Raw genomic sequence first — 55103 nt, 5'->3', positions numbered from 1 at the left:
GCTGCCAAAGCGGATCAGACCGAACCGTCCGCCCGTGGTAACACGTTCGCCCTCTTTCACGAAGCAGACAATGCGCCGTGCAACCAGACCTGCGATCTGGACCACGGCAATATCGGTGCCATCGTCGCGACGAATGGCCAGCACGTTGCGCTCGTTGTGCTCACTGGCCTTGTCCAGCGAGGCATTCACGAACTTGCCGTGGTGATAGACGATCTTGCTGATGGTGCCGGAAAACGGCGCGCGGTTCACGTGGCAATTGAACACGTTCATGAACACCGACACGCGCACACGCGGCTCATCCCCCATTTCCAACTCGGGCGGGGCCACGGTTTCGGTGATCAGGGACACCACCCCATCGGCCGGTGACACAAGTAAGGTGTCATCCAAAGGGACCGAGCGCACAGGATCGCGGAAGAAGTAATAGCACCAAACCGTCAGCCCCAGGCCGAGCCAGAAAAGCGGCGCGAACAGCAAGCCTGCCGCAACGCTAATAGCCGCAAAAGTAGCCACAAACTTGCGGCCTTCGGGGTGCATCGGCACCGCCACGATCTTAAGCATGTTCATCGAGGAACCTTTGCCAATCTTGAGGAGTCAGTTGCCTCTGTCATCCAGACAAATCGTGCCAATGGCAACAGGAAGATGACGGTTTTTTGACAATAGCCCTGCGTTGCATGCGCAAAGGTCACCTATTCCCGAGCCGCATAGGCATCCAGCGCCCTTCTGCGCCCCTCTGCCAGTTCGACCACGGGATTGGGATAGAGATCGCTGGGGCACAGTGCCCACCCCTGGGGGCAAGCTTGATAGAATGCCAATCCTTGCGGAGACGGCTGCGGTGACAGTTCAGCCACAAAGGTGTTGATGTAAGTACGATCCCCATCGAATTTTGATGCCTGTGTTTCCGGGTTGAACACCCGAAAATAAGGGGCCGCATCCGGGCCAGAGCCTGCCACCCATTGCCACCCCATCGCGTTTGCGGCTGGATCCCAATCGATTAGGCAGTCCTGAAACCAGCGCTGACCGATCCGCCAATGCGTCATCATGTGTTTCGTCAGATAAGACCCCACAATCATGCGCCCGCGGTTGTGCATGGTTCCGGTCACATAAAGCTCTCGCATCGCAGCATCGACCAGCGGTATCCCCGTGCGCCCCTGTTTCCAGCGCAAGACGTCAACATCCTCCTCCTCGGACCAGGGGAAACTGTCCCACTCAGGCCGCCAATTGTCGGTGACGATATGCGGTGTGTGATAAATCAGGTGATGGGCGAACTCGCGCCAGACCAGTTCCTTGAGGAATTTCTCGGCCCCCTGTCGCCCTTCTTGCAAGACGCGTTGTCCGGCATGCCAGATCGTGCGCGGACCGATCTCTCCCCAGGCCAGGTTTTCCGACAGGCGCGAGGTCGCATCCATCGACGGGAAATCCCGGTTCTTGGCGTAGTCATCCACGCGCGCCGCCAGGAATGTGGTCAGCCGGTCATGCGCGCGGCCCTCTCCGACGCAGGCGAATTGGGCCAAAACCCCGGCACCTCGGTTCATTGCGGCACCTAGAGCCCAGGTGTCCAAGTGATCGCTGACAGGCCAGTTTGCAGGCGACATCAGACTGCGCGGCGCCGGATCGGGAACCGGCACGTCCGTACCGCGAACAGCGCGCCACATGGGCGAGTAGACCTTGAAGAAGCCGCCGGCCTTTGTGGTGACGGTCCAGGGCTCGAACAGGACAAGCCCCGGAAAGCTGCGGGCAACAATATCGGATCCTTGCAATGTCGATTTGACGTCGGTGTCGCGCGCAATGGCGTCGGGGTCATAGGCGCGCGTCCACCAGACATCACCTGCCCCGGTTTCCTGCACCAGTTGTTGCAACACGCCAAGCGCTCGCCCCCGACGCAGGATCAGTCGGGAGCCAAGCGCTTGAAGTGTTTTGGAAAAATGCGCCACCGCCTCGCCCCAACGCCATTTCGGCGCGGCGCCATAACCCTCGACCACCTCGTCCAGAATGCAGACCGGGATGACGGGGCGTCCCTGCCGGGCAGCCTCGGCCAAGGCGGGATGGTCTGACAGGCGGAAATCCCGGCGGAACCACAAAAGAATGGGGGATGTGTCGCCTGCCTGCATGATCTGGTGGTCCCTTTTGCTGCCCGGCTTTGGGCCGTTTGGAACCAGATAGAGTGCTACTGCGAAAGCGCCAGCCTCGATTGCAGGGCTGGCGCGGAACTTTGTTATTTGCCGTTGAACACAGGGTCGCGTTTTTCCAGGAACGCGGCCATGCCTTCGCGCTGCGACGGCAGCCCATACAGCGCATGGTACATCTGCCGCTCGTAGCGCACGCCTGTGTCCAACGTCGATTGCTCGGCCATGTTGACACAGGCCCGTGCCATCAGGGCAATATCGCGCGGGTAGCCCGCGATGGTTTCGGCCACCTCTGCCGCCACCTGCATCAGATCATCGCCGGGCACCACGCGGCTGACCAGCCCGATGTCCATGGCTTCGCCCGCGTCGATCATCCGCCCTGTCAGGATCATGTCCATCGCCCGCGCCCGCCCGATCAGTCGGGTCAGGCGTTGGGTGCCGCCAATGCCGGGGATGCAACCGATCTTGATCTCGGGCTGACCGAACCGGGCCTTGTCCGAAGCGATCAGGATGTCGCACATCATCGCCACCTCGCACCCACCCCCAAGGGCATAGCCCCCGATGGCCGCGACCTTGGGCAGGCGCAGCGCGGCAAAGCGATCCCATCCCGCAAAGAAATCGCTGGCCTGCATGCTGCTGTAGTCCTGCTCCGCCAGCTCGCCAATGTCGGCCCCGGCGGCAAAGGCGCGGCCCTTTCCGGTCAGGATCAGGCAGCCGATGCTAGGGTCAGCGTCAAAGTTGGTGGCAGCTTGCAGAACCTCCTCCATCACTTGGGTGTTCAGCGCGTTGAGGTGATCGGGCCGGTTGAACCGGATCACAGCGACCCGGCCCTGCGTTTCGGTTTCGATTGTCTCAAACATCTCAGCTGTCCCAGATTGCGCCATAGGCGGGGATGCCCAGGCTTTCCATGTCATGCACCACCTTGCGCGTCAGCTTCTGGTTCGAGATCACGATGACCGCCTCGGCCCCGCTGTCCTGCACCGCCTTGAGCGCCAGGGCCGTGAGGTTTGGCTTGCCGCGTTCGTCCGTGTCCCAGATCAGAGGGTCGTCGGTGTGTGCCTCGATCTCGTCCACCAGCGCGTCGCCATAGGTCTTGCGTGGGCTGCGCGTGGACCAGATGAGCTTGTTGGGAACCTCGCCCGCCAGCAGGTGCGGCAGGATAGGTCCGATGCCCGAGCCAGTGCCAACGTAAACCACCTTTTTGAACAGCACCTCGATCCGGGCGACGCCGCTGGTGGTGATGCCCTTGACCCAGACCTTTTCCGGCGGATTGTCGATAAAGGCCCCGGTCCAGTCCCCTGCCCGACTGATCGCGAGCCTGTAGCCGGGCTCGTTCGGGGCCGGGATATTGGCAAAGCTGTGGTATTCGCCAAAAGGCGTGTGACTGATCGCGTTCGAGCTGCCAGGAAACGGCGTATCGCCATAGTTGAACCGGGCAATCACCGCGTGGTTCGACGGTTTCACGATCTCGACCTCTACTCGTTTCAGCGTCAGCCAGGGCGACACAATGGACAGCGTGATCAGACACAGCATCCAGAACGCCGGCGTCTCGGTCAAAACCGCACCGCTGTCGTGGGTGATCGACACGGTTTGCGCCCAGAACAGCGCCAAAACCGTCCAGCCGACAAAGCGGTGGATCTTTTCAAAGGTATTGTGAAACTTTGCCCGGATCGGCCCAATGGCCGAGATCACCATCAGCGTCATCAGCGTAACCATCGCCACACTTAACCCAAGCGTCAGGTCAGAGGGTAACGCGGCCCCCTGCGCTCGGTTCCAGACCATGCCGCCAAGAAGGGCCGCAAACCAGATCGTGCCTGCGACGGTTCCGCCCGAATGCAGACCGCCGAAATGAAACACCTTGCCAGCGCCCCAGCGGATCCAGAGCGGCCAGCTGACAGGCACGCGGGTGGCCAGCCAAAAGAGCGCGTTCACCACCCGCTGCTGCCGGATCAGAATGCCAAGGCTCAGGTTGATCAACGCCATATCGGCGAGGGCCGCCAAAGCAATGCCATTCCCGTCGAACCACCGCCCGTCTTGCAGGCCCAAGCCAAAAACGGTCAGGTTCACGATGGCAACAAGGAACACCAGACGGCGATACTCCATCAACGCGGGATGGCGGGTCACTCGGCGCCAGTTTGGCGACGCCGTTTCCAGGTTTGTTGTCTGTGTCGTCATCAGTTCAACTCCACACCGGTGGTTTCGATGTGCTGAGCCGCCATTTTCAGCAGCAAACGCTTGTCCAGCTTGCCGCGTGCGGTGCGGGGCAGACCGTCCAGCGGTATGACAAATGTGGGGCTGCAATAGTACGGCAGGCGCTCGGCCACTGATGCGGCAGCGCGTTTGGGACAGGCCCAGACCGGAGAGATGAAGCTGACCAGATTGCGGTTGTCGAATTTCAACGTCACCGCCTGTTCGCAGCACTCTGACGCCTCCAATGCGCCGGACACGCTATCCAGTTCCACGCGGAAACCGCGCACCTTGACCAGATCGTCGACGCGACCGAAATGCTCCAACTCTCCGGTTTCGGTCCAACGGCCCAGATCACGGGTGCGGAACATCATGTGGCCGGGGCGGAACGGATCGGGGCGATAGCGATCCGCCGTCAGTTCCGGGTTGGCGAGATAACCGACCGTGACACAGTCGCCGCCCGCCCACATCTCTCCCTTGTGACCGATGGGAAGCGGGCGCAGCTGTTCGTCCAGAATGTAGACGGTGTTGTTTGGCGTCGGGCGCCCGATGGACAGCACCGGCTTGTCGGGCGCGTGCGGCTCGGCGGTGTTGATGATCGTCGTTTCGGTCGGTCCGCAGGAATTGTAGAAAGTGCATAACGACGACCATGTGTCGGCCAGCGGGCGCGGGCAAGGTTCGCCCGCCACGGCGGCCACTTTGATCTGCTGACACCGGTCGGCGTCCAGCGAGTTCAGGATTGAAGGCGTGGCGATCAGCACATCGACCACCTCGGCCGTCTCTTGGATGGATTTGCCCCGGATCACCAGAGTTGCACCGTTGGACAGAGCCCCCAGCGTTTCCCACGCGGCCATGTCAAAGGCGATGGACAGGATCTGCCCCACCCGCATCCCCGGGACCATGCCCAGATCCCCCGGAGACGTCAGCAGGATGTTGGCCAGATTGCCGTGGGTCACCTGAACCCCATTTGGCACCCCCGTTGTACCCGAAGTGAAAAGGATCATCGCCAGGTCTTGCGGTCGGGCCGCGTGTTTCACCAGATCCGGCGCGGGCGCGTCCAGCATCGGGTCGAACATGATCGTGTCGATGGTGATCAGGGTTTGATGAGGTGCAACCGGGATCTGATCCGCCAAGCTGCTGAGGCTCAGAATGACTTTGGCGTCGGTCACATCCGCGATGTGGCGCAGCATCTCAACCGGAGCCACCCCCACGTGCTGCGGCACATAGGCCGCGCCAAGTTTCATGGCCGCGACAATGCCCACAATCATTTCAATCGAGCGGTGCAGATAAAGGCAGACGGCATCTCCGCGTCCAACCCCATACAAGGTCAGCACTGCAGCCAGTCGGTTAGATGCCTCGTCCAGCGCCTGATAATTCAGCGCGTGGCCCGCGCATTCGACGGCCACACGCTCGGGCTGGGCCTGCATCTGATGACGCAGGGCATCGGCGATGGTCGCGTGGCGCGGCGGGATGTCTGGCCCCCACCCAAACGACAGAAACTGGATCTGGTCCTGCTGACTAAGCCTGGACAGCCCCGTCAGGCAGCGCTCCCCTGCGTCCGAGTGGCTGAGCGGCTGGAACTCTTTCAGATAATCAATCGCAACATCTTGCATGACGCTCTCCCTTTGGTTGATGGATCACGTCCATTTGATAATGGGAATATTTCCCATTAGAATACACAAAACCTCACAAGCCCGTCACGAAACCGTTGAATGAGTAAACAGAGTATTAATGATAAGGCGGTCCAAACCTCGTAGAGTCTCCAGATGTCCACACCCGCCCCCACAGACCCTTTCGAAGCCGCGCTTGCCGCGCTTCTTGTGCCCCTGGCCCGTGCCATGCTGGCAAATGGGGTTACCTTGGGAACGGCCAACGAAGCGCTCAAGCAAGCTCTTCTTACAGCGGCGGATCGAGAGTCAGAGGCTCCGCTGAGTGACAGCCGGATCAGCCTGATGACTGGACTGCACCGAAAAGACGTAAAACGATTGCGATCATCCTCACTCGACACCCCCCATAGACGCCGATCCAGCGCCGCTGCCCAGGTGATCAGCCATTGGGCCACGTCTCCGGATTATCAGGCTGCCGACGGAACGCCCCGAGATTTACCCCGCAAATCGAACGGCGATCATCCTGGGTTTGATGAGCTGATCCGACGGGCTCATATCGACATGGCTCCGGGCACCGTTCTGCGCACGTTGATGGATCAAGGGATCGTGGCCGAGACGGCAGATGGCGACTATCGTCTACTCACTCACGCGTTCCTGCCCGCAGCTGGAACCCAAGAACAGGTCGCAGCCTATCAGGCGACCCTGTCGGCGCATCTTGAGGCGGCCACGCAAAATCTGATCGCCAAGGCAGGTGAGGCGCGCAACTTCGACCGCGCGGTACGGTACTCTCACCTCTCAGAAACCTCGATTGCGGACCTTGAGGCATCAGCAAGTGCAATGGCGCAGGAGATGTTGCAGACGATCAACGCTCAGGCGCGCGCTGCACAAGAAGCTGACAGCAGTGCGACACATCAAGGTCGATTTGTCGTGGGCAGTTACATCCTTGGGACCCCAGGTCCGGGCAAAAAGGAGTAAGCCCGTGAACCTGCGCACGCTTCTTATCGGCCTATTTCTTGCTACGTCGCTGCCGGCCCTGGCCCAGGAAGACGAAGACCGCGAGGGCGGAATAATCGGCACCGGCATCGTTGGCACCATCACCGAGCTTGGAAGTATCATCGTCAATGGCCAGCGCATCATCTTTGATGGCGACATGCCGGTGGCAGGATCTGTTCCGGAAATGACCGCCAAAGACCTCACACCGGGTTTGACCGTAGCCGTGGTTGCGACGCCAAACGGAGATGACTGGCAGGCTCGCGACATACGCCAAATCCTACCCTTGGTGGGACCTGTAACCTCAGTCGCCCTGGATCACCTGGTTGTGCTTGGCACCAAAGTCATCATCGGCACGTCAGAACATGATTTGAACACTGGCGATTGGGTTGCAGTCAGTGGCCTGTGGCGCGGTCAGGACGTTGCGGCATCGTCCTTTGCGCGCCTGCCGCACACGTCTAAAATCGCCAGAATCAGCGGCACGTTCCTGACGACCGATGCGCAGGGTCGAGCCGTCATTGGCAACACGCCCATCACCTCGATCACGCCCACACATCTGTCTACAGGTGATTTGGTTCGTGTCGAGGGCATCCCAATCGGCAACACCATTCAAGCGTTGCGTTTGGAAACAGGCCTGTTCGACCAACCTGTCAGCCTTGTTCAAATCGAAGGGTATTATTCTCCGCCTCAACCGGATGGGCTTTATACCGTTCTGGGCAGCGGGTTAGTCGCTTACACGGAAATGCCCGAGATGATCTCTCAGACAGATCGTGTTGTTGCTTGCGGCGCGGATGGAGCGCTTGGCGTCGACGGTGAACCCCACTTGAGCGCGCAAACCGACCTCGGCCTGGATTGTCGACCCTAGGTACAGGACCCACTAATCCTGTATCGCCGTCGCAACATGGTTTGCCCACCTAAGCGGGCAAACACAGGAGCATCACAAAATCCCTATCCCTTGGGGGGTGGCGCCGGTGGCGGTGCCGTCTTGGGTGGCGGAGGTGGCGGGTTCTTGGGTGCGTTTGAGTTGTTCTTAGGCGGTTGATCCTTGGGGGGCGGCGGGCCCGGCGGCGGCGGGTTCTTAGGCGCGTTCGCGTTGTTGTTCGGCGGGGGATCTTTTGGCGGCGGCGGCGCGGGTGGTTTTGGCTTGGACCCTTCGCCTGCTGGCGGTGTTGCGGCAGCATTTGAATTGTCCGAAGTCTGCGCTATCGAGCCACCAGCAAAGATCATACTCGCGATGATAGCTGTTGCAGAAAGTAATTTTGGTATTGGCATTTGAAAATCCTCGCACAGGGCACACAATAATGTGATCAGTTTAGTCGATCGACAATTTGTATCAATACTTATCAATATCTGAGCAATTCCTTCGCCGCAGCTGACCAGGCCCCTGCGGTACAACTCAGGTCAATGCGCACATGCTGTTCCGGGGGACCAACCACATGATCGATACCCCAACTTTAGCCAGCCGACATTCGGCGAACCGCCCAACTTCTCAGTTCGTCAGCCCCGAGATGGCCACCACTGCGCTTGGAATGCCCGCGCCAAAGACACTGTCTTTGCCCGGCGTGCCCAGATCGGTCGCGCTGTTCTCCAAAAGTGCTCTTAAGGTCGCATAGTCAGCACCCGGATTTGCGGACAAGGTCAATGCTGCGATCCCGCTGATGTAGGCTGTTGCCAATGAGGTCCCCGAGGACGTTCGGAACCCAGAGGAATTCCCCAGCACCAGAAGCCCCACGCCCGGCGCCGCAATATCGACGTGATCGCCCGTGTTGGCATTGGCGTAAACCGCGTTTTCAGTGTCGGTTGCGGTCACCGCGATCACCTGCTCGTAGCCGGCAGGGAAAAGCGTTGCAGCATCTGGACCTTCATTGCCCGCTGCAGCAACCGGAAGAACATTACGTTTTTTCGCCCCTTCCATGGCGCGCTTCAACAAAGGGTCGGCTGGACCAGCAAAGCTCATGTTCAGAATGTCGACTTTTTCTTTGTGGGCAATGTTTGTTGCTTCTAGAATTGTCCAGGTGTTGCCAACTGTGTTGCCTGACGCGTCTTTGGAAAAGGCTGCAATACTGACAACTTCTGCGCCAGGTGCTACTCCAGTCAGCTTGGCATTTGCAGCTAGGATCCCCGCGATCGACGTCCCGTGCGGATCGACGTTGCCCCCCCCGTCCGAGACATCAAACGAAGAAATGCGTGCCCCTGAAAACTCGGCATGAGTCCCATCGACGGCAGTATCGACGACAGCTATCCGAGTGTTGCTACCTGTCGTGCGTGCATGGGCTTCGCTCAAACCGACCTTGTCATTGCCAAATTGAGGAAGTTTGCGAACACCGTCGCTTTGCTGCAGCGTATAGAGATAATTCGGCTGAGCGTTCACGACTGCGGCGTTGGCCTCTAATCGTTCGATCACTGTGCGCACATCGACACCTGGTGAAAGCCGGTAGCGATGGACCGTCACCCCAGGCCAGAAAAACGTCCGCCCTTGCAAATGCGTCATGCCCAAGCTGCGCACCGCGCGATTTCGTGCCCCGGACGTTGAAGACAACTGGAACCGGACGATCACTTCATTGGCGATGAACCGTGTCTCTTCGGCAGGCGGTTGCCCACTTGGCGCTGTTTCCACCACACGAGGAGCGCGTGTTTGCGTTCGTCTCGCTGGTTTCGGTGCTGCAGCCGCCGGTTTCTGCGTCGTTGCCCTCGTCGTGGTTCGGGCCGGTTTCGCCTCGCGTTGAGGCTTGGCAGGTTTGGTCGACGGCCTGAATTCAACGGCCTCGCCGCCACCATCCTCTGCAAGAACAACTAGTCCGGGCAGAGCCATCGCAAAAGCCAGCACAAGAACACCAACGTTACGGTTCGCTTTGCGGGTAACAGATTTCAACACGTTCGTCCCTCCCACCATGTCTCAATTCACAGGCAACACGAATTCAATAACATCGACCATAGCCCCCAGTTTTTCCATCAGCCCGTCGTTCTTTGGAAATGCCAGCTCATAAAACCCGTCCGCCGTTGGTCCCTTGGCTACCTGGCCCTGGTTGTCCTTTAGAAACATGTCGATGTCGGCCCAAGCGGCGTCAGAATTGAACTTGACCAAGACGCGCGCTGCGTCACTGATGACCTGCTGTTCTCCGGTTGCGGTCTGATATTGGTTCGTTTGCTGACTTCCTGCCATGTAGGAAACAACCCCTACTGCGGGCACCAACAATGCCATCATAGCTGCCGCAAACGCATAGGCGCGAGGTTTCGCAGGGAAAAGAACAGAAAGAAGCCGGGTCAGAGTGCTCTCACCTGTCTTGCGCATTTGTGCACTTGGCTCGGGCTTGGTTTGTTCGGCATGCAAGGCGGCCTTGAACCGTTCGGGCATCGAAATGGGGACCACTTCTTCGGACACCAAATCAATCACAGCGGCCTGATCTTCCAGCACAAGGTCAAACTCTCGCGCCAGTTCATCATCTTCAGCCAGGGCTTTTTCGACCTTACGACTGTCTTCACTGTCGAGCGTGCCATTTGCGTACCATGGCAGCAGCAAGGACAATTCTTGTCTTTCGATTTCGCTCAGAGTGCTCATGGCCACCCCCTATCAAGACCTTGCTTGGTCATTTCTGCGGACAGTTGTTTGCGTGCGTGAAAGGTCCTGGTTTTGGCCGTATTCTTTGGGATATCGAGGATATCAGAAACCTCTTCCATGGACTTTTCGTGGTAGTATATCAGTTCCAGGATGACCCTGTGATCATTCGAAAGGGATGCAATGCACCGCTTGATTGCGGCCCCTTTGTCCCGTTTCTGCGTGACCATTTCCGGATCATCTGCATCATCTTCCAGGGTATCCAGAATTTCTTCGGACTTCGAATGAACCGGCTTTCTTTTGCGAACTTCTGACAGGGCCTTGTATCTGGCCATCCCCAGAAGCCAACTGGAAACCTTGGAACGCCCCTCGTATGAAGAGGCCTTTTGCCAAACCTCGATGAAGACGTCATTTGTCAGGTCTTCGGCGGCAGCTGCGTCATTCACATATCGTCGGACAAAATGAAAAACCCGCTTATGGTACCGCTGATAAAGCACCCCTATCGCCTGCCGATCGCCATTGGCGACTTTCGAAAGCTGCCGCTGATCATCATCTGCTGACATTCTCTTCCTCGCCCGTATCCCTTTCATCACTGTAGCCGGGAGAGGCCGATAGGGCAAAACGGGTGTGAGGGATGAGTGTGCCAGGGTCAAGTTCACTGTCTGCAGTGGCGGCGTGGATTCGTTTCCCCGTCCACTCGGTTGATCACGCCGCCAGTCCTGTGACTGAGTTCGGCGTGATCTTGTGTCCGAGAGGCTAACACTTGAGGTTCCGGTTCGGTTTGTTCCATTCTTTGGATCATCAGACCGAACCTGAACGTGTGAACCCAGCATTACCGGTCGTTGCTCGTCACAGTGCGGCTGGTGCCATCCGGATTGTGGATGGTGATGAACGCGGTGGTCGGACGCGACGGGGTGGTTACGGTGCGGCTGGAGCCGTCCGAGTAGTGACGCGTCGCCGAGTCCGCGCGGCGGCTGGGGGTAGTAACTGTGCGGCTGGAGCCGTCCGGGTTGAAAATCCTGATGAACGGGTTGTTCGGACGTGCGGGGACGGTCACGGTGCGGCTGGAGCCATCGGGGAAGTGGCGCGTGGCGGAGTCTGGTTGGCGACTGGTGGTCGTCACAGTGCGGCTGGTGCCATCAGGATTGAAGATCGTGATGAAAGGGTTGCGGTTACGGTTGACCTGGCGCTGACCTACAACGCGACCGTTCTTAGTGCGTGTGACAGTCACCGAGTTTCCGCCATTGCGACCGCGAACCGTGGTGGTGGAACCGTCCGAGTTCTGGGTCGAAGCAGAGCTGAAGCGTCCCTCGCCACCTTCGCCGCCGCCTTCACCGGCGTGTGACATGCTGGCAGAAAGGCTGGTAACAACAATCGCCGCGGTCAGGGTGGACAGGAAAGTTTTGCTGAAAGTCGAAGTGAACATTTTGATCTCCGTAAGGTTTGGCCTGTCGGCTTGTTTGGTTGCGTTACGGTGATGTGTCGCTCCGGCCTTTGAAAAGGTTCAAACAAAACTGAAGTTTTTTTTGATAATCCCAACAGCGCATTGTTATTAAATGACATTTTCACCCATCTGGCAAAACTTCAAACTGTTCTATTTCCGCAATCCTGCCTGTGTGTCGGTTGGATCAAGTCCCTATGATTGGTCAAACAGCTGAGCCGAGGAGCAGGCCCCTAGCCGTGAGAGACAAATTCAAGGCTCATTTTCGAACCTGAGTACTAACTCAGCCATGAAACCCTACCTTGCCATTCCGACGTGGTTCGCACGCAGCAGGTCGTTCAGGCTTCCAACGCGTTTGACTGCGCACCGGCAACGCGTTAACTCATGAACAACCTTAGATGTTTTCACAGGCAGACCATACAGCAATGCAGATCATCCTTCACACCGGCGCTCATGCAACGGATGATGAGCGTTTGTTGAAATGCATGCTCTACAACAAAGAAGCGCTTGGACAACGCGGTATCGCGGTGCCGGGCCCCGGAAAGTACCGGAGCCTGCTGAAGGACGCATTTGCCGCAATGGAAACCGCCGAGCCATCTGGCGAGGCGCGCGACATTCTCGTCGATGCCATCCTGGACGAAGAGGTTGCCGACCGGCTGTTGCTTTCGAACGCCCATTTCTTTGGATCTCAAAGGTTCGCATTGGATGGCGATACTCTCTACCCCCTGGCCGACGTTCGCTTGCGCCAACTGCGTGAGTTGTTCAAGTTCGATCAGCTCGAGATTTTCATGGCCATTCGAAATCCGGCCGCCTTCGTACCAGCGATCCTGGCCAAGGCCTCTCCGGCGCGGATAAAAGATGTCATGGAAAACACCAATCCACTGAATCTGCGTTGGTCAGAGCTTTTCCAACGCATGCGCGCGGCAGCACCGGATATTCCCATTACCGTTTGGTGCAATGAAGACACCCCCCTGTTGTGGGGACAAATCATGCGGGACTTTGCCGGACTTGAACACGGCACCAAAGTAACCGGTGGGTTTTCGCTCTTGTCCGAAATCATGAGCAACGAGGGCATGACCCGCTTTCGTGGTTACCTGCACCAGCATCCGGAACTGACCGAGATGCAAAAACGTCGAGTCATTGCTGCTTTTCTCGACAAATACGCCATCGAAGACGAAGTCGAAGAAGAGTTGGACTTGGATGGTTGGACCGATGAATTGGTGGATGAGTTGACTGAAATCTACGACGAAGATGTCTTGGCCGTTCAACGTATTCCGGGCGTCACCCTAATTGCGCCTTGATCGCCGGGTGCTTGATTGATCCGTCTTGCTCTTGCATCTGGTTCAATTGGATTGCCATATTTGCGCGGCAAACCAGACAAGGATACAGGACAGACTATGGCCACCCCTCTGCGGCACGTTCAGCGTCTTGTTCTGGCCTGTGTGGCCGTGTTCACCACCTCACACATGGCGATGGCGCAAACCGTCACGGTCTTTGCCGCCGCAAGCTTGAAACCTGCCCTAGACGAAATAACCAAAAACTATGAGGCCGTTAGCGGTCACGATATCAACTTGTCCTACGCAGGAAGCTCGGCACTTGCCCGTCAAATTCAGCACGGTGCCCCTGCTCAGGTTTTCCTGTCCGCCAATACCACATGGATGGACGCGCTAGAGGCAAATGGCCTGCTGGCCGACGGCACCCGTCGCGATCTGCTAAGAAACCAGCTCGCGCTGATTGCGCGAGTTGGCAGTGATCTGGCGCTGTCCCCTGAACCAGGTGCTCCTTTTTCACAAGCCCTGGGTGATCATCGATTGGCCGTTGCTCTGACGCGCGCTGTACCTGCAGGGATTTACGCCCGAGAAGCGCTGACACACCTTGGCCTTTGGAATGATCTCCAGCACAAGCTGGCCCAAGCAGATAACGTAACCGCCGCCCTGAGGTTGGTTGCCTTGGGTGAAGCGCCTTTGGGCATCGTTTATGCCACCGACGCAACCGCAAACGATCAGGTCGAACTTTTGGGATTGTTCCCCGATGGATCACACAGCCCGATCGTATACCCTGTCGCTCTCACTCGAGAAGGCGATAGTCCCGAAGCGCGCGCTTTTCTTGAACATCTATCCTCACCCCAAGCCAGCGACACCTTTCAGACCCATGGCTTTGGTCTGGCCAAGGAAGGTCAATGATGGAATGGTTCGGTCCAGAAGAATGGCAAGCCGTGGCGCTTTCGCTCAAGGTTTCATTCTGGGCCGTAGTGCTGAGCCTGCCGTTTGGCGTCCTTACCGCCTATGCTCTTGCCCGCTGGCACTTTCGCGGCCATCAACTGCTCAATGGTTTGGTGCATCTGCCTCTGATCCTACCCCCAGTTGTCACTGGCTATTTGCTGCTACTGACGTTTGGGCGGCGCGGACTGGTTGGCGCGTGGCTGGAAGAGACATTCGGACTGATACTCGCATTCCGCTGGACTGGGGCGGTCCTGGCCGCTGCGATCATGGCCTTTCCCTTGATGGTTCGGGCCATTCGCCTGGCCATCGAAGCTGTGGATCCCAAACTAGAGCAAGCGGCCTCGACCCTTGGCGCCTCGCGCCTGTCGGTTTTCGCCACCGTCACATTACCCTTGATCCTGCCCGGCATAATCACGGGCGTTGTGCTGGCATTTGCCAAGGCAATGGGAGAGTTTGGGGCAACCATCACATTTGTCTCGAACATACCCGGCCAAACCCAGACTTTGCCGTCAGCGATCTACACTTTCCTGCAAGTCCCAGGAGGCGAAGGTCCTGCATTGCGGTTGGTGATCGTGTCCGTGATTGTGGCCATGGGAGCGCTCGTTGCGTCAGAACTGCTGGCCCGGCGGGCTAGAAATCGGGTGTCCGGCTCATGAGCTTATGCCTGACCATAAAGCACCAACTGGCCGATTTCGCTTTGGATGTCAGCTTTGAGGCGCCACGCGGCATAACGGCGCTTTTTGGTGCCTCGGGCACAGGGAAAACCAGCGTCGTCAATGCGGTATCGGGCCTTTTGAAGCCGGATCAGGGGCGTATCATCCTGGACGGTGAGCCGATTTTCGACACGGCGATGAAGATCAACATCCCCCCGCACAAACGCCGCCTGGGTTATGTCTTTCAAGATGGCCGCCTGTTTCCGCACCTGTCTGTACGCCAAAACCTGATGTACGGCGCACGCTTTGCCCCGCCGGACGCTGCTGGACCAACCTTTGACGAAGTCATCGAACTTTTGGGCATCGCCCCCTTGCTCGACCGCAGACCGGGACCGCTGTCAGGCGGTGAAAAGCAACGGGTTGCCATTGGTCGTGCCCTGCTTTCGCACCCACGCATGTTGCTGATGGACGAACCTCTCGCAGCGCTGGACAGCGCCCGCAAAGAAGAGATTTTGCCGTTTCTGGAAAAATTGCGTGAACAGACCGACATTCCCACGCTTTATGTCAGCCATTCGGTGGCCGAGGTCGCGCGTCTGGCCACGTCCGTCGTCATGCTGGACAATGGGCGGGTCACGCAGGCGGGCCCCGCCGAAAAAGTGCTGTCGGACCCGGCTACGGTGCGGCAGTTGGGCCTGCGGGAGGCGGGCTCTATTCTGCCCGCAACGGTTCACTTTCATCACCCGGATGGGCTGACCGAACTCAGCGTTTCCGGCGGGCGGCTGTTCCTGCCAAAAATTGACCAAGCCGAAGGCAGCGCAACCCGTGTGCGCATCCTGGCCCATGACATCATGGTCGCCGGAAGTTACCCCAAAGACATCTCGGCCCTCAACATCCTGCCGGGAGAGATCACGTCACTCCGCCAGGGCAGCGGACCCGGGATGATCGTGCAAATCAAATGCGGTGATGACTTCATCTTGGCGCGCATCACGCGCCGCTCGGCAGAATCAATGTCCCTGAAACCGGGTGCGCATGTTCATGCCGTTATCAAGGCGGTGGCCGTGGCGCGCGTGGATGTTGCCACGCGCTGACCCCGGACCAAGGGCAATCACATGCCCAAAGCTTCTTTGTACATTTCCAGAACCGCCTCTTCTTCGGCGATGTCGTCCTTGTCACGCTTGCGCAGGGCGATGACCTTGCGCATCACCTTGGTGTCGTAGCCGCGAGCCTTGGCTTCGGCCATCACCTCTTTCTGCTGCTCGGCGATGTCCTTTTTTTCGGCCTCCAACCGCTCCATCCGTTCGACGAACTGGCGCAATTCTCCTGCGGTCACGCGGTAGTTGGCTTCGGCCTGGGACTCTTCCATGTTCACTTCTCCGTCGATGTGCAATTTGAGGCGTCACGCGGGATACATCGCCCCCGCCCCTGCCGCAAGCACACATTGCCCCTGTCGCGGTCCGGGTTGCGCAAAAGGCGTCAATCCGCTAACCGCAACGCCGAAACTGACAATGATAGGTGCACCATGTTCGAATTGATTGTCTGGAGCGGTGCCGCGCTTTCGCTGGCTGGGCTTGTCGGCCTGATCTGGTGCATCCTGCGTGTGAACAAGGCGCGCAAAGCCGGGCTCAGCGACAATGAACTGCGTGCAGCCGTCCAAGGCGTGCTGCCATGGAATCTGGGCTCGCTGTTCTTGTCCGTGCTGGGCCTCATAATGGTGATCATGGGCATTTCGCTCGGGTGATCTGATGTGATCAGCCTGATCGCTCAGATCGGCATATTGTCGAAACGGGCTTCAATGGCCTCGTCACACAATGCAGCATCCAGCCGCTTGAGCCGCGCTGGAACATGCGTGCCGTTTGCGCGCAGATTCTCGATCACCTTGCTCAGCTTGGGTTGCAGCTCCAGCCGCAATGATGGGTTTGCGCCGTTCAACCGAGCCTCGATCTTTTCGGCTTGTTGCAGAAGTTCTTGATCTGACATTTCGGTCCTCCCCTATAAGTTGAATAAACCAGATTCGGGTAACAGGTATGTAAAATCGGTTCCGTTTGGACCATGCGCCTCCGATTGCCCAATTGCGCAGCACACCCAAGTGATTTGGCCCGATTTTGTGGCGATGCTAACATCCTTGGCGAACCCGGCGCCTTGACCCATCTCAAGTGCATAGTCGCAAATCCAACACCAAACCCTATTGCAACATATTCCATTGTCAATATATGATAAGGGAACATATCGCGGGGAGAGATCCATGACACCATTCGTGAAGGCCTTTTTCGACGAGGCAACATTCACCGTGTCGTACCTGGTGCGAGAGCCCGAGGGGCGGGCCTGTGCCATCATCGACAGCGTGCTCGACTATGATCAGGCCGCAGGGCGGACGGACACGTCTTCGGCGGATGAAATCATTCGCTATGTGCGTGACAATGACCTTAAGGTGGAATGGCTGCTGGAGAGCCATGTGCACGCCGATCATCTATCCGCCGCACCTTACTTGCAGGAACAACTGGGTGGTAAGATCGGCATCGGTCGCAACATCACAGTCGTGCAGGACACATTCGGAAAGGTGTTCAACGAAGGCACCGAATTTCAACGCGACGGCAGCCAGTTCGACGCATTGTTTCGCCAGGGAGACAGTTTCCACATCGGACAGATGCGCGGTGACGTGTTGGAAACACCCGGCCATACGCCTGCTTGTTTGACTTATGTGATCGAAGACGCGGCTTTTGTCGGGGACACGCTGTTCATGCCTGATTTCGGCACCGCGCGCTGTGATTTCCCCGGCGGTTCATCCGAAACGCTCTATCAGTCGATTCAGAAGATCCTGGCTCTCCCCGACGAAACCCGCATCTTTGTCGGCCACGATTACAAGGCACCAGGCCGGGATGAATTCGCTTGGGAGACCACAGTGGGCGAGCAAAAGGCGCTGAACATTCATATCGGCCAAGGTCGTCCAATCGAAGAGTTTGTCGAAATGCGCGACGCCCGCGACGCGACGCTGGCCATGCCGCGACTGATCCTGCCATCGCTGCAAGTGAACATGCGTGGCGGTCGCATGCCAGAGCCGGACGAACAAGGGGACGTCTTCCTCAAGGTGCCGATCAACAAACTTTGATCGATCACGAAACGCGCGAACGTTAGGGAAACAACAATGCCAATGGATTGGATATGGGGGCTGATCGGCGGGCTGCTGATCGGCACCGGCGGAGCGGTTCTGCTCTTGGGCAACGGCCGGGTGATGGGGGCCAGTGGCATCCTGGGCGGCCTTGTGGATCGGTCAGGTTGGAGCACAGCGGCCGAGCGCGCCGCATTTGTGATTGGGGTCATCGCGACGCCATTGCTGATGATCCAAATGCTTGGAGTGCAGGCCGACACGCATTTGACCTCGAACTGGGTCGTAGTGATTGCGGCGGGCCTGCTGGTTGGTGCAGGCACCCGGATCGCTAACGGCTGCACTTCGGGACATGGTGTTTGCGGCATCTCGCGCTTTTCGCTGCGTGGCTTCGTAGCAACCGTCTTTTACATCCTCGCGGGCGGACTGACGCTGGTTCTGTTCCGCCACATTCTGGGGGTGATCTGATGCGAATGCTGATTTCCCTTTTGTCGGGGTCTCTCTTCGGTGCTGGCCTTTTGCTGTCCGGCATGACCGACACAACCAAAGTCCAAGGGTGGCTTGATGTGTTTGGTGCTTGGGATCCGACGTTGGCCTTCGTCATGGGAGGCGCGATCCTGCCCATGCTTGTCGCGTGGCAATTGACCACCCGCAGCGCCCCACTGACCGGAGGCACTTTCCCCGATCTGCCGCGGCCCGAGTTGGATCACCGCCTGATCACCGGCTCGGTTCTTTTTGGTATGGGCTGGGGACTGGCGGGCCTTTGCCCGGGACCCGCAATGGCGTCGCTGACTTTTGGTGGCGCGGGTGGGCTGATTTTCATGCTGTCAATGCTGGCGGGCATGAGTTTTGCGCCAAAACTCGGCTCGCAACTGGACAGACTCGCTGCTGCCACATAAGAAAACGCCATGGATATTCGACCGATCACCGACCGCTATTCCGTCTCGCCGCAAATCTCGGTAGAGGACGTCCCTGCCATCGCCGAGGCGGGCTATACCAAAGTCATCTGCAACCGCCCAAATGTCGAGGTGCCACCAAGCCATCAGGCGGATGCCATCGAACAAGCGGTGCGCGCGGCCGGAATGGAGTTCGAGGTACTGGAACTGACCCATCAGACCATGACGCCGAACAATGTGGCCCGCCAACGCGAGATGGCGGATTGTGGATCAGGTAAGGTTCTCGCCTACTGCGCTTCTGGCACGCGCTGTTCGGTGGTTTGGGCCTTGGGCCAATGTCAGGATTTGGCACCGGACGAAATCTTGTCCAAAACCGCTGCGGCTGGGTATCAGCTTGACGGCTTGCGCCCTACGCTTGAGCAACTGCGCAAGGGCTGACCGCTCAGCCCGCTGTATCCAACTCATCTGACCCAGCAGGCAGCCCCGCAAGTTCCGAAATTTCAGCCACGGCCTGTTCCGGGCTGAGATGGGCAAAGTTTTGATCTGTTTCGGTCAGGGGGCGGGTTCCTGCGACCCTGCCCATGTCACCGCCGTCCAGGGTATCAGCTGCGACCTCGACACTGGACGAGTGTTCGATGATGTCCGGATCCACCAGTGTCAAAGGCGCCGTTTCGGGCGTGCCATGCTCGGAGAACCCGGCATCCGGGTTGGGTGGCTCAAGTTCCGGTAAGCGCTCGTTCAGTCGCAGGGCACGCATACCGCGGCACTGTCCCAATCGCCCGACGGCAATCTTTTTCCCTTCGATCGTCAGCACCTCGGTCTTATCCAGCTTGTCCCCGATCAACGGCAGCAAGTCCCCGGGCTGCATCCCCGCAAAGGCCGAAAGTGGAAGCTGCACGCGTGAGATTACTGCAGTGAGTTCGGCCCGCATAACCCCAAAGCTCTTCTCGAGCCCTGACATCTCAGAGTTCCCATCCAATGTCTCGTCGGCGGGTTCTGGTTGATCAGGCAAGATCAACGTGATCTGCCCTTGGGCCACGCCGCCGCCGATTTCGACGGTCAGATCAAACAGACGAAAACTCTCATATTCCAGCGACAAGATTAAGTTGCGCCGATCTTCGGCCCGAATTGCGTATTGATATCCGTCCAGACACAATCGATCCAGAACCGCCTCGCTCAGGTCCCGCGCACGGGGTAGAAATGCATCGATCAGCGGAGCGATCATTGCCGCATCCGTGCCGGTAAAGGCACGCTCGCCCTCTGGAACGGAAAAGACGGTGCCCATTGTCTGTTGTTGAATGACCGATGTCACGCACACCCGATCGAAACAAGCGGCCCCCAACAGCCCCTCTGGTCCTGACATCAGAACATACAAGCGATCCTGGGGAACGGTGTCCTGCAATCCATCCTGGGTGCGCCGACATTGTGTGGCCCCAATCACCGTCATCGACAAATCCAGCGTGTCCGCCGCCGCCCGAGCCAACCCCAGCCGCATCGCACGCAAGATCGAACGCGGTGCGCCCTGCCCCTCGTCGCGCGCCACAGCCAGTTTGCGCTGAATTGTTGTTTCTGTCTCCACGTTTGGTGGCATGAGCCCTGACCTGCCTTGTCGGTCCAAATGTCCAGTTCAGGAATAACGGCTAGGTGGTTACGAAGTTCTTTACACGCACCTATTGCGCAGCAAGTTGGTAACCCGAAGGGAAGCTCACGCGGAACGCTGCGCCCTGATGCCCATTGAGATAGGTGATATCGCCACCCAGGCGCTGCATGATTTCACGGCAAATGGCCAGACCCAGCCCCGCGCCCCCGGCCCGTTCGGCGCTGACGCGAGCAAATTTTTCGAACACCAGCTTACGGGAATCGCGTGGGATGCCACTGCCGTTGTCGATCATATCGACAACCACCTTGCCGCCAACCTCGTGCACGCGGATCGACAGTTCCGGAGCGGTCGCATCACAGTATTTGCGCGCGTTGGCGATCAGGTTGATGAACACCTGGGTCAACCGGTCCAGATCCGAATGCACCGGAACGCGTTCGTTCGTTTCATTGCGAAGAATACGCATGTCGCGCGAGGCCCCGGTCATGGCCGTGGACACAGCCCGGTCCAGAACCTCAGCCAGCATTCCCTCGCCCATGTTCAGGTTCACCTGCCCGTTTTCAAGCACGCTTAGATCCAGCAGGTCATCCAACAATCGCGTCAGCCGCAGCGCCTCGTCATGAATGATCGTGGCATAGCGCGTCTGCTCTTCGGGCTGCAGCCCTTCGGTGTCGCGCAGAATTTCCGAAAACGCCCGGATCGAGGTCATGGGCGTGCGCAACTCATGGCTCACTTGGCTCAGGAAATTGTCCTTTTGCAGCGAGATCTGTGTCAGCTTCTCGTTGGCTTCGCGCAGCTGATGCGCAGTGCGGCTGAGCTCATCCGACTTCGCCTCAAGCTGGCTGGAATATTCCAGCAACTGCGCCGATTCATCGGCCACGGCCAGAAGATCCTCGACCGAGACGGACGAGCCGCCCACGATCTGCCCGATCATCGCATGTGCCGTTGCAGCGCCAACAGACCCCGCCAACTCGCGCTCAAGCCGCTGCAAGAACATCGGTGTCGGTTCGGGCAAATGCCCGCGCCCGCCCTGGCGCTGTGCCTCGGCGTGAAAGAACACCTGCGCCTCGCGCGCGCCCAGGATGCGCTGCGACATGATCATCAGATCCTCGCTTTGGGCCACGGAGCCGACCCAGCCACGCGGACCAGCGGAATGTTCAAAGACATTGACGAATTGCGCCGCCTGCAACCGTTCGATGGGGCTGGGAAAGCCAAAGAGTGACACGACACAAAAAGCAGCAGCGTTGAGCGACAGGCTCCACATCACTGAATGCACCATCGGGTCCAACCCGTCGATGCCAAAGAGCGCCTGCGGCTTCAGCCAGCTCAAACCAAAAAGGCCATTTTCCATCACCGCCGCAGGCATCACCTCGCCCCCGATTCCTGGCAACAGCAGGGTATAAAGCCATAGCACAAAGCCAACCGTCAGCCCGGCCAAGGCACCGGTGCGCGTGGCCCCCCGCCAGAACAACCCGCCCACCAGAGCTGGAAGGATCTGAGCGATCCCGGCAAAGGCGATCAGGCCGATGGCCGCCAAAGCCGCACCACCACCCGACAGGCGGTAATAGAAATAGCCAAGCGCCATGATCACGGCGATGGACACCCGGCGCGCCAGCAAAACGATGGACCGCACATCACCCGACACCGACGCCCCCGAGCCCCGCGAGCTGAGCCAGATCGGCATTACGATGTGGTTCGACACCATGGTCGACAGGGCCATGGCCGCCACAATCACCATCGACGTGGCCGAGGAAAATCCACCCAGAAACGACAGCATCGCCAAACCCTGCTGTCCCTGAGACAGCGGCACAGTCAAAACAAACAGGTCCGGGTTCGCCCCTTCGGGCATCAGATCAAGCCCCACGACAGCGATGGGAATCACAAAGAGACTCATAAGAAGCAGATAAAGGGGAAAGGCCCAGGCGGCGGTGCGCAGGTGCCGCTCGTCATCGTTTTCGACCACCATCACCTGAAACATGCGCGGCAGGCAGACAAAGGCTGCTGCGGCCAGAAAGGTGATCGTCGCCCATCGGCCACGGTCGATGTTCCATTGCCCGATCTCGGATGCGTCAATGCGGGCCATCGTATCGCCAACGCCACCAGCAACCCCCCAGACAACAAAGATCCCCACGGCCAACAGGGCAATCAGCTTGACCACCGCCTCGATCGCCACCGCCGTGACAACGCCATGGTGGCGTTCGTTGGCATCCAGGTTTCGGGTGCCGAACAGAATGGCAAAGACCGCAAGCCCCGCCGCGACCCAGAACACGCTGGCAATTTCGTTGTAGGAATTGTTGGGGTCAGCTTCGGCAAAAATCGAAAATGACAGCGTGATCGACTGCAATTGCAGCGCAATGTAGGGCGTCACGCTGATGACGGCGAGAATGGTCACACAGATCGCCAGTGTGTTCGACTTGCCGTAGCGCGACGAAATCAGGTCCGCGATCGAGGTAACACGCTGGCTGCGCCCGACGCGCACCAACTTGCGCAGGCCCCACCACCAACCGATCATAACCAGGGTCGGGCCGACATAGATGGTCACAAACTCCAGCCCCGACCGTGCGGCGTATCCGACAGCGCCATAGAACGTCCAAGCCGTGCAATAGATCGACAGCGACAGAGTATAGATCAACGGGGAACGCAACCAGGTGCTGCGCCCCGTGGCCGCCAGTCTGTCAGCGGCAAAGGCCACCAGAAACAGCAGGGCCACATAGCCCAGGCACACCAACACAAGTACATTGAGCGAGGCCATCAGTCCGGCTCCGGTCCCGGCACATCCGAGCTGCGGCCCAAACGGCGCGCGCCGTATCCGAACAAGGCGGCCAGAACGATCAGCCCGGCCCAGACACCAAAGATATAGATGATGGCGGATGACAGGCTATAGGGTGCCTCGGTCTCGGCTGTGCCCGGCCACAAAAGCGGTACGGCAAACAGACCCGCGCCGATCAGCGGCAGCAGTCGGGCCGCATCCATCAGTCGGCGTCTGCGATAGCCTTGGCGTTCCAGAAACACCGGTGGATGAGAGACCTGACCGGGGTCGCCGGGGTCGTTCTCCGGCGCATCACTCATGTCTGCGTGGCCTGAGCGTGCAGATCCCGCACCGCCGTCAGCACTTCGGAGTTGGAAAACGGCTTGGTCATGAAACGGCTGACGCCCGCCTTTTCGGCCAAATCCCGGTCGCGGGATTGACCACGCGCCGTCAGCATCAGCACCGGCAACCCCTGCAAATCGTCGCGCGCGCGCAGTTCCGTCAGGATCTCCATCCCGCTTTTGCCCGGTAACATCACATCCAGAATAACCAGATCCGGCTTGGCGGAACTGATCACCTCGACCGCGTCTGTGCCGTCGGCGTGGGTTTCGACCTCCCACCCGTCGCGGATCAACAGAAAACGGATTGCTTCGGTGATGTTCGGTTCATCCTCGACCAACATTACGCGTCGGCTCATGCTTGCCCTTCCTCCCCAAAAAAGGCTCGGGGGATTGCCCCCGTCGCTGCGGCTTTGTTCAACTTAGCGCCGCCGTCACGGAACTGTCAAAACCCTTGTGACAGAATAGAGGGTTCGCGGCGTGCGCCACAGGCGTCACGGGGACACACGCGGCAGCTGCTGCCAACAGGTTGCGCATCTTCCCCCCCGGTTTGAGCCGCCGGCACCGGCAGGATCAACATGATCGAACGGTACACCGGATCGCGGTCAAAGCCCGGCATCTCTTGTGGCCAGGAAACGGCAAGGCAGTCGAACTCGCCTGCCGTGCGCCCCAATTGCGACACCCGCCTGCGGATCGGCACCAATGGTCGATTGAGCGCCGTAAAGAGTGGCCACAACGGGCAGCTTTCGCCATAGCGCGGCAAGGCAAATCCGGGGATCGATTTGCGAAACAGAATACTGCCAGACGCGTCACAGACCACCAGCCCCACGTCCTGAGGCAACGCGCCTTGCGGCAGGCTGGCAAGACGGCGGAACACGGCGGGCATGTCCACGTGAAATTCGCGCGACAGGGTCAGCGGGTCGATCCCGTGCCGTTCCACTGCCGCCATGAAATCGGCCAAGGGCATGGCGCGTGCATCGGCCAGATAGATGCTCAGCATCTCGCGTGCGATGGTTTGTGCGGCCGAGGACGACAACCCGCTCAGCTTCTGATCCCCAACGGCGCCTCCGGCCTCGAGCGCGGGGAAGTGATGGCCTTGTGCGGCAATAAAGGCCTCGGCCTCTTCCAGCGGAACACCACGCCGCTCTTCGCTGCTGTCGCTTTCATCAAGATAGGTCACCAGCGCCTTGGAGCTTTCGGCCAGACGCTCGGCATCCTGATTGATGTTGCGATGGAAGCGATCGCGCCATTCCGGCTCCAGCTCTCCGGTTTCGGCCAGAATCGACGCGGTCGAGCGGATGGCGGCAGCGGTTGACAGGACTTCGTGCAACGAGGCTGCCAGATGTGGGTCATGGGTCAGCCGGTCCGACAGCGTTTCTACCGTCCGCTCCAGCCCCCCGGCGCGGCGATGCTCTTGTGCCAGAACCTCTGCCCAACCGGGGAAACGGCCTGCGAACTCTTCGGCCCGGTCCACCTCGGCGGCGACGGCACCGGCATCTGCTGCCGCCTCTTTCAGTGTGGCAATCAACGCCGCCTCGGCCCCTTCGGTCAGCATCGAGGGTTCGACACCCAGCTCTGTGGCGATATTCACCAGCAATTTGCCGCCGATTCTGCGCCTGTTGTGTTCAATGAGGTTGAGATATGAGGCGGAAATACCCACCTGTCGTGCAAGATCTGCCTGACGCAAACCCGCGATCATCCTGCGCTCTCGTATTCGGCTGCCGGTCAGCGTGTCACGTGCCATGAGCGCCCCCAAGATATTATGTTGCCTTATCAATGGCTTTCTGCGGCGCGTCGTAATCTTTTTTACAAAGCACGCCATATTCCTGTGTATGAATTTACAGAATTATTGCGCAAAATAAAGGGTTTATTGCGCAATTTTCCAACCCCACCCCATACTTGATTTGCACGAATAGTGCCTGCGCCATGCGGAAGAGGAGCCGCCCGGTGCAAATCACGAAATGGGAGGAATGAATGACCAAATCTGATGTCACACGTCGTGGCGTGCTGAAATCCGGTGCCGTTGCGGGCGCTGGTGTTGCACTACCGACGATCTTTACCGCCTCGTCTGCGGCTGCTTACACAAACGAACCCACAGGCGGTTCTGTCACTCTGGGCTTCAACGTGCCGCAAACCGGTCCCTATGCGGATGAAGGAAACGATGAACTGCTGGCACAGCAGCTCGCGGTCGAGCATCTGAACGGCGAAGGCGACGGCGGCTGCCTGAACACCTTCACCTCGAAGGCGCTCAAGGGCAACGGCATCCTGGGCAAGAAGGTCGAGTTCGTCACCGGCGACACTCAGACCAAATCGGACGCAGCTCGCGCATCGGCCAAGTCGATGATCGAAAAAGACGGCGCGATCATGATTAATGGCGGCTCGTCCTCGGGCGTGGCTGTTGCGGTTCAGGGCCTGTGCCAAGAAGCAGGCGTTATCTTCATGGCGGGTCTCACACACGCCAACGACACCACCGGCAAGGACAAGAAGGCAAACGGCTTCCGTCACTTCTTTAACGCCTATATGTCGGGTGCCGCGCTGGCGCCGGTGCTGGCGGCCGAGATGGGCAAGGAACGTCGCGCCTATCACCTGACGGCTGACTACAACTGGGGCTGGACCCAGGAAGAGTCGATTGTGGCCTCGACCGAAGCCATGGGCTGGGAAACCGTGAACACGGTGAAAACCCCGCTCGCATCGACCGACTTCTCGTCCTACATCGCGCCGGTTCTGAACTCGGGCGCGGACGTGCTGGTTCTGAACCACTACGGCGGCAACATGGTCAACTCGCTGACCAACGCGATCCAGTTCGGCCTGCTCGACAAGGTCGTGAACAACAAGGACTTCAAGATCGTTGTTCCGCTGTATTCGGAACTGATGGCCGCCGGTGCGGGTGAAAACATCAAAGGCGTTCTGGGATCGATGAACTGGAACTGGCAGCTGCAGGACGAAGGCACCAAGGCATTCGTCAAGTCGTTCGGCGAGAAGTACGGCAAGCCGCCGTCAAACTCGGCTCAGACCTGCTATGCACAGGTTCTGCTCTATGCTGACGCGTGTGAGCGTGCGGGCACCTTCAACCCCTGTGGTGTTGCTGAAGCTCTGGAAGGCTTTGAGTTCGATGGTCTGGGCAACGGCAAGACGCTGTATCGTGCCGACGACCACCAGTGCTTCAAGGATGTGCTGGTTGTGCGCGGGGCCCTGAACCCGACCAACGCCTATGACACGCTGGAAATCGTCGAAGTGACGCCGGTCGAGCAGGTCACCTATGCGCCTGATCACCCGATGTTCGCCGGTGGCGACTTGGGCAAGTGTAATCCGGGCGCATAAGGTTCGCATGTGCGCCTGACGGTAGAACCCTGCCCCCTGAGCAGGGTTCCGCCACCCCCGGACCGAGGAAGGGGAGAGCCCCGGTCCGGGGGAAAATAACTAAGCCATAACCGGCCAACCCAAAGGTGGGGACAATGGACGCCATCCTGCTTCAAATTCTAAACGGGCTCGACAAGGGCTCGGCCTATGCGCTGATTGCGCTCGGGCTGACACTCATCTTCGGCACGCTTGGCGTGGTGAACTTTGCCCACGGGGCGCTGTTCATGATCGGCGCTTTCTGTGCCGTCACCCTGCAACGCGTGCTGAACCTGTCGTTCGAGACCATCGATGAGACACAAAAGGACTTTCTGGGCAATCCGCTGAAGGTCAAAACGCCTTATGTCGAGGCCTGGTTCGGGCCCGAGGCCGGGGCTTGGATCATCGACTGGGCCGTTCCGCTGGCGTTGGTCATTGCCATCCCGATCATGCTGCTCGTCGGCTATGTAATGGAACGTGGGCTGATCAAGCATTTCTACAAGCGTCCCCACGCCGACCAGATCCTCGTGACCTTTGGTCTGGCCATCGTCATGCAGGAAATCGTCAAGTATTTCTTCGGCGCCAACCCGATCCAGACACCGCCACCTGACGCACTGAACGGCGTTGCCAACCTAGGCGCGATCATCGGGATGGACATCGTCTATCCGGTTTGGCGCATCGTCTACTTCTGCTTTGCCACCCTGATCATCGGCGGCATCTTTGCCTTCCTCCAGTTTACCACCTTTGGGATGGTTGTTCGGGCAGGCATGGCCGACCGTGAAACCGTTGGACTGTTGGGCATCAACATCGACCGCCGCTTTACCATCATGTTCGGCATCGCCGCCGCCGTCGCGGGACTTGCGGGTGTAATGTACGGGCCGATCAATCCACCGAATTATCACATGGGCATGGACTTCCTGGTTCTCAGCTTCGTTGTGGTCGTCGTCGGTGGCATGGGCTCGTTGCCCGGGGCCGTGCTGGCAGGCTTCCTGCTGGGCATTCTGGAAAGCTTTGCCTCGACCACCTGGGCCACCACCACCATCCCCGGCATCAACCAGATCATTATCTATCTTGTCGCCATCGTAGTCCTACTCACCCGTCCACGCGGGTTGATGGGTCGCAAAGGCGTGATGGAGGAGTAAGGCCATGTTTGGTTTAGATAAAAAAGACACATCCCTTCTGATCGTCGTAGCAATCCTGACCTTGCTGGCGCCCTTCATCCTCAACCCCTTCCCGACCAACAGCGCCATGGCGCAGTTCAACGCGGGCTATCCTGACCTGATGCAGCGGTTCGTGATCTTCGGGATCTTCGCCGTGGGGTTCAACATCCTGTTTGGTCTGACCGGCTATCTGTCCTTTGGACACGCCGCCTTCCTGGGTGTCGGGTCTTACTCAGCCGTGTGGATGTTCAAGCTCCTCAGCTACAACATCATCCCGGCCATCGTTCTGGCGGTGATCATCGCGGGTCTCTTCTCGCTGCTGATCGGATACGTCAGCCTGCGCCGCTCGGGTATCTACTTTTCGATCCTGACACTGGCCTTTGCCCAGATGTCCTTTGCGCTGGCCTATTCGGTGCTGTCGAACCCCAAGTTCAACCTGACCAACGGTGAAACCGGCCTGCAGGTTTACAACGATGACCCGCAGATCCTTCAGGGTGCAAACGCACCTGACCTGCCGCATCTGTTTGGCCTGTCGATGAGGTCGACCTATACGCTGGATATCGGCCCCTGGGCGTTCGACTTCAACGCGGGCTATTATGTCTGTGCTATCATCATGATGGTTGCATTCTACATCGCGATCCGCATCTTCCGCTCGCCGTTCGGCATGATGCTGCGGGCGGTGAAGTCGAACCAGCAGCGGATGAACTACACCGGGCTCAACACCCGCCCCTACACTCTGGCGGCCTTTGTGATTTCGGGCATGTACGCCGGTCTGGCCGGTGGCCTGATGGCCGCGATGGACCCGCTGGCAGGGGCCGAGCGCATGCAGTGGACCGCGTCGGGCGAGGTTGTCTTGATGACCATCCTCGGCGGTGCCGGCACGTTGATCGGCCCGGTTCTGGGCGCAGGTTTCATCAAGTATTTCGAGAACATCTTCTCGAAGATCAACGACAACGTCCTGCACGGTTGGTTCGCCTTCCTGCCTGATGGGCTTGAAGATTTCGTGGTCACCATCATCCACCCCTTTGTGGGCAAAGGCTGGCACCTGACACTGGGCCTGATGTTCATGATGGTTGTGATCTTCCTGCCGGGTGGTCTGGTCGAAGGTGGCCAACGTCTCGCAGCCTGGGTGCGCCGTAAGCGCAGCAAGGGCAGCGATGACGAAACCACCGGCAAAACCGAACCTGCGGAATAAGGAGACGCATCATGGGCATTCTTGAAGTCAAAGGCGTCAACAAACGGTTCGGTGGCCTGCAGGCCCTGGGAGACGTGAACCTGAGCGTGGCCGAAAACACCGTCCACGCGATCATCGGCCCCAACGGGGCGGGCAAATCCACCCTGCTCAACTGCTTGGTGGGCAAGCTGATCCCCGACACCGGCTCGGTCATGTTCGACGGGCAGTCCGTGCTGGGCCGTGCGCCGTATGAGATCAACCAGATGGGCATTTCCCGCGTGTTCCAGACGCCTGAGATCTTTGGCGATCTGACGGTGATGGAAAACATGATGATCCCCTGCTTTGCCAAACGGGACGGGGCGTTCGAACTGAACGCCATGCCCTCGGTCGGCAGCCAGAAGGACATCATCGAACGGGCCGAAAGCGTGCTTGAGGACATGAACATGGCCGACAAGCGGCACATGCAATCCGCCTCGCTGTCGCGCGGGGACAAACGGCGGCTTGAGATCGGCATGTGCCTGTCTCAGGAACCCCGCCTGCTGCTGCTGGATGAACCCACCGCTGGCATGGCACGCGCGGACACCAACAACACCATCGACCTGCTCAAGCAGATCAAGGACGAGCGCGACATCACCATCGCCATCATCGAGCATGACATGCATGTGGTGTTCTCTCTGGCCGAGCGCATCACCGTTCTGGCGCAGGGCACGCCGCTGGTCGAAGACACGCCGGAAAACATCAAGGGCCATCCCAAGGTGCGCGAAGCGTATCTGGGTGAATCGGCGTAAAGGAGAAGATCAATGAACGTCAAACCGGACTTTTCCAAAAACGCCAATCAGGCCACGACCGCTCCGGCGTTTCTCTCGGTCTGGGACATGCATTCGTACTATGGCGAAAGTTATATCGTGCAGGGCATTTCCTTTAATGTCCACGAGGGTGAGATCCTGGCCCTGCTGGGGCGCAACGGGGCTGGCAAAACCTCAACCCTGCGCTCGATTGCACGACTTGGCGACCCCGAGGTGCGCCAGGGCGAAATTTGGTTGGACCACCAACCCTTGCACAACATGGCCAGCTACGAGGCGGCGTCTGTCGGTTTGGGCCTGGTGCCCGAAGACCGCCGCATCATCCCCGGCTTGACGGTCGAGGAAAACCTGCAACTGGCCCAGATTGCCCCGCCCATCGGCTGGTCACTGGATCGTCTGTATGACCTCTTCCCTCGCTTGGGCGAACGCCGCAAACAAGAGGGCGTGACGCTGTCGGGCGGTGAACAGCAGATGTTGGCCATCGCGCGCGCCTTGGCGCGGGACATCAAGGTGCTGCTGCTGGATGAACCTTACGAAGGCCTGGCACCCGTGATTGTGGACGAGATCGAAAAGACCCTCATCCACATCAAGGAACAGGGCATGACCACTATCATCGTCGAGCAGAACGCAGTGCGCGCGCTGGAACTGGCCGACCGCGCCGTGATCCTGGATACAGGCGGCATCGTCTTTGACGGATTGGCCGCCGAGGTTCTGGAAAACGAAGAGCTGCGCGCCGAATATTTGGCGATCTAAGGAACACTCCCCGTCGCACGGATCACTTCGTGTGGACACCTGTCTGGGTCGGCCCTGCTTGGGTCGACCTCTTTTTTTGCCGCTCGCGGTCGAACAAACAGTTCCAAAACACCAACAGGGCGCGTTAAATGCCGCCATGAAGATTTGCGCGATCACAATGGTTTACCGCGACTACTGGGCCCTGGCGCAGTGGTATGCACACTACGGGAAACATCTCGGCCCCCAGAACCTCTATGTGGTCTCGCACGGCCCGGATCCCGAGATCGGCCGTCTGTGCCCCAAGGCCAGCGTCATCACAATCCCCCGCGACGGATTTGCCCACTTCGACAAAAGCAGAAACCGAATGCTCAACAGCATCCAGCAGGGTCTGGCCGAGGTCTATGATTGGGTGATCCGAACTGATGCGGACGAATTGATCTGCCTTTCGCCGGATCTGTACAGCAGCTTCGAAGATCTCTTTGCCCGCCAAGACGCAAACGCGCTGTTTTCGCTTGGTCTGAACATCTGCGAAGAGCTCGACGATCCCGTGCTGTCCCAGGACGCCCCCGCTTTGGCCTCGCGCCGCAGCGCCGTCTTTTCCGGCCACTACAGCAAGGCCTGGGCCGTGAGAAAACGGGTCGGCTTGATGCGTCACGGGATCGAGGTGCGCCCGCGTTTCACTGCGAATTACCCCTTTGTCATGCCCCGCGGCGTCTATCTGGCGCATCTGAAGTTTGCCAACACATCTGCGCTATCCGCAGCTAATCACGTTCGCCAGAAAATCGCCAACTCCGGCGAACGTGGCCTTCCCGGAGCCGCCTGGAAGGATCCCGGTGCCGAGAACCGCAAGTTCTTTGCCATGATGGAGAGCCTGCCCCACCAGGACTGGAGCCAGGCGGAAGCGGCGGCCTATGACCTGCTCAGCCAAAATCCTCTCCGTGACACCGAAAAAGGGCTGATCCGCGCGCGCAGCATCAAGGGCGAAGTGAAAACAACACTACCGGATTGGTTTGCAACGGCGTGATCCACTGCTGCTGGCAGATACAGCCTCATTCTGCGGTGACGCGCCGAGCCGTCAGGCGAGGCGCGCGGCCCAACGCCGCAAGGGCCCGTCAGGGCATGCCGCGGGGGCGGGAGCGGTCCCCTCCCTCGGAACGCTCAGCCTTCGAACCGCTTGCGCAGCTCGGTTTTCAGCACTTTACCATAGTTATTCTTGGGCAGCTCACTTAAGCGCAGGTAATCCTTGGGGCGTTTGAACCGGGCGATGCTGTCGATGCACAGCCGGTCCAATTCCTCAGGATCTGCCGTCCCCACAACAAAGGCCACAACCTCTTCGCCCCACTCTGCATGCGGACGCCCCACGACCGAGACCTCCTCCACCAGCGGATGGGCCAGCAACACCTCCTCGACTTCGCGTGGGTAGACATTCGACCCACCCGTGATGATCAGATCCTTGGAGCGATCCTGCAGGGTGACATAGCCGTCTTCATCCATGAACCCCATGTCCCCGGTCATCAGCCAGCCATCCAACAACGTCTTGGCATTTGCCGCCTCGTTGCGCCAATAGCCGGGCATGACCACATCGCCGCGCACCATGATCTCGCCCACCTCGCCCCGCGGCACTGGCTTGCCTTGTGCATCGCCAACGCGCACCTCGACCGGGGCTTGTGCGCGGCCCACGCTTGCCAACCGTTCGCGCCAGCGAGGATGATCCCGATCCGCCACATCATGCCGCGACAGGGCGGTGATCCCCATCGGGCATTCGCCCTGGCCATAGATTTGAACAAAGATGGGCCCGAAATGCGCGACCGCGGCCGTGATATCGGCCACATACATTGGCCCGCCGGCATAAACTACGGTACGCAGCCCCTCTCCGCTCTCGTTCACGGCCCGCGCCACATCCGTCAATCGTTTGACCATCGTGGGCGCGGCGAACATCTGCACTCGGTCGACCTGGCGCGCCAGGTCGAAGATTTCTGCCTCGTCAAACCCGCCCGACGCCGGGCAGACATGGCGCGCGCCCACCAGAACATGCAGCATGGCATAAAGCCCGGCACCGTGGCTCATGGGGGCGGCGTAGAGAATGCTGTCCTCGCCCGACGCTGCGTCGACATCGGTGAAATAGGCCAGCGACACGGCGATCAGCATGCGGTGCGTGATCATCACGCCTTTGGGCTTGCCCGTCGTGCCCGATGTATAGAACAGCCAAGCCAGATCTTCCGGAGCGCAAATCGCGGACTCTGGCACCGGTTCATATGCCAGCGCGTCTGCATAGGTCGCAGCGCTGATGTCGATCAGCCGCGCCTTTGTCCCTGCCGCTTCCAGGCTTTCTGTCAGCCCCGCAGACGTAAAGGCAAACCGCGCCTCTGAGTTGTCGACAATATACGCCGCCTCGCGCCCGTGCAGTTTGGCGTTGATCGGCACAGCGGCAGCCCCCGCGTACCAAATGGCATAAAGCGTGATAAGGTAGTCCGGGCCGTTCTTCATGAACAGCGCCACGCGATCCCCCGGCTCGACGCCTTGCGCCAGTAACCACCCGGCAAGGCACGCGGCCCGGTGATGAAACTCGCCATAGGTGGCCACCTGCTCTGTCCCCAGAAACAACGCAGGCCGATCAGAGCCCACCTGCGCCTGCCGGTACAGCCACGCACCGATGTTCATGCCTTGATGCCTTCGAGCACGGACGCGTAGTTCGCCACGCCCGACCCACCCATGTTGAACACCAGCCCCAACTCGGCGCCCGGATGCTGCATTGCATCCGCCTGCCCCAGCACCTGCCGCGCGATCAACGTATGCATTGACACCCCCGTGGCCCCCACCGGATGCCCCTTGGCCTTGAGCCCGCCTGACAGGTTCACCGGCAGCTTGCCGCCTGCATGGACCATGTCGCCCTCAAGTACATCCGCCGCGTGGCCATGCCTCGCCAGCCCCATCGCCTCGTAAATCAGCAACTCAGCAATGGTGAAGCAATCATGCACCTCAGCCACGTCCAGGTCATTCACGGTGATGCCTGCGCGGTCATAGGCCTGATGGATCGCCCGTCGTGGCCCTTCGAACGCAAGCACGTCGCGCTGTGACATCGGCATGATGTCGTTGACCTGGGCCACCGCACGCATTTTCACCGCCTTGGACACGTCGCCCAGCAGATCATCCGACACCAGCACCAACGCCGCCGCCCCGTCTGAGACCAACGAGCAATCGGTCTTTTTCAAAGGTGCCGCGATGATCGGGTTGCGGTCCGACACTTCGGCACAGAACGCCTCGTCCATCGGCTTTTGTAACTGCGCCAGCGGGTTGTTCACCGAATTTCCGTGGTTCTTGGCCGCGATCTTGGCCAGCGCATGCGTATGGTCCCCGTATTTGTCGAAATAAGCCTGCGCGAACATGGCAAAGACGCCCGGAAAGGACAGCCCCGCCTCTTCCTTCTGATAGGCCGCGTGGCCAAGCGCCGCTGCCACCTCGGGGGTCGGCAAATGGGTCATCTTTTCGACCCCGATCACCAGCGCTGCCCTGCATTCCCCGGACAGGATCGCCTGCCGCGCCGCAAAAACTGCGGCCGAGCCCGAAGCACAGGCGTTTTCCAGTCGTGTCGCGGGCTTGAAGCGCAACGCCGGATCAATCGACATGGCCAGAGACGAAGGAAACCCATCGCCCACAAGCCCGGCATTGAAATGCCCGACCCAAACCCCGTCGATCACATCCGCCCCTAGGCCCGCGTCCTGCAACGCCTCACGCCCGGCGGCCACAATCATGTCTTCGACCGACATATCGGTCAGTTTGCCAAACTTCGTATGGCCCCATCCAACAATGTTTACCACGTCTCTCTCCGCAATCTGTTATGATGACTTTAGGAAAGAGATAGCTTTCCCTTCAATTCCGTAGAAATACCCGGCACTTTAGACCCATGAGCGATCCAGCCTTCGAATATGCACCCATCGGCCTTGTCGAACTTGAGAACCGGATCATCCGGCGCTGCAATCTGCAGTTTTCGATGATGTTCGGCGGGAAGGAGGAGGACTATCGCGATATGCCTCTCTTACACCTTTATCCCAGCCACGAAGACTTTGAGCGCATCGGCGCGCGTGGCCTGCAGGCCATGCAGGAAACCGGGTATTACAGTGACGAACGCATTATGCGCCGCCGCAATGGCGATCTGTTCTGGTGCCGGGCCCGCGGCAAGTCTCTGACGCCCGATGACCCCTTCCGCCACGGGATCTGGAGCTTTTCCGACATCTCCGAGGACCGCCCCGTGATCGAGCTGACCCCGCGCGAACGCGATGTGGCCATCATGACGTGTCGGGGTTTGTCCGCCAAAGAAGTTGGTCTGGAACTGGGCCTGTCTTATCGCACGATCGAGGCGCACCGCGCGCGGCTGTTGGAGAAATTCGGAGCGCGCAAGCTACCCGAACTGGTGGCGAAACTCTCAGGCATGCCTCTTTAGGGGCGGACCTCTCGCATTTTTTGTCCCCACCCCCCATCTACCCCCTTTGTAACGGCGCTTTTCATGGCTGATCGCATGGCCTATAACGCCGGGTAATTTACGCAGCCCGCGCATCAGACGGGCGACAAGGGAACCGTCGAGGACACTCATGAGCGAAACCAAACACGAAGCGGATGTGGCATTCATCAAGGCGCTGGCCGAGCTGCTGCGCGAGAACGATCTGACCGAGCTGGAGGTCATGCGCGAATTCGGCGACGATGACAGCCTGAATGTCCGTGTCAGCCGAGCAACGCCTGCCCCGATCGTGGCCGCAGCCCCCACGCAAGTGGCTGTGCCCGCCGCAGCGGCCCCCGTTGCCGCCCCTGCCGCTGCTCCTGCTGTCGAAGCACCTGCTGCAGCTGGCGAAGATCCGGCCAGCCACCCCGGCGCCGTGACCTCGCCCATGGTGGGCACTGTCTACATGCAGGCAGAACCCGGCGCGCCGTCGTTCATCAGCGTGGGTGCCCAGGTCAGCGAAGGCGACACGCTGCTGATCGTGGAAGCCATGAAAACCATGAACCACATCCACGCGCCCAAGTCGGGCACAGTGAAACGCATCCTTGTCGATGACGGCGCAGCGGTCGAGTTCGGGACGCCCCTGGTCATCGTCGAATAAGGCGGGTTTGGCATGTTTGACAAAATCCTGATTGCCAACCGGGGCGAAATCGCCCTGCGCGTCATCCGCGCCGCCCGCGAGATGGGGATTGCCACGGTTGCCGTGCACTCCACCGCAGACAGCGACGCGATGCATGTACGCATGGCCGACGAATCGGTTTGCATCGGCCCGCCGCCGAGCCCGCAAAGCTATCTGTCGATCCCCGCCATCATCTCGGCCTGCGAGATCACCGGCGCGCAGGCGATCCACCCCGGTTACGGCTTCTTGTCGGAAAACGCGGGCTTCGTGCAGATCGTCGAGGACCACGGCATTACCTTCATCGGTCCGACTGCTGAACATATCCGCGTCATGGGGGACAAGATCACCGCCAAGGACACGATGAAAGAACTGGGCGTGCCTTGTGTGCCCGGATCGGACGGCGGTGTGCCCACGCTCGAAGACGCCAAGCGCATCGGCGAGGAATTCGGCTATCCTGTCATCATCAAGGCCACCGCCGGTGGCGGCGGTCGCGGCATGAAAGTCGCGCACAACGCCGACGAGATGGAAAGCGCCTTTATGACCGCGCGGGCCGAGGGCAAAGCCGCCTTTGGCAACGATGAGGTCTATATCGAGAAATACCTCACCACGCCGCGCCATATCGAGATCCAGGTCTTTGGCGATGGCAAGGGCAACGCCGTGCACCTTGGCGAACGTGACTGCTCGCTGCAGCGCCGTCACCAGAAAGTGTTCGAAGAGGCCCCCGGCCCCTGCATCACCCCCGAAGAGCGCGCCAAGATCGGCAAGATCTGCGCGGATGCGGTTGCGCGCATCAACTATATCGGCGCGGGCACCATCGAGTTCCTCTATGAAAACGGCGAGTTCTATTTCATCGAAATGAACACCCGTTTGCAGGTGGAACACCCGGTGACCGAAGGCATCTTTGGTGTCGATCTGGTGCGCGAACAGATCCGCGTGGCCGCTGGCCTGCCGATGTCATTCGGTCAGGACGATCTGGAGATCAACGGCCACGCCATCGAAGTCCGCATCAACGCCGAGCGTCTGCCGAACTTTGCCCCCTGCCCGGGCAAGATCTCGGCCTATCATGCGCCCGGTGGTTTGGGCGTGCGGATGGATTCGGCTCTCTACAACGGCTACTCGATCCCGCCTTATTACGATTCGCTCATTGGCAAGCTGATCGTTCAGGGACGCGACCGCGATGAGGCCCTGGCTCGTCTGAGTCGCGCTTTGGGAGAGCTGATCGTCGATGGCATCGACACCACGGTGCCCCTGTTCGACGCCCTGCTGCAAGAGCCCGACATTCAAAGCGGTGAGTACAACATCCACTGGCTCGAGCGTTGGCTTGAGGCAAACATGGGGGACTAACCCCGCCGCCGGGCAGGTCCCCCCTGCCCGGCAGTCGAGGCTTGCGCATGACTTTGTCACCGGAATTGCTGCTGCACGCCTACTCCATCGGGATCTTTCCGATGGCCGAGCATCGTGACGACCCCGAGGTGTTCTGGGTCGACCCTAAACTTCGCGGCATCATCCCCTTAGACAGGTTTCACATCTCGCGGTCTCTGGCCCGGCGGATGCGGCGGATGCCTTATTCCATCTCGATCAATCGTGACTTTGCCGGTGTCGTGGATGGTTGTGCGGATCGAGCCGAAACCTGGATCAACGCTGATATTCGCGATCACTATCTGACTTTGCATGAACGCGGCTTTGCGCATTCATTGGAAGTGCGAGACGGAGATACATTGATAGGTGGCGTCTATGGGGTGACCCTTGGAGCCGGGTTCTTTGGCGAGAGCATGTTCTCGCGCCGTACGGACGCCTCGAAGATCGCATTGGCCTATCTGGTGGATCGGCTCAAGCAAACTGGCTTCATGCTTTTTGACACGCAATTCCTGACTGCGCATCTGTCGTCATTGGGTGCGGTGGAAATTTCGCGCGCCCGGTATCATCAATTGCTGGAACAAGCTGTAGAGCAAAGCGCCGATTTCACAGCGCCCATCCCTCAATCGGCCGAAGGCGTGATACAGCGGATCACCCAGACATCATAACGATTGTGGTCCAGCGCATTCAGCGCGGGTGCTGTTGCGATCATCCAGCCGTCAAACAACGCCTGCTGCGCGCCCTGCTCCCAGATCGTCAAAAAAGCAAAGGCATCACCCGTGGGGTTATCCACCGGATACCGACAATCCCCCAACGCGACGTCCAAACCGAATACCTGGGCCGTCTCGCCCTTGCCCAGCTCAACATCAACGGTCTGACCGTTTACCTTGTCCAACCCGCGCAGCATGGCACCGGGCGCCGAGACCACCTGGTCCTGCGCCGACGCGCTGCTCGCCGCCAAAACGGCAGTCAGGACCAACGCGCGAATCACTCGCTGCTCCCGTCGCCGGCGACAAATTTCACCAGCAGGGAAATCAGGCTCACCGCACCTTGGGTATCTTCGATCTCGTCCCCGGCCTCGAAATAAAAGAGCGAGCCGCCCGGCATGACCTCAACGAAATTGCCCCCCAGCAGACCTTCGGACGAGATGACCACGGCACTGTCGTCCGGTATCTCGATACCATTGGCCACACTGAAGGTGGTGTCTGCGCGATAGCTTTCGGGGTTCAGCTCAACACCCGTTACAGTGCCGATCTTCACGCCGGCAAGACGGACATCGGTACCAACCGTCACGCCCTCAAGCGAGCGGAAGGATGCGCCAAGTTCATACCCTGCACTGCCTTGCGACAGCCCTGTGGCTTGGGTGGCGAAAACGCCAAATCCGATGGCCGCGGCCAGAACCACGCCCCCGACCAAAATTTCGGCGGTACTGTGTGTGGACATAACGGTCCTCTTGTTACTCTGGGCTCCAGGCCTCGTAATCGCGACGCTCCACCGGTTCTGCCCGGCGCAGCGACCCTGCGGGTGCATAGGCCAAGGCGCTGCCGGTCAGGTTCTCCTGATGCGGCTTTTCCCAGTCCTTGTGAACCAGCGGCTTGTCGGTCGGTGGCTCATCCCAGGTGCGGTGCAGCCAGCCATGCCAGTTCGGATCCACGCGGCTGGCCTCGGCCTCGCCATTGAAGATGACCCAGCGTTTACTGTCGTCGGCCGTTCGATAGAACACATTGCCCTGATCGTCTTCCCCCACCTTGACCCCTTTGCGCGAGGTATAGATGCGGGTGTTCAGCGTCGATCCGTTCCACCAGGTCACGGCGCTCAGCAAGGTGTTGAGAATGCCCATCGGCTACTCCTTGATCCGTTGGTCGAAGTTATGGCGAATTCACCGCCCAAGGTCCAGACCCCTGCGGTGATACGCCCCTTACACTTGGGGCGCCAGGGCGGTGACTTCGATCTCGATGCGAAATTTCGGGTCGATCAGGTTGCATTCGATCATCGTGGCTGCGGGCGGATTGTCGCCAAAGGTCTCGCGAAGGATCGGCCAGCAGGGTTCGAACTCGTGCCGGTCGGGCAGCATGTATGTGACTCGCACCACATCAGCAAAAGACGCACCCGCTTTTTCCAACGCACTGCCGATGACCTCGAGTGCAGACCGACACTGGCTGACCACATCGTCGCCCTGCCCCACGGTGCCCGCCACATGCACGAATCCACCGGCCACTACCGCACGGCAATAACCAACCTTGGCTTCAAACTCGCTACCAGTCGAAATACGCGTGATGCCCATCATCTTCCCTTTGCCTCAAATATCCCGGGGGAGTCGCGCAGCGACGGGGGCAGAGCCCCCTCCCCATTCAACCAACAAAAAACGGCGCGATGGGTTTCGCGCCGTTCCGATTTCAATTTACCGATCCTCAACCCGCCGAAGCCGGCTCTTTCTCTGCGTCCGCGTGGATCATAAGCGGCTGCGCGTCCGAGGTCACCGCCTCTTCGTTCACGACCACCTTGGTCACGCTGTCCAGACCCGGCAGCTCGAACATGGTGTCGAGCAGGATGTCTTCGAGGATCGAGCGCAGGCCACGCGCACCGGTCTTGCGTTCGATTGCACGCTTGGCGATCGATTTCAGCGCATCGTCGGTAAAGTCCAGCTCGGTCTCTTCCAGCTCGAACAGGCGCTGGTACTGTTTGACCAGGGCGTTCTTGGGCTGGGTCAGGATGGTAACAAGAGCATCCTCGTCCAGATCTTCAAGCGTTGCCAGAACAGGCAGGCGGCCGACGAATTCCGGAATCAGACCGAATCTCAGCAGGTCTTCAGGTTCCAGATCGGTAAAGATCTCGCCCACGCCACGTTCGTCGTTGTCCCGCACATCGGCACCAAAGCCCATTGCCGAGCCTTTGCCGCGCTGCGCGATGATCTTGTCGAGGCCCGCAAAGGCACCGCCACAGATGAACAGGATATTGGTGGTGTCCACCTGCAGGAATTCCTGCTGCGGATGCTTGCGGCCACCCTGTGGCGGAACGGAGGCCACGGTGCCTTCCATCAGCTTCAGCAGCGCCTGCTGCACACCCTCGCCCGATACATCGCGCGTGATCGAGGGGTTTTCCGACTTGCGGGTGATCTTGTCGACCTCGTCGATATAGACGATGCCGCGTTGTGCTCGCTCGACGTTGTATTCGCTGGCCTGCAGCAGTTTGAGGATGATGTTCTCGACATCCTCGCCCACGTAACCGGCTTCGGTCAGAGTGGTGGCATCCGCCATTGTGAATGGAACATCCAGAATGCGTGCCAGCGTCTGCGCCAGCAATGTCTTACCGCAGCCCGTGGGGCCGATCAGCAGGATGTTCGATTTCGCCAGCTCGATATCCCCGCCCGCTTTCTGGGCGTGATTGAGACGCTTGTAATGGTTGTGGACGGCGACCGACAGAACACGTTTGGCCATGGCCTGGCCAATGACATAGTCATCCAGAACTTCGCAGATGTCCTTGGGCGTCGGTACACCGTCCGAGGCTTTCAGACCGCTGGCCTTGGTTTCCTCGCGGATGATGTCCATGCACAACTCGACGCATTCATCACAAATGAATACGGTCGGGCCTGCGATCAGCTTGCGCACCTCATGCTGGCTCTTGCCGCAGAAGCTGCAGTAGAGGGTGTTCTTGCTATCACCGCCGGAATTTGTCGCCATGGTCTACCTTTCGGTCTCGTCTTAACCGTGCTGTCTAAGCCGTCTGTCGTACTGCCCCTGTCACCAGAGACTCTGCTGCCGTAGTTCGTTCGGTCAGCTTAGGCCAGTGCCGTGACCTCTACAATCGCAAAACGCATCCCCGGAGCTCACGACCCAGGGAGGCGCCTGTTAACGTAATATTTACGCCTCTTCGCCCTTGGGACGGCTCTCGACAATCTCATCGATGTGGCCCCAATCCTTGGCCTCTTCCGGGCTCATGAAGTTGTCACGGTCCAGGGCCTTTTCGATGGTCTTTTTCGATTGACCGGTGTGTTTGACATAGATGTCATAGAGGCGGTCTTTCAGCTTCTGAGTTTCGGCAGCGTGGATCATGATGTCGCTGGCCTGCCCCTGATAGCCGCCGCTCGGCTGGTGCACCATGATGCGGCTGTTGGGCAGCGAGAAACGCATGCCTTTTTCACCACCTGCCAGTAGAACCGAACCCATCGACGCCGCCTGACCGATCACCAGGGTCGAGCATTTCGGCTTGATGTACTGCATGGTGTCATAGATCGACAGGCCGCTCGTCACCACGCCGCCCGGGCTGTTGATGTAGATCGAAATCTCTTTAGAGGGGTTCTCGGCCTCTAGGTGCAGCAGCTGCGCCACGATCAGATGGCTCATGCCGTCATGAATCGGGCCATTGATGAAAATGATCCGCTCCTTCAGCAGGCGCGAGAAAATGTCGTACGCACGTTCGCCCCGGCTGGTCTGTTCAACGACCATCGGGACAAGCGTGTTCATGTAGGTATCAACTGGATCGAACATATGGGACCTGCCTGCTTTTTTGCGATTGCTCGGGACGCTACCCGACTAAGGTTACCTGAGTCTTAGTATCGCCGCTTGGGGGCTGCAAGGGCTGCGGCTCGAATTCATGGATCAGTCTGCCCTTGTCGCAATGTTGTTCTTGTGTGTCGCACGGTTGACCCTACGCCCCTACGCCCGCAAGATATATCCCTCTCGTCCGCAACACAGGAGCTTGCCGCCACGGGTTTTCCAACCGTCGTCGGCCATGACACATGTCCCGCGATCCATTTGTCCAAAAAGGCGCCTCAGCCAATCTGCCAATGCATTTTGACGGGACGCCGCAGAATTTTTGCTTCGTCCTGCTTCCCAAGGCGACAATGCTTGCCCTTGCGGCCGCGATCGAACCCCTTCGGATCGCCAATCAGCTGACCAAATCGCAGCTGTACACTTGGCACACAGTCACAGAAGACGGCGAACCCATCACCTGCTCCAACGGGCTTACCATCACACCAGGCGGCCCTTTGGCGCCGCTGGAAAGCGACACCATAGGATTTGTCTGCGCAGGCGTAGAGCCCGAAAAGTCCACATCGCCAGCTGTGTTGAATTGGCTGCGGCGCGAATATCGGTTTGGCCGTTCGTTGGGGGGAATTTGCACCGGCACTTTTGCGCTGGCACACGCGGGTTTGCTCAAAGATCGCAAATTTACGCTCCATTGGGAAAACCAACCCGGCTTTGTCGAGACGTTTCCTGCGCTCAGCCCATCCCCGAATATCTTTGAGACAGACGGGCGGATTACCACCTGCGGCGGCGGCAACACCTCGATCGACATGATGCTGGCCCTGATGGAACGACGACACGGCCCCGAATTGGCCATCATGGTGGCGGATATGTGCATCCACATGCGGTCCGGCACCAAATCGCCTCAACGCTCGGCCCATTCAGTTGCCATCGGCAGCCGCAATCCGGCCCTGCTGCGTGCCATCGGATTGATGGAACAGGCGCTGGAAGAACCGCTGTCCAATCCCGAGCTTTGTGACGGCCTGAATATCTCGCGTCGACAACTGGAGCGGTTGTTCAAGAAATACCTGGGCCAAGGACCGATGGCCTACTATCTGGACCTGCGAATTTCCCGCGCTTTCACCTATCTGAACGAAACCAACATGACCGTGGCCGAAGTCGCAGCCGCCACGGGGTTTGCCAACACAAGCCATCTGTCACGGCAGTTTCGAGCCAAATACGGCGACTCGCCCCACTCCTTCCGCAAGGCTTGGTCATAGGGGCTGTCGCCCCCTTCCAATCCCAATGATCCCGACCGGATTGTTGACCCATTCACGCCACGGTGACCCAACGTCAACTTTTCCCCCTTGCCTGAGTACCCACAACATGAATCGCGGATCGGTTGCGCCAATTGACGTGATACATCCCGTGATCGGATCAAATTCGCAAATTCAAACAGATAGATTTTTACCTAAGATCACAGACTTGCTCATTCAGTTTCACGATGAAACTTCGCGTTCTCCGCACTCGGGATGCGGATCAACAATGCACGCTAAAGTAATGTATACACGAGAACTTGTACGATCATAACCGACAGGATTGTAGATTTGCTTGGACAAATGCGGTATGCGACCGCACCTATCGAAGCGAAACAAGGAATGGATCGCGATACAAGACCCCGACCCTGTCGGGAACAAGGACTGAAAAAATGGCTCTCCCACAATTTTCCAGCCAAATGGACGTAGAAGAACTCGACAGCATGGTCGAGAACGCAACCAAAGCGTCGAACTTTCTCAAGGCGATCAGCCACGAAGGTCGATTGATGATCCTGTGTCATCTGGTGACCGGTGAGAAATCGGTGACCGAGCTTGAAAACCTGCTCTCAGCTCGTCAGGCTGCCGTGTCTCAGCAGCTGTCCCGTTTGCGCCTTGAAGGCCTGGTAACGCCCCGCCGCGAAGGCAAGGCAATATACTACAGCTTGGCGGACGAACGGCCGCGCCGCATCTTGGAAGTTGTCTACGATCTGTTTTGTGACAACAAGTAAATCACGGGCAGACCTTTCTAAAATCCTTTGGTCCGCCCGTGTTCAACCTCAAGTCAGTTCGCGCAAGCCGCGAACTCGTCCGCCATGGCCGCGATGAGTTGACCATAAAGCCCGGCGCCGATGCTCAACGTGCTGCCAAGCGGATCAATCACCCGGATTTCCACTTCACCGGTCTCGGTCGCCGCTTCGAGCAGGCGCGGGTCATATTGCGGCTCGGCATAGGCGCAGGTCACACCCAGATCAACGATCCGGTCTCGCAGGGCCGCAACACGGGCTGGGCTGGGATCGCTGGCATCACCCAAGGCAATCGTCCCCGCGATCTTTAGATCAAACCGGCTTTCGAAATATTGAAAGGCATCGTGGAAAGCGACATAGGGCTGATCTGACAGCCCAGCCATCTGCTCAGCGAGTTCCGCTTCTTGCGCCTTGAGCACTTCGACCGCGGCCTTGGCATTCAACAGGTAGACCTCTGCGTTTTCGGCATCCAATTCAGCCAAACGCTCGGCAATGGCAAGAACCCAGACCTGCGCGTTCTGCGGGTCCAACCAAGCGTGCGGATCCAACCCTTCATGATGGTCATGGCCATGGTCGTCAGATTCAGCATGATCCTCATCTGCGCCATGATCATCGTGCTTCTCATGATCATCGTGTTCTGCATGGTCGTCATCGTGCTTGTCATGATTATCATGCTCTGCATGGTCGTCATCGTGCTTGTCATGATCATCATGCTCTGCATGGTCATCATCGTGCTTGTCATGATTATCATGCTCTGCATCGTCATCATCGTGCCCGTCGTGATCATCGCCTTCGGCATGGGCGTCGCCATGCTTGTCGTGATCATCTTCGTCCAGATCACGATACTCCAGCTGCAGCGTGCCTGGAACCTCAAGAAGCTCGAGCTTCGCCGCACCTTCAGAAAGCGACGACAGCGGCTTTTCGAACCATGGGGTCAACTCGGGGCCAACCCACACAACCAGATCCGCATTCTGCAATGCTCGGGCCTCGGAAGGGCGCATCGAGTATCCATGCGGCGATGCCCCTTGGCGAACAATCAGCGATGGTTCGCCCACTGTATTCATGACTTGCGAGACAAGGCTGTGGATCGGCGCAATATCCGTGGCCACCTTTGGCGGTTCGGCAAATGCCGCAACCGATAGTGCAGACAATGAAACGGCAGACAGCGCGAAGGTGCGAAGCATGAGAGCCTCCAACGTTATAGTGTAACAATTGTTGCGCTTGTTAGTCCGGACGTTATAACATATCAAGCAACAAAATCCCCGGCAGGATAAAAAACATGAGCACAATTGGCTTCTCAGAGCATGATCACGATCGCTGTATCGACACCGCCCTGTCCGAGGCTGAATCCCATTGCGCCCGGAACAAGCTGCAGTTTACCGCCGTCCGGCGCCGCGTGCTGGAGATCCTGTTGAACAAGCATCAGGCTATGGGTGCCTATGACATTCTGGCCATTCTCGCGGACGAGGGGCTGGGGTCGCAGCCTCCTGTGGCGTATCGCGCGCTGGATTTCCTGGTGCAAAACGGATTCGTTCACCGGATCGAGCGCCTGAACGCCTATACCGCTTGCGCCCATCCCAACCACGACCATGTACCGGCCTTTTTGATCTGCCGCGAATGCAAGGCCGTGGCCGAAGCCGACACCGAAGTCTCTCAAGGCAGCCTGAGTGACGCAGCCAAAACCACAGGGTTCACAATCGAAAAGATTGTGGTCGAGGCCGAGGGCATCTGCCCGGCCTGTGCCGGAGCTGCGTGATGACGACGCCGTTGATTGAAACCAAGGGGCTGAACGTCCGGCTGGGTGGGCGAACGGTGCTGCACGACGTCAGCGTGCAGATCGCGCGCGGTGAGATTGTCACTATCGTTGGCCCCAACGGGTCTGGCAAATCCACCTTTCTGCGCACGCTGATTGGTGCGCAGGTGCCGACCTCGGGCCGGGTAACGCGCGCGGACGGGCTGCGCATCGGCTATGTGCCGCAGAAACTCGCCATCGATGCCTCGCTGCCCATGACCGTGCAGCGTTTCTTGGGCTTGCCAAAGCGTATCTCTGTATCCAAAGCCCGCGACGCCCTGGAACACGCGGGTGCGCCGGGGCTAGAAAACCGGCAGATGTCGCAGCTGTCTGGCGGACAATTCCAGCGTGTCCTTCTCGCACGCGCGCTGCTGGAAACCCCGGACCTGCTGTTGCTGGATGAGGCCACGCAGGGGCTGGACCAGCCCGGATCGGCTGCGTTCTATCGCCAGATCGAAGAGGTGCGCCAGTCGCTCGGCTGCGCCGTGGTGATGGTAAGCCACGACCTGCATGTGGTCATGGCCGCCTCGGACCGGGTGCTGTGCATGAATGGCCACGTCTGCTGCGAAGGCACGCCCGAGGTGGTGGCCGAAGCGCCGGAATACCGCGCGCTCTTTGGTACCGGCACCCAGGGCGCGCTGGCGCTGTATCGCCACCAGCACACGCATTCCCACGACCACTCAACAGAACATGGGCATTCCCACTGATGCTTGACGATTTCATGGTCCGCGCCGCGCTTGCTGGCGTTGGCGTAGCTTTGGCCGCCGCCCCCATGGGCTGTTTCGTGGTGTGGCGCCGGATGGCCTATTTCGGCGAGGCCACGGCCCATGCCGCCGTTCTGGGGGTGGCCCTGGCGCTGTCCTTCTCGCTGCCGATCCTGCCTGCGGTGATTGTCGCCGCGCTTGCCATGTCCTCTGCCGTGACCGCCCTGCGGGGGAGAGGGTATGCGATGGACACGCTGCTTGGCGTGATGGCCCACAGCGCGCTTGCGGTGGGGCTGGTGGCCGTGGCGATGCTGTCCAATGTCAGGCTTGATTTGATGGCGTTTCTGTTTGGCGACATCCTGGCCGTGAACCGCATGGACCTGGCGACCATCTGGCTGGGGGGGCTTGGCGTGGCCGGTCTGATCCTGTGGCGCTGGTCGGCGCTGCTCCTGTCGACGCTCAACCCCGACCTTGCGCGCGCATCCGGCATTGATCCCCGGCGAGAGGAGGTCTGGCTGACGCTGGCACTGGCGCTGATGGTGGCCGTTGCGATCAAGGTGGTGGGCGTGCTGCTGATCGCCGCGATGCTAGTGATCCCGGCCGCGGCCGCACGGCCCCTTGTGCGCACCCCCGAAGCCATGGCCGTCACCGCCGCCGTGATCGGCGCGCTGTCGGCCCTGGGCGGGCTCTATGGCGCTTATTGGTTCGACACCCCCGCAGGCCCCAGCATCGTCTGCGGCGCCTCACTGGCCTTTGTGGTAACAACCGTGGTGGGGAGTGTGGTGCGGCGGTGAGGTACTGTACCCTCCCCCTTTGCCACAACATCATCAAACCTTGAAAACCCCAAGCATCACCGTTGCCGTCACTCACTGAGGGCCGCGCCGACCCGGGGGCGGGGCGCAATCGCGCCGCCCATGGGGCGGGTCGGCGCGGCCCGGCGGTCCCGCCGGGCAAACTTCACTTGCGCTCACACTTTAACAAGCCCTAGGCCAAGCAAATCTGCGTACTATTATTCCAAAACACTGTCATCGTCGGTGCCATCCTCGAGCTGACGCGAAGCATTAGTAACATCTGGGATTTGCCCCACTTCCAGCTCATCAAAATCTTTAGCCGCCGCAAATACCTTTAGTCGCTTTTGACGTCCATCTGGGGCATCCACCGAAGTGAATGCGCACACCGCTTCCATATTCTCATCAAATTTTCCCTTTTGACGAAGAGCGTAAGCGCTTGCCGCTTCCACAATTACAGTCAAAGATTGCCTGTCAGCCTCAGCTAACAAGTCGAATGTAAACGCTTGCTCTTTTTCCAGATCAAACAAACGTCCTGTGCGGTTTCGACCATCAAAACTCGTAACCAAGAAACGCTGAGAGCGCGTTTCATCATTGAAAACGCTCTCGTACATATACTCTTTACTTTCAGAATCTAGGTTGATCTGATTTCCGTCCCCATAAACGAATATGTTAACATTTTGTGAACCATGATTGATAACTGAGTGAGCTCTGCGTACGGAGGGCTCAGTAGCTTGGATCAGCGCTCCCAAGTCGCCAGCATTGATCCTCCCGTCATCTTCTGCTTCTTCAATCTCAGCCGCTCCAGCCAAACCGGTTGCTCGCTTGAACACTGTTTCGATCAATTTCCAGGAAGCATTAGCCAACCCGGAGCCATATGCTTCCATCAAGTATGGCGCAAGCTGAGAAAACTCAAAAACAAATTCGTAAGACCCAGGTCGTGTCGTTCGTAGATTTAAAACAAGATCTAGATCTTTGAAATTTCTGCGTCGAATTTCTCCATTCTGCGCATAGTGTAGGACCATCATCAATGCTTGAGAAATCGCATGAGCACTATCTAGAGCCGTAAACGCCGGAACAAGATGGTCATCGCTTTGATCTCCGGTAAGCGAAACCACCAGTTCAACTGCCTTATCTTCCATCCAAATTATACCTTTAGGAACTGAAAACAATCACAGCTCAACTTATAGGCAATTTACAGTTAGTAAAGCCCTCGGTATATGGAACCTTCTGCATAGTCCAACCGTTGTGGAACTAGGGGAAGCAGCACACCTATTTAGACAACGTCCAATGCGCCCGCCTAAGAAGTGTAGATTACGCCAAAAAGGAGAGGCAATTAGCTATCCATCTTCAAAGCCGAGATAAACGCCTCCTGAGGAATATCAACCTTCCCGAACTGGCGCATCTTCTTTTTACCCGCCTTCTGCTTCTCCAGCAGTTTCTTCTTCCGGGTCGCGTCGCCGCCGTAGCATTTCGCCGTCACGTCCTTGCGCAGCGCGGATAGGGTTTCGCGCGCGATGACCTTGCCGCCGATGGCCGCCTGGATCGGGATTTTGAACATGTGGCGGGGGATCAGGTCCTTGAGCTTTTCGCACATCGCCCGGCCCCGCATCTCGGCCCGGTCGCGGTGGACCATCATCGACAGCGCGTCGACCGGCTCGTCATTCACCAGCACCGACATCTTGACCAGATTGTCCTCGCGATACCCGGTCATCTGATAGTCGAACGAGGCATAGCCCTTGGTCACCGATTTCAGGCGGTCGTAGAAGTCGAACACCACCTCGTTCAGCGGCAGGTCATAGACCACCATCGCGCGGGAGCCGGCATATGTCAGATCCTCTTGGATGCCGCGGCGGTCCTGGCACAGTTTCAGCACGTCGCCCAGGTATTCATCCGGCACCAGGATCGTAGCCTTGATGCGCGGTTCCTGGATGTGGTCGACCTTGGAGGGATCGGGCATGTCGGCGGGGTTGTGCAGCTCGATCATCTCGCCGGGTTCGCCGTCTTTGCCTTTCATGAAGACGTTGTAGACCACGGAGGGCGCGGTGGTGATCAGCTCGATGTTGTATTCACGCTCGATCCGGTCGCGGATGACCTCAAGGTGCAGAAGGCCCAGGAAACCACAGCGGAAGCCAAAGCCAAGCGCGGCCGAGGTTTCCATCTCAAAGCTGAAAGAGGCGTCGTTGAGCGCCAGTTTCTCGATCGCGTCGCGCAGATCCTCGAACTCGGCACTGTCCACCGGGAAGAGGCCACAGAACACAACCGGCTGCGCGGGTTTGAAGCCGTCAAGCGCGTCTTCGGTGCCGTTGCGGTCGTTGGTGATGGTGTCGCCCACGCGGGTGTCGCGCACCTGTTTGATCGAGGCGGTCAGAAAGCCGATCTCGCCGGGGCCGAGGCTGTCGACCATCTGCATTTCCGGGCGGAAGACGCCGACGCGGTCGACGTGGTGCAGGGTGCCGTTCGACATGAACTTGACCCGCATGCCCTTTTTCAAAGTGCCGTCCATGATGCGGACCAGGACGATCACGCCGAGATAGGCGTCGTACCAAGAGTCCACCAGCATCGCCTTGAGCGGCGCATCAAGCGTGCCCTGTGGTGCGGGCAATTGGGTCACGATGGCTTCGAGCGTCTCATGAATGCCCACGCCGGTCTTGGCACTGACCTGAATGGCGTCGGTCGCGTCGATGCCGATCACATCCTCGATCTGTTCGGCCACGCGGTCACAGTCGGACGCAGGCAGGTCGATCTTGTTGAGAACCGGCACGATCTCATGATCGGCATCAATCGCCTGATAGACATTCGCCAGCGTCTGCGCCTCGACGCCCTGCGTCGAGTCCACGACCAGCAGCGAGCCCTCAACCGCGCGCATGGAGCGGGAGACCTCATAGGCAAAGTCGACGTGACCGGGGGTGTCGATCAGGTTCAGGACATAGGCCTCACCATTGTCGGCGGTGTAATCGATGCGGACCGTATTGGCCTTGATCGTGATGCCTCGCTCGCGTTCGATGTCCATGGCATCGAGCAACTGCTCCTTCATGTCGCGATCCTTGACGGTGCCGGTCTCCTGGATGAGCCGGTCAGCAAGGGTGGATTTGCCATGGTCGATGTGCGCGACGATGGAGAAATTGCGGATATGAGCGAGGTCTGTCATGGCTTGGGGATATGGTTGGGAATCGCGAGTTGGTCAAGCATGGAAGATGTCGAGCTACCCGATATTCCAGATATGCCTAGCGTCCAGGCAGCAGATGCGTTCGCAAGTGTCGTCACTCGCGACATCTTAAGGGCATTGCCGCTCCTACCAAACGCCTTCGACTTTGATCATTTGGGCTGGGAGTTTTTTACTCAGGTTAGTCAACTGAGATTTACCCACAGCTTGGTTTGTGCCGTGAAACTAGGCACAGCGGAACTTCATCAAGCAGTCAATCAGGCCGCTCACGCGGGAAACAAGCATCCTACCGGCCCGAGCAAGGAGGCATTCGTTTCAGTTGCGGAGCTTTGTAGCTCAATCGTTCCAAGTGTCAGATATGGCGTCAACGTATCCGTCGAACTAAGGAAGCTGTTGCGTCGCCTAGATGAGCAAAGGAGCCTTCGCGAAGCGCAATTGAGACAAGTATTTTTGCTTCAAGACTTGGACAATTTTCAAGAAGTATCATTGGATAGGCCACTGTTCCCCTCAAACCAACAGCAATTCAGCACCAATGAAGTGCTAAGTCGCGTGCAATCGATGATTGAAAACCTTCGGAATAACCCGTTGGTCAGCGACTATTGGACCGACTGGTACACAGGATTCGTCGAAGGCTCCCCTCTCGACCGGGAACTCCAACGCCGCGTCGCGTTGATTGATGACACCATCTGGAACGCAGGCCCCGAAGCCGTTGCTGCCGAAATCGAAAAGATCAGGGAGGAATACCAGCGCACCGTCACGCCCCCGCCTCAACGCTTCCCTGAGTTGGAGCCAAACTCGACCAAAAGACTGATCACCAACGCGGCTACAATCTCCCCAGCCCTCTCAGGCCTGTCGTTCCAAATCGAAAACGCGCAAGCGCAGTTTCATCAGTTTGGTTACAACCAGATCCCTGACACCTTCCTCCCGCTGGTCGAACTGCCCGCCCTTCTCAACAACATTTCATCCAAATTAGACACCCCCGCCCCAAACACGGACGTCGAGGATGCTCTGCGCGCCGAGGTGGGGCTGCTCAATGCCAAGGTCATCGCGCTTGAGGCTGCGCTGGAAGAGGCCCTGCGGAACAAGGCCACGTCGTTCAAGGGCACCCTAAAAGAGCACGTCGCCAAAAGTCTTGGCGATTGGAAACTCTATGCGGCCATTGTCAGTGGCCTGTTCCTTTTGTCCGGCGATGACCTGACACTTAAGGAAAGAGGTGAAAATCTCTTGAAGAAGCGCGAGCAGCTGTTTGGGGATGTCGACCCGTCACCAGCCGCGCAAAGCCTCTTTGCAAAGGTCCAGCACGCCAAAGATAGCAAAAAGGACAGGCGTAATTGGACGGGCGGATGACCAAACAGTCACATCCCCGCACGCAATCGCCAACCAGACCATTCACCCCTTAAAGACTTCTAAACGCTAGGCTATCATCCTCATATAACGACTTGGCGGCACTGACCGCGGGCGGATTGAGGCAAGCATGGCGAATTATTCGATATTCACCTTAGGTGAATCGCAGATGACGATTTCCGGCGGCGGGCAGTTGGATGGGGTGACCCAGGGCGATGGCTCGCATCTGGTGGGGCTGTCCATCACGCTCAATTCCGACGCCTGGCAAGAGGTGCAGATCCGTGATGGCGGCTCGGACACGGATTTTCGCGACAATGACGGCAATCAGCGGCTGGATGGAGACCAGACCATTGATGGGGTTAACTACTCGGACAACACCCGGATCGAGGCGGAATATGGGCTGACGCTCACTGATGGCGTGAATTTCTATCAGGTTGTCGGCGTCAACGTGAACAACTCCAACCCGTCCTTTGGCACGATCGAAGGGTTGGCTTTTGTCGGCGGTCCCGGCGGGTTTCCCCCGGTGGGCGTACCACTTTATGTCTGGAGCGCGCAGGAAGGGCCGAATTTCGACAGCACGGAGTATGCCACGCCGATTTGCTTCGTGCGTGGGACGTTGATCGATACCCCTTCGGGTCCACGCCCGATTGAAAGCTTGAATGCGGGAGACCGCGTTTGGACTGCGGCTGGCCAGCTGGCTCAAGTGAAATGGGCCGGTGGACGCGCGGCCATTGCTGCGGGTCGCTTTGCGCCGGTTGAGATTCCAGCCGGGACCCTGGGGGCCACCCGCCCTTTGCGCCTCTCGCAGCAGCACCGCATCCTGATTTCGCATCCGTTGGCCGAGCTCTTGTTTGGATCGTTTGATGTCTGGGTGCCTGCCACACATTTGATCGATGCAGGCCTCGCCCATCTGGTTCCGGGCGGCGGGGTTGAGTACTTTCACCTGCTCTTGGACACGCATGAGATCATCCGCGCCGAGGGGGTCGAGACCGAAAGCCTGCACATCCCCGAGACATCAAGCGATACAGACGAAGCCCTGCATTTCTTCCCTGAATTGGTGACAATTGACCCCGCGCCTTACCGCTTGGCGTATCCGAGCCTTAAGCGACATGAAGCCGACATACTGTTTCGTGAAATCGCCAAGATTGATCCAAACACAGGCTTGCGCCATAGTGCGTGAAAATCAAGATCGGGGCGCAAGACCCTGCAAGAACGACCGAGGCACTGACATGAAGTATTTTTTGACGGCCCTGCTGTGCGCAGGGACAATGACCATTGCGGCCCCATCCGCGTCCTTTGCAGCCAATGGCGTCATCAAACGCGCCTGCGTTGCGTCGGATCGCGCGGCTGCCACCCCCGCACGGTGTGGTTGCATTCAGCGCGTCGCCAATGACGCTCTCAGCCGCAAAGACCGCCGAACAGTCGCCAAATGGTTTGCGGATCCACATCAGGCCCAAGAACTGAAGATGTCACAGACCGCCAGCGACGATGCCCTTTGGGAACGCTATCAGGCATTTGGTCAACTGGTGCAGGCCATCTGCAAGTGACCGATAGGGGCGTTGTCCGGTCGAAATCGGCGCCCTTAACCCTGATCGGCTATCGCTACTCGGTCTATACCTGGATCGTGCGTGCGGCCCTGCACCTTAAGGCCACGCCTTTTCATTTCCAGGATTTTGACCCCTTCACCCAAGACCCCGGCCCGCACCCCCATCCCTTTGGCCGGGTGCCTGTCCTGCAGCATGGTGCGGTTTCATTGTTTGAAACCGTTCCCATTTGCGGCTACGTCGATGCAGGTTTGAACGGCCCAAGCCTGACACCCTCTGGCGCACTGGCGCGCGCTCGCGCGCAACAAGTCGCGGCGATAATCGACAACTATGGCTATTGGCCGATGATCCGCCAGGTTTTTGCGCATCGGGTGTTTCGTCCGCTGGTCGGGGAAGAGCCAGATGAAGCCACCATCGCAGAGGGCCTGACAGTTAGCGCCCCGGTATTGGCCGCGCTCGAAAAGATCGCAGAGGAAGGTCTAATCCTGACGGGCGCAACCCTGACGCTTGCAGATTGCCACCTGGCGCCGATGGTAAGCTATTTTGGCCGCGCCCCCGAAGGGAAGCAGGCCCTGAGCCGTCACCCCGCCCTTGCACGATGGTGGGCAGAGGTCTCAGCGCAAGAGTTCCTGCGCGCAACCGACCCCATGGCTTAACCGTTGCCGACCGCCCGAAGTGCCGCCTGCCCCCCGTCCAACCGGATGTCGGCGGTGCGGGCGTGCCCCTCCATCCCTTCGGCGCGCGAGATTGCAGCCGTGGCGCGGGCCAAGGCTGGCAGCGCCTGATCCTCGACCCGTTGCCAGGTCACGGTCTTGAGGTATTTGTGCACGCTCAAGCCACCAGTATAGCGCGCGGCACCGGATGTGGGCAGAACGTGATTGGGACCGCTGGCCTTGTCACCAAAGGCCACTGTGGTGTTTGCGCCAAGAAACAGCGAACCATAGGCGTTGAGCCGCCCCTTCCACCAGTCCAGCTCAGCGGCCTGCACATGCAAGTGTTCCGGCGCATAGCGATCGGCCACCTGTGCCATCTCTTCGCGGTTCTCGCACAAGATGACCTCACCCAAAGCGTCCCAGGCGGCTTGCGCGCTCGAGCGGTTGGGTTCGGGCAGTTCCTTGATGCAGCCCGGGATGTTGATCAGCACCTGCTCGGCAAGGTCCGCGTCATCCAGCACCAGCCAGACGGGTGAGTTGTAGCCGTGTTCGGCCTGCCCAACCAAATCCCAGGCCACGGTCAACGCATCAGCGGACCTATCCGCAATCACCAGCGAATCCGTAGGCCCGGCAAACATGTCGATCCCAACCGGGCCGAAAAGCTGCCGTTTTGCTTCGGCCACAAACTGGTTGCCCGGGCCCACCAGGATATCCGCCTCGGGCGCCCCAAACAGGCCAAAGGCCATCGCAGCAACCCCCTGAACACCTCCCACGGCCAGAATACGGTCCGCTCCTGCCAGAGACATGGCGTAAAGGATCGCAGGGTGCACCCCCTGCCCCGCACGCGGCGGTGAGCAGGCCGTGATGTTGGGCACGCCCGCGGCCCGCGCTGTGGTGATCGTCATCAGGGCCGAGGCAATATGCGCATAGCGACCACCCGGCACGTAGCAGCCGGCTGCATTCAACGGGATCTGGCGCTGACCTGCGAACAACCCTGGACGCAACTCAGTCTCAAAATCCATGGCCGAAGCCCGCTGTGCCTCGGCAAAGCGTCGGATGTTGTCGTGGGCATACCGGATCTCCGCCTTGAGAGGATCGGACACATGAAGAGCGGCCTGTTCGATTTGTTCGGGGCTGACGACAATCTCGCCCTCCCAGCCGTCCAGCTTGGCCGCGTATTCACGCACCGCCTCTTCCCGGCCTTCCCGCAGGCGCGCCAGCATGATCTGGACCGTGTCGGCAGTATCGCCTGCCGATTGGGGCGGCAGGCCTGGGGCGGATTTCAGATATTCAACCATTGTCGATGTCCTGTGCGTTCAAAGCTTGACCAAAGGGCCGCATAGTTTCACAAAAGGCAAAACTGTGAGGGTCTGCCAAATGCTGATGAAAGGGGTGACATTGCGCGGTCTCGAAGTGTTCGAGGCGCTTGCAAAGACGGGATCGGTGGCGCAGG

Annotated in this window: 59 protein-coding genes (2 of these 59 running past the window's edge); 31 read left to right on the top strand and 28 right to left on the bottom strand. The window is 59.1% G+C overall.

Annotation, left to right across the window (positions count from 1 at the left end; all coding sequences use genetic code 11):
• The 5 genes from TRL7639_RS06200 to TRL7639_RS06180 form a co-directional block, all read right to left on the bottom strand.
• On the bottom strand, positions 1-564 hold the 5' portion of the coding sequence (locus TRL7639_RS06200; protein ID WP_085794878.1) for a phosphatidylserine decarboxylase. Its footprint begins 129 nt before the window's first position; 564 of the gene's 693 nt are visible here — the first part of the coding sequence; the start codon lies at positions 562-564; its stop codon lies beyond the left edge, outside the window.
• Positions 565-686: 122 nt separating this feature from the next.
• On the bottom strand, positions 687-2108 hold the full coding sequence (locus TRL7639_RS06195) for a cryptochrome/photolyase family protein (RefSeq protein WP_085794877.1): 1422 nt from the start codon (positions 2106-2108) through the stop codon (positions 687-689).
• Between the two features lie 104 nt (positions 2109-2212).
• Positions 2213-2983 (bottom strand): enoyl-CoA hydratase-related protein, encoded by a 771-nt coding sequence (locus TRL7639_RS06190; RefSeq protein WP_085796280.1) that lies wholly within the window; start codon positions 2981-2983, stop codon positions 2213-2215.
• Position 2984: 1 nt separating this feature from the next.
• Entirely contained in the window at positions 2985-4298 is a 1314-nt protein-coding gene (locus tag TRL7639_RS06185; protein ID WP_085794876.1) for an FNR domain-containing protein, read from the bottom strand.
• Complete coding sequence (locus TRL7639_RS06180) at positions 4298-5923, bottom strand: AMP-binding protein (protein WP_085794875.1); 1626 nt, start codon at positions 5921-5923, stop codon at positions 4298-4300. The genes TRL7639_RS06185 and TRL7639_RS06180 overlap by 1 nt, the downstream gene beginning before the upstream one ends.
• A gap of 153 nt (positions 5924-6076) precedes the next feature.
• Here TRL7639_RS06180 and TRL7639_RS06175 point away from each other — a divergent pair, with 153 nt between their 5' ends.
• Positions 6077-6892 (top strand): DUF6502 family protein, encoded by an 816-nt coding sequence (locus TRL7639_RS06175; protein ID WP_085794874.1) that lies wholly within the window; start codon positions 6077-6079, stop codon positions 6890-6892.
• A gap of 4 nt (positions 6893-6896) precedes the next feature.
• A complete protein-coding gene (locus TRL7639_RS06170; protein ID WP_085794873.1) occupies positions 6897-7772 on the top strand; it encodes a DUF5666 domain-containing protein in 876 nt (291 codons plus the stop codon).
• Between the two features lie 624 nt (positions 7773-8396).
• On the opposite strand, the gene TRL7639_RS06160 is transcribed toward TRL7639_RS06170, so the two are convergent.
• The 4 genes from TRL7639_RS06160 to TRL7639_RS06145 all read right to left on the bottom strand — a co-directional run bounded on the left by TRL7639_RS06160 (position 8397) and on the right by TRL7639_RS06145 (position 11889).
• Positions 8397-9779 (bottom strand): S8 family serine peptidase, encoded by a 1383-nt coding sequence (locus tag TRL7639_RS06160; RefSeq protein ID WP_165759764.1) that lies wholly within the window; start codon positions 9777-9779, stop codon positions 8397-8399.
• 24 nt (positions 9780-9803) lie between these two features.
• Positions 9804-10466 carry a hypothetical protein gene (locus TRL7639_RS06155; protein ID WP_085794870.1) on the bottom strand — a complete coding sequence of 221 codons (663 nt, stop codon included), beginning with the start codon at positions 10464-10466 and terminating at the stop codon, positions 9804-9806.
• On the bottom strand, positions 10463-11053 hold the full coding sequence (locus TRL7639_RS06150; protein ID WP_235820269.1) for a sigma-70 family RNA polymerase sigma factor: 591 nt from the start codon (positions 11051-11053) through the stop codon (positions 10463-10465). The genes TRL7639_RS06155 and TRL7639_RS06150 overlap by 4 nt, the downstream gene beginning before the upstream one ends.
• Before the next feature lie 242 nt (positions 11054-11295).
• On the bottom strand, positions 11296-11889 hold the full coding sequence (locus TRL7639_RS06145) for a hypothetical protein (RefSeq protein ID WP_085794868.1): 594 nt from the start codon (positions 11887-11889) through the stop codon (positions 11296-11298).
• Positions 11890-12329: 440 nt separating this feature from the next.
• On the opposite strand from TRL7639_RS06145, the gene TRL7639_RS06140 reads away from it, so the two are divergent.
• The 4 genes from TRL7639_RS06140 (at position 12330) to modC (ending at position 15867) form a co-directional block, all read left to right on the top strand.
• Positions 12330-13205 carry a hypothetical protein gene (locus TRL7639_RS06140; RefSeq protein ID WP_085796279.1) on the top strand — a complete coding sequence of 292 codons (876 nt, stop codon included), beginning with the start codon at positions 12330-12332 and terminating at the stop codon, positions 13203-13205.
• Between the two features lie 96 nt (positions 13206-13301).
• A complete protein-coding gene (gene modA, locus TRL7639_RS06135; RefSeq protein WP_085794867.1) occupies positions 13302-14087 on the top strand; it encodes a molybdate ABC transporter substrate-binding protein in 786 nt (261 codons plus the stop codon).
• Entirely contained in the window at positions 14087-14782 is a 696-nt protein-coding gene (gene modB, locus TRL7639_RS06130; protein ID WP_085794866.1) for a molybdate ABC transporter permease subunit, read from the top strand. Before modA ends, modB begins: the two co-directional genes overlap by 1 nt.
• Complete coding sequence (gene modC, locus TRL7639_RS06125) at positions 14779-15867, top strand: molybdenum ABC transporter ATP-binding protein (protein ID WP_085794865.1); 1089 nt, start codon at positions 14779-14781, stop codon at positions 15865-15867. The genes modB and modC overlap by 4 nt, the downstream gene beginning before the upstream one ends.
• A gap of 17 nt (positions 15868-15884) precedes the next feature.
• Here modC and TRL7639_RS06120 read toward each other — a convergent pair whose 3' ends face one another.
• Positions 15885-16142, bottom strand: a complete 258-nt coding sequence (locus TRL7639_RS06120) for a DUF2312 domain-containing protein (protein WP_207559642.1) — start codon at positions 16140-16142, stop codon at positions 15885-15887.
• Positions 16143-16298: 156 nt separating this feature from the next.
• Between TRL7639_RS06120 and TRL7639_RS06115 the strand changes: the two genes are divergently transcribed.
• On the top strand, positions 16299-16517 hold the full coding sequence (locus TRL7639_RS06115) for a hypothetical protein (RefSeq protein ID WP_085794863.1): 219 nt from the start codon (positions 16299-16301) through the stop codon (positions 16515-16517).
• A 23-nt stretch (positions 16518-16540) separates the two neighbouring features.
• On the opposite strand, the gene TRL7639_RS06110 is transcribed toward TRL7639_RS06115, so the two are convergent.
• Positions 16541-16756 carry a hypothetical protein gene (locus tag TRL7639_RS06110; RefSeq protein ID WP_085794862.1) on the bottom strand — a complete coding sequence of 72 codons (216 nt, stop codon included), beginning with the start codon at positions 16754-16756 and terminating at the stop codon, positions 16541-16543.
• Positions 16757-17021: 265 nt separating this feature from the next.
• Between TRL7639_RS06110 and TRL7639_RS06105 the strand changes: the two genes are divergently transcribed.
• Genes TRL7639_RS06105 through TRL7639_RS06090 form a run of 4 tightly spaced genes read left to right on the top strand, consistent with a single transcriptional unit; the run spans position 17022 to position 19216 of the window.
• Positions 17022-17885: an MBL fold metallo-hydrolase gene (locus tag TRL7639_RS06105; RefSeq protein WP_085794861.1), complete on the top strand. Its 864-nt coding sequence runs from the start codon at positions 17022-17024 to the stop codon at positions 17883-17885.
• Between the two features lie 36 nt (positions 17886-17921).
• Complete coding sequence (locus TRL7639_RS06100) at positions 17922-18350, top strand: YeeE/YedE family protein (RefSeq protein WP_085794860.1); 429 nt, start codon at positions 17922-17924, stop codon at positions 18348-18350.
• A complete protein-coding gene (locus tag TRL7639_RS06095; RefSeq protein WP_085794859.1) occupies positions 18350-18781 on the top strand; it encodes a DUF6691 family protein in 432 nt (143 codons plus the stop codon). Before TRL7639_RS06100 ends, TRL7639_RS06095 begins: the two co-directional genes overlap by 1 nt.
• Positions 18782-18790: 9 nt before the next feature.
• A complete protein-coding gene (locus TRL7639_RS06090; RefSeq protein WP_085794858.1) occupies positions 18791-19216 on the top strand; it encodes a protein tyrosine phosphatase family protein in 426 nt (141 codons plus the stop codon).
• 4 nt (positions 19217-19220) lie between these two features.
• On the opposite strand, the gene TRL7639_RS06085 is transcribed toward TRL7639_RS06090, so the two are convergent.
• From TRL7639_RS06085 to TRL7639_RS06065, 5 genes are all read right to left on the bottom strand, one after another.
• Positions 19221-20357 carry a FliM/FliN family flagellar motor C-terminal domain-containing protein gene (locus tag TRL7639_RS06085; RefSeq protein WP_165759763.1) on the bottom strand — a complete coding sequence of 379 codons (1137 nt, stop codon included), beginning with the start codon at positions 20355-20357 and terminating at the stop codon, positions 19221-19223.
• 91 nt (positions 20358-20448) lie between these two features.
• Positions 20449-23127 carry a sensor histidine kinase gene (locus tag TRL7639_RS06080; RefSeq protein WP_085794856.1) on the bottom strand — a complete coding sequence of 893 codons (2679 nt, stop codon included), beginning with the start codon at positions 23125-23127 and terminating at the stop codon, positions 20449-20451.
• The gene (locus tag TRL7639_RS06075) at positions 23127-23444 is read right to left on the bottom strand and encodes a hypothetical protein (RefSeq protein ID WP_085794855.1); all 318 of its coding nucleotides are present in this window, start codon (positions 23442-23444) and stop codon (positions 23127-23129) included. Before TRL7639_RS06075 ends, TRL7639_RS06080 begins: the two co-directional genes overlap by 1 nt.
• Complete coding sequence (locus TRL7639_RS06070) at positions 23441-23821, bottom strand: response regulator transcription factor (protein WP_085794854.1); 381 nt, start codon at positions 23819-23821, stop codon at positions 23441-23443. The genes TRL7639_RS06075 and TRL7639_RS06070 overlap by 4 nt, the downstream gene beginning before the upstream one ends.
• 86 nt (positions 23822-23907) lie before the next feature.
• Complete coding sequence (locus TRL7639_RS06065) at positions 23908-25206, bottom strand: helix-turn-helix transcriptional regulator (RefSeq protein WP_085794853.1); 1299 nt, start codon at positions 25204-25206, stop codon at positions 23908-23910.
• 230 nt (positions 25207-25436) lie between these two features.
• Between TRL7639_RS06065 and TRL7639_RS06060 the strand changes: the two genes are divergently transcribed.
• The 6 genes from TRL7639_RS06060 (at position 25437) to TRL7639_RS06035 (ending at position 31691) form a co-directional block, all read left to right on the top strand.
• Positions 25437-26783: a substrate-binding protein gene (locus TRL7639_RS06060; protein ID WP_085794852.1), complete on the top strand. Its 1347-nt coding sequence runs from the start codon at positions 25437-25439 to the stop codon at positions 26781-26783.
• A gap of 134 nt (positions 26784-26917) precedes the next feature.
• Entirely contained in the window at positions 26918-27940 is a 1023-nt protein-coding gene (locus TRL7639_RS06055; protein WP_085794851.1) for a branched-chain amino acid ABC transporter permease, read from the top strand.
• Between the two features lie 4 nt (positions 27941-27944).
• Positions 27945-29153 carry a branched-chain amino acid ABC transporter permease gene (locus tag TRL7639_RS06050; protein ID WP_085794850.1) on the top strand — a complete coding sequence of 403 codons (1209 nt, stop codon included), beginning with the start codon at positions 27945-27947 and terminating at the stop codon, positions 29151-29153.
• 11 nt (positions 29154-29164) lie between these two features.
• Entirely contained in the window at positions 29165-29920 is a 756-nt protein-coding gene (locus TRL7639_RS06045; RefSeq protein ID WP_085794849.1) for an ABC transporter ATP-binding protein, read from the top strand.
• Positions 29921-29932: 12 nt separating this feature from the next.
• Positions 29933-30688 (top strand): ABC transporter ATP-binding protein, encoded by a 756-nt coding sequence (locus tag TRL7639_RS06040; protein ID WP_085794848.1) that lies wholly within the window; start codon positions 29933-29935, stop codon positions 30686-30688.
• 136 nt (positions 30689-30824) lie between these two features.
• Entirely contained in the window at positions 30825-31691 is an 867-nt protein-coding gene (locus tag TRL7639_RS06035) for a glycosyltransferase family protein (RefSeq protein ID WP_085794847.1), read from the top strand.
• A gap of 134 nt (positions 31692-31825) precedes the next feature.
• Here TRL7639_RS06035 and TRL7639_RS06030 read toward each other — a convergent pair whose 3' ends face one another.
• Complete coding sequence (locus tag TRL7639_RS06030; protein WP_085794846.1) at positions 31826-33328, bottom strand: class I adenylate-forming enzyme family protein; 1503 nt, start codon at positions 33326-33328, stop codon at positions 31826-31828.
• Positions 33325-34485, bottom strand: coding sequence for an acetyl-CoA acetyltransferase (locus TRL7639_RS06025; protein WP_085794845.1), 1161 nt, complete (start codon positions 34483-34485; stop codon positions 33325-33327). The genes TRL7639_RS06030 and TRL7639_RS06025 overlap by 4 nt, the downstream gene beginning before the upstream one ends.
• 86 nt (positions 34486-34571) lie before the next feature.
• On the opposite strand from TRL7639_RS06025, the gene TRL7639_RS06020 reads away from it, so the two are divergent.
• From TRL7639_RS06020 to aat, 4 genes are all read left to right on the top strand, one after another.
• The gene (locus TRL7639_RS06020) at positions 34572-35108 is read left to right on the top strand and encodes a LuxR C-terminal-related transcriptional regulator (protein WP_085794844.1); all 537 of its coding nucleotides are present in this window, start codon (positions 34572-34574) and stop codon (positions 35106-35108) included.
• A gap of 148 nt (positions 35109-35256) precedes the next feature.
• On the top strand, positions 35257-35763 hold the full coding sequence (gene accB / locus TRL7639_RS06015) for an acetyl-CoA carboxylase biotin carboxyl carrier protein (protein WP_085794843.1): 507 nt from the start codon (positions 35257-35259) through the stop codon (positions 35761-35763).
• 12 nt (positions 35764-35775) lie between these two features.
• The gene (gene accC / locus TRL7639_RS06010; protein WP_085794842.1) at positions 35776-37125 is read left to right on the top strand and encodes an acetyl-CoA carboxylase biotin carboxylase subunit; all 1350 of its coding nucleotides are present in this window, start codon (positions 35776-35778) and stop codon (positions 37123-37125) included.
• A gap of 47 nt (positions 37126-37172) precedes the next feature.
• The gene (gene aat / locus TRL7639_RS06005; protein WP_085794841.1) at positions 37173-37805 is read left to right on the top strand and encodes a leucyl/phenylalanyl-tRNA--protein transferase; all 633 of its coding nucleotides are present in this window, start codon (positions 37173-37175) and stop codon (positions 37803-37805) included.
• On the opposite strand, the gene TRL7639_RS06000 is transcribed toward aat, so the two are convergent.
• From TRL7639_RS06000 to TRL7639_RS05975, 6 genes are all read right to left on the bottom strand, one after another.
• Positions 37760-38128 (bottom strand): DUF2155 domain-containing protein, encoded by a 369-nt coding sequence (locus TRL7639_RS06000; RefSeq protein ID WP_235820268.1) that lies wholly within the window; start codon positions 38126-38128, stop codon positions 37760-37762. The genes aat and TRL7639_RS06000 overlap by 46 nt on opposite strands.
• Positions 38125-38580 (bottom strand): outer membrane lipid asymmetry maintenance protein MlaD, encoded by a 456-nt coding sequence (gene mlaD / locus TRL7639_RS05995; protein WP_085794840.1) that lies wholly within the window; start codon positions 38578-38580, stop codon positions 38125-38127. The genes TRL7639_RS06000 and mlaD overlap by 4 nt, the downstream gene beginning before the upstream one ends.
• Before the next feature lie 13 nt (positions 38581-38593).
• Positions 38594-38977 carry an NADH:ubiquinone oxidoreductase subunit NDUFA12 gene (locus TRL7639_RS05990; protein WP_085794839.1) on the bottom strand — a complete coding sequence of 128 codons (384 nt, stop codon included), beginning with the start codon at positions 38975-38977 and terminating at the stop codon, positions 38594-38596.
• Positions 38978-39055: 78 nt separating this feature from the next.
• Positions 39056-39421: a RidA family protein gene (locus tag TRL7639_RS05985; protein WP_085796277.1), complete on the bottom strand. Its 366-nt coding sequence runs from the start codon at positions 39419-39421 to the stop codon at positions 39056-39058.
• Between the two features lie 127 nt (positions 39422-39548).
• On the bottom strand, positions 39549-40817 hold the full coding sequence (clpX, locus tag TRL7639_RS05980) for an ATP-dependent Clp protease ATP-binding subunit ClpX (RefSeq protein ID WP_085794838.1): 1269 nt from the start codon (positions 40815-40817) through the stop codon (positions 39549-39551).
• 180 nt (positions 40818-40997) lie between these two features.
• Positions 40998-41624, bottom strand: a complete 627-nt coding sequence (locus TRL7639_RS05975) for an ATP-dependent Clp protease proteolytic subunit (RefSeq protein WP_085794837.1) — start codon at positions 41622-41624, stop codon at positions 40998-41000.
• Between the two features lie 251 nt (positions 41625-41875).
• Between TRL7639_RS05975 and TRL7639_RS05970 the strand changes: the two genes are divergently transcribed.
• Both TRL7639_RS05970 and TRL7639_RS05965 read left to right on the top strand, forming a co-directional pair.
• Positions 41876-42880, top strand: a complete 1005-nt coding sequence (locus TRL7639_RS05970) for a GlxA family transcriptional regulator (protein WP_085794836.1) — start codon at positions 41876-41878, stop codon at positions 42878-42880.
• A gap of 428 nt (positions 42881-43308) precedes the next feature.
• The gene (locus TRL7639_RS05965) at positions 43309-43644 is read left to right on the top strand and encodes an ArsR/SmtB family transcription factor (RefSeq protein ID WP_085794835.1); all 336 of its coding nucleotides are present in this window, start codon (positions 43309-43311) and stop codon (positions 43642-43644) included.
• Positions 43645-43697: 53 nt separating this feature from the next.
• Here the strand turns inward: TRL7639_RS05965 and TRL7639_RS05960 are convergent, their stop codons facing one another.
• On the bottom strand, positions 43698-44843 hold the full coding sequence (locus TRL7639_RS05960; protein WP_085794834.1) for a zinc ABC transporter substrate-binding protein: 1146 nt from the start codon (positions 44841-44843) through the stop codon (positions 43698-43700).
• A gap of 95 nt (positions 44844-44938) precedes the next feature.
• On the opposite strand from TRL7639_RS05960, the gene TRL7639_RS05955 reads away from it, so the two are divergent.
• The 3 genes from TRL7639_RS05955 to TRL7639_RS05945 are packed head-to-tail and all read left to right on the top strand — an operon-like array spanning position 44939 to position 46949.
• Complete coding sequence (locus TRL7639_RS05955; protein WP_085794833.1) at positions 44939-45415, top strand: Fur family transcriptional regulator; 477 nt, start codon at positions 44939-44941, stop codon at positions 45413-45415.
• Positions 45415-46158: an ATP-binding cassette domain-containing protein gene (locus TRL7639_RS05950; RefSeq protein ID WP_085794832.1), complete on the top strand. Its 744-nt coding sequence runs from the start codon at positions 45415-45417 to the stop codon at positions 46156-46158. The genes TRL7639_RS05955 and TRL7639_RS05950 overlap by 1 nt, the downstream gene beginning before the upstream one ends.
• Positions 46158-46949, top strand: a complete 792-nt coding sequence (locus TRL7639_RS05945; RefSeq protein ID WP_085794831.1) for a metal ABC transporter permease — start codon at positions 46158-46160, stop codon at positions 46947-46949. Before TRL7639_RS05950 ends, TRL7639_RS05945 begins: the two co-directional genes overlap by 1 nt.
• Before the next feature lie 215 nt (positions 46950-47164).
• On the opposite strand, the gene TRL7639_RS05940 is transcribed toward TRL7639_RS05945, so the two are convergent.
• Entirely contained in the window at positions 47165-48085 is a 921-nt protein-coding gene (locus TRL7639_RS05940; RefSeq protein WP_085794830.1) for a DUF7946 domain-containing protein, read from the bottom strand.
• A gap of 194 nt (positions 48086-48279) precedes the next feature.
• Positions 48280-50094: a translation elongation factor 4 gene (gene lepA / locus TRL7639_RS05935; protein WP_085794829.1), complete on the bottom strand. Its 1815-nt coding sequence runs from the start codon at positions 50092-50094 to the stop codon at positions 48280-48282.
• Here lepA and TRL7639_RS05930 point away from each other — a divergent pair.
• The 4 genes from TRL7639_RS05930 (at position 50041) to TRL7639_RS05915 (ending at position 53653) form a co-directional block, all read left to right on the top strand.
• The gene (locus TRL7639_RS05930) at positions 50041-51456 is read left to right on the top strand and encodes a hypothetical protein (protein ID WP_133057619.1); all 1416 of its coding nucleotides are present in this window, start codon (positions 50041-50043) and stop codon (positions 51454-51456) included. The two genes, lepA and TRL7639_RS05930, sit on opposite strands and share 54 nt — an antisense overlap.
• A 166-nt stretch (positions 51457-51622) precedes the next feature.
• The gene (locus tag TRL7639_RS05925; protein WP_165759762.1) at positions 51623-52633 is read left to right on the top strand and encodes a Hint domain-containing protein; all 1011 of its coding nucleotides are present in this window, start codon (positions 51623-51625) and stop codon (positions 52631-52633) included.
• 49 nt (positions 52634-52682) lie between these two features.
• On the top strand, positions 52683-53000 hold the full coding sequence (locus tag TRL7639_RS05920; RefSeq protein WP_085796276.1) for a hypothetical protein: 318 nt from the start codon (positions 52683-52685) through the stop codon (positions 52998-53000).
• Positions 52997-53653, top strand: coding sequence for a glutathione S-transferase family protein (locus TRL7639_RS05915; protein WP_235820267.1), 657 nt, complete (start codon positions 52997-52999; stop codon positions 53651-53653). The genes TRL7639_RS05920 and TRL7639_RS05915 overlap by 4 nt, the downstream gene beginning before the upstream one ends.
• On the opposite strand, the gene hisD is transcribed toward TRL7639_RS05915, so the two are convergent.
• Positions 53650-54948, bottom strand: coding sequence for a histidinol dehydrogenase (hisD, locus tag TRL7639_RS05910; RefSeq protein WP_085794825.1), 1299 nt, complete (start codon positions 54946-54948; stop codon positions 53650-53652). The two genes, TRL7639_RS05915 and hisD, sit on opposite strands and share 4 nt — an antisense overlap.
• 79 nt (positions 54949-55027) lie before the next feature.
• Between hisD and TRL7639_RS05905 the strand changes: the two genes are divergently transcribed.
• Positions 55028-55103: the 5' end (the start) of a LysR family transcriptional regulator gene (locus TRL7639_RS05905; protein ID WP_085794824.1), read on the top strand. The gene runs 890 nt beyond the window's last position; the window shows 76 of its 966 coding nt (coding positions 1-76); the start codon lies at positions 55028-55030; its stop codon lies off the right edge, out of view.

The organism is Falsiruegeria litorea R37, assembly GCF_900172225.1.
Lineage (GTDB): Bacteria > Pseudomonadota > Alphaproteobacteria > Rhodobacterales > Rhodobacteraceae > Falsiruegeria > Falsiruegeria litorea.
The sequence above is the reverse complement of the archived record's forward strand: the minus strand, read 5'-3'. Positions and strand labels throughout refer to the sequence as shown.

What these genes read in the sequence shown, in the direction of transcription:
- TRL7639_RS06055 (WP_085794851.1), top strand. Translation starts at nt 26,918, where the DNA reads ATGGACGCCATCCTGCTTCAAATTCTAAACGGGCTCGACAAGGGCTCG.
- TRL7639_RS05950 (WP_085794832.1), top strand. Translation starts at nt 45,415, where the DNA reads ATGACGACGCCGTTGATTGAAACCAAGGGGCTGAACGTCCGGCTGGGT.
- TRL7639_RS06145 (WP_085794868.1), bottom strand. Translation starts at nt 11,889, where the DNA reads ATGTTCACTTCGACTTTCAGCAAAACTTTCCTGTCCACCCTGACCGCG.
- TRL7639_RS06090 (WP_085794858.1), top strand. Translation starts at nt 18,791, where the DNA reads ATGGATATTCGACCGATCACCGACCGCTATTCCGTCTCGCCGCAAATC.
- TRL7639_RS06045 (WP_085794849.1), top strand. Translation starts at nt 29,165, where the DNA reads ATGGGCATTCTTGAAGTCAAAGGCGTCAACAAACGGTTCGGTGGCCTG.
- TRL7639_RS06065 (WP_085794853.1), bottom strand. Translation starts at nt 25,206, where the DNA reads ATGGCACGTGACACGCTGACCGGCAGCCGAATACGAGAGCGCAGGATG.
- TRL7639_RS06190 (WP_085796280.1), bottom strand. Translation starts at nt 2,983, where the DNA reads ATGTTTGAGACAATCGAAACCGAAACGCAGGGCCGGGTCGCTGTGATC.
- TRL7639_RS06150 (WP_235820269.1), bottom strand. Translation starts at nt 11,053, where the DNA reads ATGAAAGGGATACGGGCGAGGAAGAGAATGTCAGCAGATGATGATCAG.
- TRL7639_RS06035 (WP_085794847.1), top strand. Translation starts at nt 30,825, where the DNA reads ATGAAGATTTGCGCGATCACAATGGTTTACCGCGACTACTGGGCCCTG.
- clpX (WP_085794838.1), bottom strand. Translation starts at nt 40,817, where the DNA reads ATGGCGACAAATTCCGGCGGTGATAGCAAGAACACCCTCTACTGCAGC.
- TRL7639_RS06095 (WP_085794859.1), top strand. Translation starts at nt 18,350, where the DNA reads ATGCGAATGCTGATTTCCCTTTTGTCGGGGTCTCTCTTCGGTGCTGGC.
- TRL7639_RS05955 (WP_085794833.1), top strand. Translation starts at nt 44,939, where the DNA reads ATGAGCACAATTGGCTTCTCAGAGCATGATCACGATCGCTGTATCGAC.
- TRL7639_RS06175 (WP_085794874.1), top strand. Translation starts at nt 6,077, where the DNA reads ATGTCCACACCCGCCCCCACAGACCCTTTCGAAGCCGCGCTTGCCGCG.
- accB (WP_085794843.1), top strand. Translation starts at nt 35,257, where the DNA reads ATGAGCGAAACCAAACACGAAGCGGATGTGGCATTCATCAAGGCGCTG.
- accC (WP_085794842.1), top strand. Translation starts at nt 35,776, where the DNA reads ATGTTTGACAAAATCCTGATTGCCAACCGGGGCGAAATCGCCCTGCGC.
- TRL7639_RS06105 (WP_085794861.1), top strand. Translation starts at nt 17,022, where the DNA reads ATGACACCATTCGTGAAGGCCTTTTTCGACGAGGCAACATTCACCGTG.
- TRL7639_RS06030 (WP_085794846.1), bottom strand. Translation starts at nt 33,328, where the DNA reads ATGAACATCGGTGCGTGGCTGTACCGGCAGGCGCAGGTGGGCTCTGAT.
- TRL7639_RS05960 (WP_085794834.1), bottom strand. Translation starts at nt 44,843, where the DNA reads ATGCTTCGCACCTTCGCGCTGTCTGCCGTTTCATTGTCTGCACTATCG.
- TRL7639_RS05945 (WP_085794831.1), top strand. Translation starts at nt 46,158, where the DNA reads ATGCTTGACGATTTCATGGTCCGCGCCGCGCTTGCTGGCGTTGGCGTA.
- modC (WP_085794865.1), top strand. Translation starts at nt 14,779, where the DNA reads ATGAGCTTATGCCTGACCATAAAGCACCAACTGGCCGATTTCGCTTTG.
- modA (WP_085794867.1), top strand. Translation starts at nt 13,302, where the DNA reads ATGGCCACCCCTCTGCGGCACGTTCAGCGTCTTGTTCTGGCCTGTGTG.
- TRL7639_RS06120 (WP_207559642.1), bottom strand. Translation starts at nt 16,142, where the DNA reads ATGGAAGAGTCCCAGGCCGAAGCCAACTACCGCGTGACCGCAGGAGAA.
- modB (WP_085794866.1), top strand. Translation starts at nt 14,087, where the DNA reads ATGGAATGGTTCGGTCCAGAAGAATGGCAAGCCGTGGCGCTTTCGCTC.
- TRL7639_RS05985 (WP_085796277.1), bottom strand. Translation starts at nt 39,421, where the DNA reads ATGGGCATCACGCGTATTTCGACTGGTAGCGAGTTTGAAGCCAAGGTT.
- TRL7639_RS05930 (WP_133057619.1), top strand. Translation starts at nt 50,041, where the DNA reads ATGGTCGATGTGCGCGACGATGGAGAAATTGCGGATATGAGCGAGGTC.
- TRL7639_RS06100 (WP_085794860.1), top strand. Translation starts at nt 17,922, where the DNA reads ATGCCAATGGATTGGATATGGGGGCTGATCGGCGGGCTGCTGATCGGC.
- TRL7639_RS05975 (WP_085794837.1), bottom strand. Translation starts at nt 41,624, where the DNA reads ATGTTCGATCCAGTTGATACCTACATGAACACGCTTGTCCCGATGGTC.
- TRL7639_RS06040 (WP_085794848.1), top strand. Translation starts at nt 29,933, where the DNA reads ATGAACGTCAAACCGGACTTTTCCAAAAACGCCAATCAGGCCACGACC.
- TRL7639_RS05965 (WP_085794835.1), top strand. Translation starts at nt 43,309, where the DNA reads ATGGCTCTCCCACAATTTTCCAGCCAAATGGACGTAGAAGAACTCGAC.
- TRL7639_RS06110 (WP_085794862.1), bottom strand. Translation starts at nt 16,756, where the DNA reads ATGTCAGATCAAGAACTTCTGCAACAAGCCGAAAAGATCGAGGCTCGG.
- TRL7639_RS06080 (WP_085794856.1), bottom strand. Translation starts at nt 23,127, where the DNA reads ATGGCCTCGCTCAATGTACTTGTGTTGGTGTGCCTGGGCTATGTGGCC.
- TRL7639_RS05990 (WP_085794839.1), bottom strand. Translation starts at nt 38,977, where the DNA reads ATGGGCATTCTCAACACCTTGCTGAGCGCCGTGACCTGGTGGAACGGA.
- TRL7639_RS05940 (WP_085794830.1), bottom strand. Translation starts at nt 48,085, where the DNA reads ATGGAAGATAAGGCAGTTGAACTGGTGGTTTCGCTTACCGGAGATCAA.
- TRL7639_RS06180 (WP_085794875.1), bottom strand. Translation starts at nt 5,923, where the DNA reads ATGCAAGATGTTGCGATTGATTATCTGAAAGAGTTCCAGCCGCTCAGC.
- lepA (WP_085794829.1), bottom strand. Translation starts at nt 50,094, where the DNA reads ATGACAGACCTCGCTCATATCCGCAATTTCTCCATCGTCGCGCACATC.
- hisD (WP_085794825.1), bottom strand. Translation starts at nt 54,948, where the DNA reads ATGGTTGAATATCTGAAATCCGCCCCAGGCCTGCCGCCCCAATCGGCA.
- TRL7639_RS06155 (WP_085794870.1), bottom strand. Translation starts at nt 10,466, where the DNA reads ATGAGCACTCTGAGCGAAATCGAAAGACAAGAATTGTCCTTGCTGCTG.
- mlaD (WP_085794840.1), bottom strand. Translation starts at nt 38,580, where the DNA reads ATGTCCACACACAGTACCGCCGAAATTTTGGTCGGGGGCGTGGTTCTG.
- TRL7639_RS05970 (WP_085794836.1), top strand. Translation starts at nt 41,876, where the DNA reads ATGTCCCGCGATCCATTTGTCCAAAAAGGCGCCTCAGCCAATCTGCCA.
- TRL7639_RS06195 (WP_085794877.1), bottom strand. Translation starts at nt 2,108, where the DNA reads ATGCAGGCAGGCGACACATCCCCCATTCTTTTGTGGTTCCGCCGGGAT.
- TRL7639_RS06070 (WP_085794854.1), bottom strand. Translation starts at nt 23,821, where the DNA reads ATGAGCCGACGCGTAATGTTGGTCGAGGATGAACCGAACATCACCGAA.
- TRL7639_RS06060 (WP_085794852.1), top strand. Translation starts at nt 25,437, where the DNA reads ATGACCAAATCTGATGTCACACGTCGTGGCGTGCTGAAATCCGGTGCC.
- TRL7639_RS05920 (WP_085796276.1), top strand. Translation starts at nt 52,683, where the DNA reads ATGAAGTATTTTTTGACGGCCCTGCTGTGCGCAGGGACAATGACCATT.
- TRL7639_RS06020 (WP_085794844.1), top strand. Translation starts at nt 34,572, where the DNA reads ATGAGCGATCCAGCCTTCGAATATGCACCCATCGGCCTTGTCGAACTT.
- aat (WP_085794841.1), top strand. Translation starts at nt 37,173, where the DNA reads ATGACTTTGTCACCGGAATTGCTGCTGCACGCCTACTCCATCGGGATC.
- TRL7639_RS06140 (WP_085796279.1), top strand. Translation starts at nt 12,330, where the DNA reads ATGCAGATCATCCTTCACACCGGCGCTCATGCAACGGATGATGAGCGT.
- TRL7639_RS06075 (WP_085794855.1), bottom strand. Translation starts at nt 23,444, where the DNA reads ATGAGTGATGCGCCGGAGAACGACCCCGGCGACCCCGGTCAGGTCTCT.
- TRL7639_RS06115 (WP_085794863.1), top strand. Translation starts at nt 16,299, where the DNA reads ATGTTCGAATTGATTGTCTGGAGCGGTGCCGCGCTTTCGCTGGCTGGG.
- TRL7639_RS05925 (WP_165759762.1), top strand. Translation starts at nt 51,623, where the DNA reads ATGACGATTTCCGGCGGCGGGCAGTTGGATGGGGTGACCCAGGGCGAT.
- TRL7639_RS06050 (WP_085794850.1), top strand. Translation starts at nt 27,945, where the DNA reads ATGTTTGGTTTAGATAAAAAAGACACATCCCTTCTGATCGTCGTAGCA.
- TRL7639_RS06185 (WP_085794876.1), bottom strand. Translation starts at nt 4,298, where the DNA reads ATGACGACACAGACAACAAACCTGGAAACGGCGTCGCCAAACTGGCGC.